The following is a 52,005-nucleotide window of genomic DNA, read 5'->3' on the forward strand; positions in this document are numbered from 1 at the left end:
GCGGCGATAATCCGGGAAACGACCGTCAACCAGCTTCGACGTGAAGATAAAATCACCCACGTGAGCGCGAATATTATTGCTGCCGATCTGTACGCGCAGCGGAGTATCACCGCCGTCGAGCATACGCATCAGCTCAATCACACCTTTACGCGGGACGATCACCGAATGGTTGGGCAGCGTTACGCCAATCGGCATGGAACAGACTGCCAGACGGTGGCCGTCTGTCGCCACGGTACGCAGTTCTTCACCTTCGGTTTCGAACAACATGCCGTTTAAGTAATAGCGAACGTCCTGATGCGCCATCGAGAACTGGGTCGCTTCAATCAGACGTTTCATCGTCGCCTGCGGCAGGGTGAATTCGACTTCACTCTGCCAGTCGTCCAGATTCGGGAAGTCCGCGGCAGGCAGTGTAGAGAGTGAGAAACGGCTGCGACCAGAGCGAACCAGAATACGGTCGCCTTCCAGCTGGACAGCAATTTCAGCGCCTTCCGGCAGCCCACGGCAGATATCAAAGAACTTACGCGCCGGAACGGTGGTGGCACCCGCATCATGCGGTTGAGAAAGTGTCACGCGCGCGACCATTTCCATTTCGAGGTCTGTGCCGGTCAGCGACAGCGTACCGTCAGCGACCTGAAGCAGCAGGTTTCCAAGAATAGGCAGCGTCGGGCGGCCACCTAATGGGCCACTCACCTGTTGCAGCGGTTTTAATAAATGTTCACGTTCAACGGTAAATTTCATAGCATCACGATGATAATGTTCTGATTAAATTGGAGAAATCTTCTTTTATGTCGTGGCTTTCTTCGCGTAACTGCTCGATCTTGCGACAAGCGTGCAGCACGGTCGTATGGTCACGGCCACCAAACGCATCGCCGATTTCCGGCAGACTGTGGTTGGTTAATTCCTTCGCCAGCGCCATCGCCATCTGACGTGGTCTCGCCACCGAGCGGGAACGACGTTTAGACAACAAATCTGCCACTTTGATTTTGTAGTACTCAGCCACGGTCTTCTGAATATTGTCGATAGTGACCAGTTTTTCCTGTAACGCCAGCAGATCGCGCAGCGCTTCACGCACAAAATCGATGGTAATCGCCCGGCCAGTAAAGTTGGCGTTGGCGATCACGCGGTTCAGTGCGCCTTCGAGTTCACGCACGTTTGAACGCAGACGCTTCGCAATAAAGAACGCCACTTCACCCGGCAGGCGAATGTCGTTTTCATCGGCTTTTTTCATTAGGATCGCGACGCGGGTTTCCAGCTCCGGTGGCTCGATCGCCACGGTCAGGCCCCAGCCGAAGCGGGATTTCAGACGATCCTCAACTCCATTGATCTCTTTCGGGTAACGATCCGAGGTCAAAATGATCTGTTGGTTACCTTCCAGCAGGGCGTTGAAGGTGTGGAAAAACTCTTCCTGGGATCGTTCTTTATTCGCAAAGAACTGAATGTCATCGATCAGCAGCGCATCAACAGAACGGTAGTAGCGTTTAAACTCTTCGATCGCGTTGTTTTGCAGGGCTTTTACCATGTCCTGAACGAAGCGCTCGGAGTGCATATACACCACTTTCGCATTGGGCTTACGCGCCACAATGCCGTTGCCCACCGCGTGTAACAGGTGAGTTTTACCGAGACCCGTGCCGCCATACAGGAACAGCGGGTTATAGGCGCCGCCTGGGTTGTCCGCAACCTGACGAGCCGCCGCACGGGCCAGCTGGTTCGATTTACCCTCAACGAAGTTATCGAAGGTGTGCTTCACGTTAACGTTGGAGCGGTAGGTCGGTTCAGCCGGAGCCGGAACGTTGTCCCAGCCAGAACGCGCGGGCTGAATAATGCGCGGTGTCGGGACGTGAATCTGGGCCGGAGCCGCCACGTTTACCGTCTCTCTGACGGTTTGCGTGACCGGTTTAGTACCGACTTCAAAACGCAGCTGCGGGGCATCAGTGCCGCAGAAATCATTGAGCAATCCATTGATATTATTTAGGTATTTATCCCTTACCCAATCGAGCACGAAACGGTTTGGCGCATACAAAGCCAGCGTGTTATCGCTCAGTTCCGCCTGCAACGGGCGGATCCACATACTGAATTCTGTGGCTGGTAACTCATCCTGCAATCGGGCAAGACACTGCTGCCAAAGCGAAAGTGACACGGCGGACTCCACTCGAACAATAAAAGAAAGATACTGAATATTCGTGATTGTTGGCACACGTCGACAAGACCCTGTGCAAAGGGTGACGTGCGAATTGCTATCTGCAATTTTTACCTGACCAGACCCCTTTGGATCCCGATCAGGACCGCGGATCATAGCCTAAACTGAGCCAGAGATCTTCTGTTTCTCACAGATTCTTCCCGATTTATCCACAGGAAGATCCGAAACCGGGTAAGTGTAAACGATCCTGGAGGGAGTGCCCCACGATTTAGCCCGCATATTGGAAAAATTAATGAGCACAGACAATTTTTTGCTTAAAAGATCTAATGATGATCCTGGACGATCCTTGCGCTTTGGTTAGGAGGTCGTATAATCCCCCACCCGGCGCGTGATGCTCGTCCTCCGCGCGGGACGCTGCTCATTTTCCACACGAAATCGTGCGGAAATACGCGGGAAATAAGGAAAGAGAATTGACTCCGGAGTGTACAATTATTACAATCCGGCCTCTTTAATCACCCACGCTGAGGCGTTAGTCGTTCGATAATCGTTCGGGTATACGCGAAAGTCAGTGAATTTATTCAAGTTTAGGTAGAAATCGCCATGAAACGCACTTTTCAACCGTCTGTACTGAAGCGCAACCGTTCTCACGGCTTCCGTGCTCGTATGGCTAATAAAAATGGTCGTCAGGTTCTGGCACGTCGTCGTGCTAAAGGCCGTTCTCGTCTGACCGTTTCTAAGTAATAAAAGCTAACCCCTGGTGGTTAAGCTAGCATTTCCCAGGGAGTTACGTTTGTTAACTCCCACTCATTTCACTTTCGTCTTCCAGCAGCCACAACGGGCTGGCACGCCGCAAATCACCATCCTCGGCCGCCAAAATTCGCTGGGGCATCCCCGCATCGGTCTAACTGTCGCCAAGAAAAACGTTAAGCGTGCGCATGAACGCAATCGGATTAAACGTCTGACGCGTGAAAGCTTCCGTTTACGTCAACATGAACTGCCTTCAATGGATTTCGTGGTGGTGGCTAAAAAAGGGGTTGCCGACCTCGATAACCGTGCTCTCTCGGAAGCGTTGGAAAAACTATGGCGCCGCCATTGTCGCCTGGCTCAAGGGTCCTGATAGCCTGTATTCGGGTCTATCAGCGCCTGATCAGTCCGCTGCTCGGGCCGCATTGTCGTTTCACTCCAACCTGTTCCAGCTACGGAATTGAGGCATTGCGCAGGTTTGGAGTGATAAAAGGCAGTTGGTTGACGGTGAAACGCGTATTAAAATGCCACCCTTTACACCCTGGTGGTGACGACCCCGTCCCACCCGGACCATTTGATACCAGAGAACACTAACGATGGATTCGCAACGCAATCTTTTAGTCATCGCTTTGTTGTTCGTGTCTTTCATGATCTGGCAGGCATGGGAGCAGGATAAAAATCCTCAACCACAGCCGCAACAGACCACGCAGACAACGACCACCGTAGCGGGTAGCGCCGCCGACCAGGGCGTACCGGCCAGTGGCCAAGGGAAGCAGATTACGGTGAAAACCGATGTGCTTGAGCTGACTATCAACACCCGTGGTGGCGATATTGAGCAGGCACTGCTGCTGACTTACCCGAAAGAGCTGAAGTCAAACGAGCCGTTCCAGCTGCTGGAAACGACGCCTGAGTTCCTGTATCAGGCTCAGAGCGGTCTGACCGGTCGTGATGGCCCGGACAACCCGGCTAATGGCGCTCGTCCGCTGTATAACGTCGACAGTGACACCTTTGTACTGGCTGATGGTCAGAACGAACTCGCGATCCCGATGACTTACACTGACGCCGCGGGCAACACCTTCACCAAAACCTTCACCCTGAAACGCGGTGAGTATGCGGTGAATGTGGGCTATAACGTGCAGAACGCCGGTGAGAAACCACTGGAAGTTTCCACGTTTGGTCAGCTGAAGCAGTCCATCAATCTGCCGTCTCACCGTGACACCGGAAGCAGCAACTTTGCGCTGCATACCTTCCGTGGCGCGGCGTACTCCACGCCAGATACCAAGTACGAGAAATACAAATTCGACACCATCGCCGATAACGAAAACCTGAACGTCAGTGCTAAAGGCGGTTGGGTTGCGATGTTGCAACAGTATTTCGCGACAGCGTGGGTGCCAAATAACAACGGTACCAACAATTTCTACACTGCGAATCTGGGCAATGGCATTGCGGCTATTGGCTACAAATCGCAGCCGGTTCTGGTTCAGCCTGGTCAAACAGGTCAACTGGCCAGCACCCTGTGGGTCGGTCCTGAAATTCAGGACAAAATGGCAGCCGTGGCACCGCACCTGGATCTGACCGTCGATTACGGTTGGTTGTGGTTCATCTCTCAGCCGCTGTTCAAACTGCTGAAGTGGATCCACAGCTTCCTGGGTAACTGGGGCTTCTCCATCATCGTTATTACCTTCATCGTTCGTGGCATCATGTACCCGCTGACCAAAGCGCAGTACACCTCCATGGCGAAGATGCGTATGCTGCAGCCGAAGATTGCGGCGATGCGTGAGCGTCTGGGCGATGATAAACAGCGTCAGAGCCAGGAAATGATGGCCCTGTATAAAGCAGAGAAAGTAAACCCACTGGGTGGTTGCTTCCCGCTGCTGATTCAGATGCCAATCTTCCTTGCGCTGTACTACATGCTGATGGGTTCCGTTGAGCTGCGCCACGCGCCATTTGCTCTGTGGATCCATGACTTGTCTGCACAGGACCCGTACTACATCCTGCCGATCCTGATGGGCGTGACGATGTTCTTCATTCAGAAGATGTCGCCGACCACCGTGACCGACCCGATGCAGCAGAAGATCATGACCTTCATGCCGGTCATCTTCACCGTGTTCTTCCTGTGGTTCCCGTCAGGTCTGGTGCTGTACTATATCGTCAGCAACCTGGTGACCATCATCCAGCAGCAGCTGATCTACCGTGGTCTGGAAAAACGTGGCCTGCATAGCCGCGAAAAGAAAAAATCCTGATTCGGTAAGAGAACGCTAAAATAAGGGCGGTCATTTGACCGCCTTTTTTATTTGTATTTGACGAGACATCCCATGAGCCATAACGACACGATCGTCGCCCAGGCAACCCCACCGGGACGCGGTGGTGTAGGCATTCTGCGTATCTCCGGCCTCAAGGCGCGCGAGGTGGCCGAAGCCGTGCTGGGCAAACTGCCAAAGCCGCGTTACGCCGACTACCTGCCGTTTAAAGATGCAGACGGCACCGCGCTGGATCAGGGCATCGCGCTCTGGTTCCCAGGCCCAAACTCCTTTACCGGTGAAGACGTGCTGGAGCTGCAGGGCCACGGCGGTCCGGTGATCCTCGACCTGCTGTTAAAACGTATTCTGACCTTGCCGGGCCTGCGTATTGCTAAGCCGGGCGAGTTCTCCGAGCGTGCGTTCCTCAACGACAAGCTCGACCTGGCACAGGCCGAAGCCATTGCTGACCTGATCGACGCCAGCTCTGAACAGGCGGCACGTTCCGCCCTGAACTCCCTGCAGGGCGCGTTTTCCGCACGCGTGAACCATCTTGTGGAAGCACTCACTCACCTGCGAATCTACGTGGAAGCTGCCATCGACTTCCCCGATGAAGAGATCGACTTCCTCTCCGACGGTAAAATCGAAGCGCAGCTGAACAGCGTCATGTCCGATCTTGACGCCGTGCGCGCCGAAGCGCGTCAGGGCAGCCTGCTGCGCGAAGGGATGAAAGTGGTTATCGCTGGTCGCCCTAACGCCGGGAAATCGAGCCTGCTGAACGCCCTGGCGGGCCGCGAAGCGGCGATCGTGACGGATATTGCCGGCACGACCCGCGACGTACTGCGCGAACATATTCATATCGACGGTATGCCCCTGCACATTATCGACACCGCCGGTCTGCGCGACGCCAGCGACGAAGTGGAGCGCATCGGCATCGAGCGTGCGTGGCAGGAGATCGAGCAGGCTGACCGCGTGCTGTTTATGGTCGACGGAACCACCACCGACGCCGTTGATCCCGCTGAAATCTGGCCGGACTTTATCGCCCGTCTGCCCGCCAAACTGCCGATTACCGTGGTGCGTAACAAAGCCGATAAAACAGGTGAAACGCTGGGCCTGAGCGATGTGAATGGTCAATCACTCATCCGTCTGTCGGCGCGTACCGGTGAAGGCGTGGATGACCTGCGTAACCATCTCAAACAGAGCATGGGCTTTGATACGAGCATGGAAGGCGGTTTCCTGGCCCGTCGCCGCCACCTGCAGGCGCTGGAACAAGCGGCTAATCATCTCGATCAGGGCAAAGCACAGCTGCTCGGCGCCTGGGCGGGTGAACTGCTGGCGGAAGAGCTGCGTCTGGCGCAGCAGAGCCTGAGTGAAATTACCGGTGAGTTTACTTCCGACGATTTGCTGGGCCGCATTTTCTCAAGCTTCTGTATCGGCAAATAACCTCCCGCCTCAAAGGTGATTTCCTCCTGGGAAATCACCTTTGTCCAAATGGCAACTCGCTTCTTCCCGCTTCTCCCCCTATGCTTCGAGCCTGCCGATCATGGGGGGTTTATGGCGCGTTTTCTGTTTTGTAGTTTTGCACTGGTTCTGCTTTATCCATCGGGCATTGATATGTATCTGGTCGGCCTGCCGCACATCGCGCGGGATCTGGGGGCCAGTGAAGCGCAACTGCACATCGCGTTTTCCGCCTATCTGGCAGGGATGGCATCGTCGATGGTGTTTGCCGGTAAGATTGCCGACAAAGCCGGGCGCCAGCCGGTGGCGATTACCGGTGCGGTGATTTTCGCCCTGGCTTCGGTCCTCTGCTCAATGGCGCAGGACAGCACGCTGTTCCTGACCGGGCGCTTCATTCAGGGCATTGGGGCGGGCGGCTGTTATGTGGTCGCATTTGCCATTCTGCGCGATACCCTGAGCGCGCAGCGCCGCGCGAAGGTGCTCTCGATGCTTAACGGCATTACCTGCATTATTCCGGTGCTGGCTCCGGTGATCGGTTATCTGATTATGCTTAAACTGCCGTGGCAGAGCCTGTTCTGGACGATGGCGGTGATGGGCCTGCTGGTCTTCATCCTTTCTATCACCGTGCTGAAAGAGACGCATCCTGGCTCGCATCACGCGGGGAATGCCGCGACGATTCATCCGGCCGAAAAGCTCCTGAACCGCTTTTTCATCAGTCGTCTGCTGATCACCACCTTGAGCGTCGTGGTAATCCTCACCTATGTAAACGTTTCCCCGGTTTTATTGATGGAAACCATGGGCTTTGATCGCGGGGAATACTCCTCGGTTATGGCCTTAACGGCAATGGTCAGCATGGCGGTCTCGTTCTCGACACCGTTCGCCCTTAACGTCTTCAGCCAGCGCAGCCTGATGCTGACCTCGCAGATCCTGTTCCTGATAGCCGGCGTGGTGCTGGCGACCGCAAGTTCCCACGCCATTATGCTGGCGGGGATAACCCTGATCTGCGCCGGTTTCTCGGTAGGGTTTGGCGTCGCGATGAGCCAGGCGCTGGGGCCGTTCTCCCTGCGCGCCGGTGTGGCCAGCTCTGCGCTCGGTATCGCTCAGGTGTGCGGTTCGTCCCTGTGGATTTGGCTGGCGGCGGTGATAGGTCTTAATGCGCTGAATATGCTGATCGGGATTCTGATTGGCTGTAGCATGGTCTGCATTCTGTTAATCATGGCGATACGGCCCGCAGCGCACTATGAAGAAGCCCATCAGCAGTCTCGATCTTAACCTCCTGCTGTGCCTGCAGCTGTTGCTGCAGGAACGCAGCGTCACGAAAGCAGCAAAACGGATGAACGTCACGCCGTCTGCGGTCAGTAAATCGCTGGCGAAACTGCGCGACTGGTTTGACGATCCGCTGTTTGTGAAAACGCCGCTGGGCCTGCTGCCCACGCCGCTAACGGTGAGTCTTGAGCAAGATCTGACGGACTGGATGCAGATTGGCAATCAGATCCTGGATAAACCCCACCACGATTCCCCCTGCGGGCTGAAATTCGAGCTGGCGGCGGAAACGCCGTTGATGCTGATTCGCTTTAACGCTCTGTTAGAGCAGGTGAATCAGCGTTATCCGCAGGCCACCGTGCGGATGCGTCACTGGGATTACGACTCGCTGGATGCCATCACGCGCGGCGAGGTGGATATTGGTTTTACCGGGCGCGAAACGCATCCTCGCTCGCGCGAACTGTTAAAGCTGCTCCCGTGGTTTATCGACCACGAAATCCTCTTTAGCGACCGCCCGTGCGTCTATCTGCGCGAAGACCATCCGGCGCTCCAGGAAGAGTGGAATCTCGACACCTTTTTACGCTACCCCCACATCAGCATCTTCTGGGAGCGCAGCGACACCTGGGCGCTGGACGAAGTGCTGAAAGAGATGGGCCGCGAGCGCAACATCGCCCTGAGCCTGCCGGGCTTTGAGCAGTCGATGTTTATGGCGGCACAACCCGACCACAACTATATCGCCACCGCGCCGCACTACTGCCATCACTACAATCAGCTCCACCAGCGTAAGCTGGTGAGTCGCCCCATTCCCATCGACGACGCGCAGGCCGAAAAGCTCAACGTACCTTTCACCCTGATCTGGCATAAGCGCAACAGTCACAACCCGAAAATCATCTGGCTGAAAGAGACGATCAAAGCGTTGTACTGCGATTCTCTGCGCCAGAGATCCGATTTTTCCCTCTAAAAATGTAAAGTTCGGTCCCCGGGCTTCTCATTAGTGGATTTACCCATTAAAAGAGAGGCTCAGTTAAGCGATAATCATGTAACCGTTTAACCTGTCTCTGACCATTATCATGGAGCGAAAAATGGCAACGCATTTTGCAAGAGGGATCCTGACCGAAGGACGACTGGTGTCTGTCAGACTCTCCTCTTCCTGCCACAACGAGGCGCGCAAGCTTCCGGATCACCGACGCTCGCGCTTTTTGGCCTCCAGGGCGTTACTGTCCGAGCTGCTGTTTATGCTCTACGGCACCAGCGAACTGCCGGAGATGATCACCCAGCCTGAAGGCCGCCCTGTTTTTGCTGACCCGGCGCTACCGCGTTTTTCCATCGCCTACACGGGAAATATTGTTGGCGTGGCCCTTACAACGGAAGGCGATTGCGGACTGGATATGGAACTCCAGCGCGCGACTCGCGGTTTCCACGGCCCTCACGCGCACGACGCCTATCCTTTATCGAGCAATGAAAAGCTGTGGGTGCGTAATCAAAACGACCCCAATGAAGCCAAAGCGCAGCTCATCACCTTGCGTCAGAGTATTCAAAAGCTCTCCGGCTGTGCGGCAGACGACGCCAGCTTGCTCCAGCTGCTCCCCGGTTCAGGACGCCTGCGCGCAACCAAAGCGGCGCGCGTGGAGGCCCTCAGCGACGCCGAAGACGTGCTGATCTGGTCGATTGCCGTCACCCCTGCGATTGAGCGCCTGAAGATCTGGGAATTTGACAGCCGACACGGATGGCATAGCCTTCCTGATGTTCCCGCGCGCGCCAACGAACCCGCCGCGCGCCTGATGAGATTAACCAGTTTACCGGCAGAAAAAGCACTTACCCTTAACTGACCCGCTGATGGGCCATCATGATGAAAAAGGAGTAATCATGTCTGATACGTTGAAAGTTGTTACGTTACTGGGAAGCCTGCGCAAAGGTTCATTTAACGGGATGGTTGCCCGCACGTTGCCTAAGCTGGCACCGGCAGGAATGGAGGTCTCCGCGCTGCCATCGATCGGCGATATTCCTCTGTATGACGCCGATGTTCAGCAGGAAGAAGGGTTCCCGCAAAGCGTTGAAGCGCTGGCCGAGCAAATTCGCCAGGCTGATGGCGTGGTCATTGTGACACCTGAGTACAACTATTCGGTGCCGGGCGGGTTGAAGAATGCAATCGACTGGCTTTCCCGTTTACCTGAGCAGCCGCTTTCCGGCAAGCCGGTGCTGATCCAGACCAGTTCCATGGGCGCGATTGGCGGCGCACGCTGCCAGTATCATCTGCGTCAGATTCTGGTGTTCCTGGATGCGATGGTGATGAACAAGCCGGAATTTATGGGCGGCGTGATTCAGAACAAAGTGGATACGCAGACGGGCGAAGTGGTGGATCAGAGCACGCTGGATCATCTGACCGGTCAGTTGACCGCGTTTGGGGAGTATATTCAGCGGGTGAAAGCGTAAGGGAATCAGCCCTTTCCCGCCGGGAAAGGGCTTTTTGTTTATTTCGCGTCAATAAACACAATCTTCAGCACAAACAGCAGCGCCACCACGATCACGCATGGGCTGAGTTCGCGGAAACGACCAGTACCGATTTTCATCACGCAGTAGGAGATGAAGCCCAGAGCGATACCTTCGGTGATGGAGAAGCTAAACGGCATCATCACGGCGGTAATAAACGCCGGAACCGCTTCGGTTAAATCTTCCCACTTCACGCGCGACAGGCTCGACGTCATCAGCACGCCAACGTAAATCAGTGCGCCAGCAGCCGCGTACGGTGGAACCATCCCCGCCAGCGGAGAGAGGAAGATCACCAGCAGGAACAGCAGGCCCACGACGACGGCGGTCAGACCGGTACGGCCACCGACGGAGACGCCGGACGAGGACTCAATGTACGCCGTAACAGAAGAGGTCCCGATGAAAGAACCGGCAACAGACGAAATGCTATCCACATACAGCGCCTGTTTCATGCGCGGGAATTTGCCTTTCTCATCCGCCAGACCCGCTTTATCGGTCACACCGATAAGGGTACCGGAGGAGTCGAACAGGTTCACCAGCATGAAGGAGAAAATTACACCCGCCAGGCCCAGATTAAACGAGCCTGCCAGATCGACGTGGCCAATCACCGTTGTCACACTTGGCGGTGCAGAAACGATGCCGTTGTAATGCACGTCACCCAGCATCCAGCCGAACAGGGTGGTCACGATAATAGAGACCAGCACCGCGGCGTGAATATTACGGGATGCCAGAATCGCGATGATGAAGAAGCCCAGCACACCCAACAGCACGCTGTGTGAGGTCAGGTTACCGATGCTCACCAGGGTTTCCGGGTTAGCGACGATCACACCCGCGTTTTTCAGCCCCATCATGCCGATAAACAGTCCGATACCACTGGTGATGCCGACACGCAGGCTCACCGGGATATTGGCAATCATCCAGTAACGTACGCGGAAAATGGTCAGCAGCAACAAACCTACCGCGCCCCAGAAGATGGCGCCCATACCCACTTGCCACGGCAGACCCATCGCCTGCACAACCACGAATGCGAAGAAAGCGTTCAGACCCATTGCTGGTGCCAGTGCAACCGGAAGGTTAGCAAACACGCCCATCAGGATGCTGCCGAGTGCAGCGATCAGACAGGTGGTCACGAAGACCGCGCTGGTGTCCATGCCAGCCACGCCCAGAATCTGCGGGTTAACAAAAACGATATAAACCATCGTCAGGAAGGTGGTAAAACCGGCGATCACTTCAGTGCGTGCCGTTGTGCCGTGCTCGCGCAGTTTAAACACGCGCTCAAGCAGACCCTGACCAGATGTCTGGGTAGTGTGTTGTTGGCTCATCATCAGTTTCCGAACAAGGAGGGAAAAATCCGTCGCTATCCTATACCAAAATGCGACAATAGGCGCGTTTGCGAGCGACTTTTTTTCATTGATTTTGCTTATACGGCAACGATTGCGTCCCGCAAATTGCATTACGTAAACGTTAAACTTGTTAAAAGGGAAAGGCATGTCCGGAATTGAAGCGGTATTTTTCGACTGCGACGGTACGCTGGTCGACAGTGAGGTCATTTGTTCCCGTGCGTATGTCAGCATGTTCCAGGAATTCGGCATTACGCTCGATCTTGAAGAGACGTTCAAGCGCTTCAAAGGCGTCAAACTCTACGAGATCATCGACATTATCAACGCTGAGCACGGCGTCAGTCTGGCGAAGGCCGACTTAGAACCCGTTTACCGCGCCGAGGTCGCACGCCTTTTCGACTCGGAACTGGAGGTCATCGCCGGGGCAAACGCCCTGCTGGATTCGATCGCTGTGCCGATGTGCGTGGTGTCCAACGGCCCGGTCAGCAAAATGCAGCACTCCCTCGGCAAGCTTGAAATGTTGCACCATTTCCCGGAAAAACTGTTCAGCGGCTACGATATTCAGCGCTGGAAGCCCGATCCGGCCCTGATGTTCCACGCCGCGAAAGCGATGAACGTGAACGTTGAAAATTGCATTCTGGTGGATGATTCCAGCGCAGGCGCGCAGTCCGGGATTGATGCAGGGATGGAGGTGTTTTACTTCTGTGCCGATCCGCATAACAAACCGATCAGCCACCCGAAAGTGACAACCTTTACCGATCTGGCGCAGTTGCCGGAATTGTGGAAAGCGCGTGGGTGGGATATTACGCGTTAATGAAAAAAGCCGGACAGCGCTCGCGCTTATCCGGCCTACAGATCCGTGGTTTTTCAGGCCCGGTAAGCGTCGCGCTACCGGGCTTTTTACAGCGGATCACTCTTTCGGGTCTTTCCCTGCCAGCAGCTTGTCCAGCTCATCCCCGCCCACGTGACGGAAATCCTGTCCCTTCACGAAGTAGAAGATGTATTCACAAATGTTCTGGCAGCGGTCGCCGATACGCTCGATAGAACGTGCGCAGAACAGGGCGGTCAGGACGCTCGGAATGGTGCGCGGATCTTCCATCATGTAGGTCATCAGCTGACGCACGATGCCTTCATACTCCTGGTCGACCTTCTTGTCTTCACGGTAAATACGCACCGCTTCATCGAGATCCATACGCGCGAACGCATCCAGCACGTCATGCAGCATCTGCACCGTATGACGACCCAACGATTCCAGGCTCACCAGCAGCGGCTGGTGCTGGTGGGAGAACTTCTCGAGCGCGGTGCGGCAGATTTTGTCCGCCACGTCGCCAATGCGCTCCAGCTCGGCGATAGTTTTGATGATCGCCATCACCAGACGCAGGTCGCTCGCCGTCGGCTGACGTTTCGCGATGATACGAACGCAGGCTTCGTCGATCGCCACTTCCATCATGTTGACGTTTTTGTCGCCTTCAACAACGCGCTTTGCCAGCTCGCTGTCCTGGTTGTGCATGGCGGTGATCGCATCAGACAGTTGTTGCTCGACCATGCCGCCCATCGTCATCACCTGGGTGCGGATACTTTCCAGCTCTGCGTTGAACTGGCCGGAAATGTGTTTATTTAGATTGAGGTTATCCATGGTTTCTCCACATGCACTAAGGCAAATCAACCGTAGCGGCCAGTAATATAATCTTCGGTTTGTTTCTTCGCGGGCTTGGTGAACAGATCGTCCGTGTTGCTGAACTCAATCAACTCGCCCAGGTACATAAATGCCGTATGGTCGGAACAACGCGCAGCCTGCTGCATGTTGTGGGTCACAATCACCACGGTGTAATCCTGTTTCAGCTCGGTGATCAGCTCTTCAATACGACCGGTGGAGATCGGGTCCAGGGCTGAGCACGGCTCATCCAGCAGCAACACTTCCGGGCGAATGGCGATACCGCGCGCAATGCACAGACGCTGCTGCTGACCACCGGAGAGAGAGTATCCGCTCTGGTGCAGTTTATCTTTGGTTTCGTTCCATAATGCGGCCTTGGTCAAGGCCCACTGCACGCGCTCGTCCATATCAGCACGGGAGAGTTTTTCAAACAAACGCACTCCAAACGCGATGTTGTCGTAGATCGACATCGGGAACGGCGTCGGTTTCTGGAACACCATCCCCACTTTGGCACGCAGCAGGGCGATATCCTGGGTATTGGTCAGAATGTTGTCGCCATCCAGCAGAATTTCGCCTTCCGCGCGCTGCTCCGGATACAGCTCAAACATCTTGTTAAAGGTGCGCAGCAGCGTGGATTTGCCACAACCTGATGGTCCGATAAATGCCGTGACCTGGTTCTTGGCGATATCCAGGTTGATGTTTTTCAGGGCATGGAATTTACCGTAGTAGAAGTTCAAATCACGAACCTTGATCTTACCCGGTGCAGTATCAACCATACTCATTGACTCATTTCCTCATTCGGCGCCGCGTGATGCCGCGCCGTCAAAATTAACCGTGTTTCTGCTTCGCGAAGATGACGCGCGCCAGAATGTTCAGCAACAGTACGCAAAGGGTAATAATCAGCACGCCGGCCCAGGCCAGCTGCTGCCACTCCGCGAACGGGCTCATCGCAAATTTAAAGATGGTGACCGGCAGGTTGGCGATGGGCTGCATCATGTCCGTGCTCCAGAACTGATTGGAGAGCGCGGTGAACAGCAGCGGCGCGGTTTCACCCGCAATACGCGCAATTGCCAGCAGGATACCGGTCATGATCCCCGAGACCGACGCTTTCAGCGTGATCGCCGAAATCATTTTCCATTTCGGTGTGCCGAGTGCATAAGCCGCTTCGCGCAGGCTGTCCGGCACCAGTTTCAGCATGTTCTCGGTGGTACGAATAACGATAGGCACCTGCAGCAGCGCCAGCGCAATCACACCCGCCCAACCGGAGAAGTGCTCCATCTGTGCTACCACAATGGTGTAGACGAACAGACCGACAACGATAGACGGCGCAGAGAGCAGGATGTCGTTGATGAAACGAATCACTTCCGCGACCCAGGATTTACGGCCATATTCCGCCAGATAAATCCCCGCCATGATCCCGAGCGGCGTACCGACTGCGGTCGCCCACAGGATCAGCAACCCGCTGCCCGCCAGGGCATTCGCCAGGCCACCGCCCGCCGTATTCGGCGGCGGCGTCATTTCGGTGAACAGGGCAATCGACATCCCGTCGATGCCGCGCGTAATGGTAGAAAACAGGATCCACACCAGCCAGAACAGGCCAAACGCCATCGTTGCCATCGACAGCGTCAGCGCCAGACGGTTCTTCATGCGGCGGCGCGCCTGCATTTTGCGGCGAGATTCAGCCAGTTCAGCGGTGGATTGCATTTCGAGAGTCGTCATTAGCGTGCCCCCTCACTTTTTGCGAGGCGCATGATCATCAGCTTGGAGATCGCCAGAACAATAAAGGTGATAACAAACAGTATCAGGCCCAGCTCCATCAGTGCCGCCACGTGCAGCCCAGATTCCGCTTCGGCGAACTCATTCGCCAGCGCAGAGGTGATGCTGTTGCCCGGCATATAGAGCGAAACGCTGTCGAGCTGGTAGGTGTTACCGATGATAAAGGTCACGGCCATGGTTTCACCCAGCGCGCGCCCGAGGCCCAGCATGATGCCGCCGATAACACCATTTTTGGTGAACGGCAGGACGATACGCCAGATCACTTCCCAGGTGGTGCAACCGATCCCGTAGGCCGACTCTTTCATCATCACCGGGGTTTGTTCGAAGACATCGCGCATGACCGCCGCAATGTACGGAATAATCATGATGGCGAGAATTACGCCTGCCGCCAGAATACCAATCCCGAAGGCCGGACCGGAGAACAGCGCGCCCACAAATGGAATGTTGGAGAGGATATTCCCCACCGGCTCCTGGAAGTAGGTCGCGAACAGCGGCGCAAAAATGAACAAGCCCCACATGCCGTAAACGATACTCGGGATCGCCGCCAGCAGTTCAATCGCGATACCCAGCGGGCGTCGCAGCCAGCCAGGCGCCAGCTCCGTCAGGAACAGGGCGATACCAAAGCTCACAGGAACGGCAATCAGCAGGGCGATAAACGAGGTCACGAGCGTGCCGTAAATCGGCACCAGCGCACCGTAGATATCGTTTGGCGCGTCCCACTCTTTGGTCCACAGGAAGGAGAAACCGAATTTCTGGATGCTCGGCCAGGAGGAGAAAATCAGGGACACGATAATGCCGCCCAGCAGCAATAGCACAATCAGCGCAGCCAGTCGGACCAGCGCGCTGAAAATCTTGTCACCATGTTTCCCCGGAGGGCTAAAAGCAGGCTTGGTTGCAGCCATAAATCACTCTTCTGTTAAATACGTTTTACGAATAAGGGCGGGTGAAATCACCCGCCATTTTCGTCAGAATGCTGAATCAGTACAATGCTTTACCGCTGCTATCTTTTACGTTGGTTTTCCATGCAGCACGAATCTGCTCAACCACGCTGTCTGGCAGGCTGGCGTAATCCAGGTCATTAGCCTGTTTGCCGCCGTTTTTGTACGCCCAGTCGAAGAACTTCAGCACTTCGGCGCCCTGCTCAGGTTTCTTCTGATCTTTGTGGATCAGGATGAAAGTGGTAGAGGTAATTGGCCACGCCTCATCACCTTTCTGGTTAGTCAGGTCCTGCGCGAAGGATTTGCTCCAGTCTGCGCCTTTGGCAGCGTTCGCAAAGTTCTCTTCAGTCGGGCTAACCGGTTTGCCGTCGGCAGAGATGAGCTTGGTGTAAGCCAGGTTATTCTGCTTAGCATAAGCGTACTCTACGTAGCCGATTGAGCCAGGCAGACGCTGTACGAACGCGGCGATACCGTCGTTACCTTTGCCGCCCAGGCCCGTCGGCCAGTTCACAGTAGAGCCAGAACCGACTTTGGATTTCCACTCTTCGTTCACTTTCGCCAGGTAGCTGGTGAAGACGAAGGAGGTGCCAGAACCGTCAGCGCGACGAACCACAGCGATGTTCTGCGAAGGCAGTTTTACACCTGGGTTCAGTTTGGTGATGGCTTCGTCATCCCATTTTTTGATTTTGCCGAGATAGATATCACCCAGCGTTTTGCCATCCAGCACCAGTTCGCCAGATTTCAGGCCAGGGATATTCACGGCCAGCACAACACCACCGATCACGGTCGGGAACTGGAACAGACCTTCCTGAGCCAGTTTGTCATCAGACAGCGGAGCGTCTGATGCGCCGAAATCAACGGTATTCGCCGTAATTTGTTTAACGCCACCGGAGGAGCCGATACCCTGATAGTTAACCTTGTTGCCGGTTTCTTTCTGGTAAGTATCAGCCCATTTGGCATACACCGGCGCAGGGAATGTTGCACCAGCGCCAGTCAGGCTTGCTTCTGCGAATACAGAGAAAGCGCTCAGAGATAAGGTCGCGGCGACAACAGTTGCGACAGTGGTACGCATAACTTTCATAATGTCTCCTGCAAGATTTCGTAAATCATTGTTTGAGTGGCTACGATGAGCAAAATAGGACAAACAGGTGACAGATAAATGTACGAATTATGACAGTTTTATGACAGTGAAAGTTTGACTTAAGATTTCACAAAATTAGACTTAATAATCATCGCGTTATCCACTTATGTGACAGTGGGATTTCAGAAAAATTTTCTTTCTGTGACACAGTAATGTGTAGCTGAAGATGACAGATTGTCATAAATAAAAAAATAAGAATGGATGAAAAACGAACCGGGAAGGGATAAAAAAGCTCCACCCGAAGGTGGAGCCTGAAGGGATTATTCTACGGTGACGGACTTCGCCAGGTTACGCGGCTGGTCAACGTCGGTGCCTTTGATCAGCGCGACGTGATACGCCAGCAGCTGCAGCGGAACGGTGTAGAAGATCGGGGCAATGACCTCTTCCACATGCGGCATCTCAATGATGTGCATGTTGTCGTTGCTGACGAACCCGGCGTCCTGATCGGCGAAGACGTAAAGCTGGCCGCCACGGGCACGCACTTCTTCGATGTTCGATTTCAGTTTTTCCAGCAGTTCATTGTTCGGTGCAACGACGATGACCGGCATGTCTGCATCAATCAGCGCCAGCGGGCCGTGTTTCAGCTCGCCTGCGGCGTAGGCTTCCGCATGAATGTAAGAGATCTCTTTCAGCTTCAGCGCGCCTTCCAGCGCGATAGGGTACTGATCGCCACGACCGAGGAACAGCGCGTGGTGTTTGTCAGAGAAATCTTCAGCCAGCGCTTCGATGCGTTTGTCCTGGGACAGCATCTGCTCGATACGGCTCGGCAGCGTCTGCAGCCCGTGAACGATATCGTGCTCGATAGACGCATCCTGGCCTTTCAGACGCGCCAGTTTCGCCACCAGCATCAACAGCACAGTCAGCTGGGTGGTGAACGCTTTGGTCGATGCCACGCCGATTTCGGTGCCGGCTTTGGTCATCAGCGCCAGATCCGATTCACGTACCAGAGAAGAACCCGGCACGTTACAGATCGCCAGCGAACCGAGATAACCCAGCTCTTTCGACAGACGCAGTGCTGCCAGGGTATCCGCCGTTTCACCGGACTGGGAAAGAGTGATCATCAGGCTGTTACGGCGCACCGCTGATTTGCGGTAGCGGAATTCCGAGGCGATTTCGACATCGCACGGCACGCCCGCCAGCGCTTCAAACCAGTAGCGCGACACCATCCCCGAGTTGTAAGAGGTACCACAGGCCACAATCTGAATATGCTCGACGTTGGCCAGCATTTCGTTGGCGTTAGCGCCCAGCTCGCTGAGATCCACCTCGCCGTGGCTGATACGCCCGGTCAGGGTGTTCTTGATCGCGTTCGGCTGCTCGTAGATCTCTTTCTGCATGTAGTGACGGTACGCGCCTTTGTCGCCCGCGTCGTACTGCAGGTTGGATTCAATCTCCTGACGCTTCACCTGTGCGCCGGATTTATCAAAGACCGTCACACTGCGACGGGTCACTTCCGCGATATCGCCCTCTTCCAGGAAGATAAAGCGACGGGTCACCGGCAGCAGCGCCAGCTGATCGGAAGCAATGAAGTTTTCGCCCATCCCCATGCCGATCACCATCGGGCTACCGGAACGTGCCGCCAGCAGGGTGCTCGGATCACGGGAATCCATAATCACTGTACCGTACGCACCGCGCAACTGAGGAATGGTGCGCAGCACTGCTTCACGCAGCGTACCGCCCTGTTCCAGCTCCCAGTGAACCAGATGAGCGATAACTTCGGTGTCAGTTTCAGAGACAAAAGTGTAGCCACGCGCTTTCAACTCTTCGCGCAGCGGTTCGTGGTTTTCGATAATGCCGTTATGCACCACCACAATGTGTTCAGACACATGCGGGTGGGCGTTACCTTCAGACGGTTCACCGTGCGTTGCCCAGCGGGTGTGCGCGATGCCTGTTCCGCCGTGCAGCGGCGTTTCTTCCGCGGCTTGCGCCAGCATTTGCACTTTACCGAGACGGCGCAGACGGGTCATGTGACCTTCTGCATCAACCACTGCCAGACCGGCAGAGTCATAGCCACGGTATTCCAGACGGCGTAAACCTTCGAGAAGGATTTCAGCAATATCACGCTGCGCAACTGCGCCAACAATTCCACACATAGTTAGATTTCCTGATAATGGCGATTTGCCATGCGTTGTCGCTGACCTGTATTACTCTTCGTCTTTTACGCTGTGACTCTATTGGCGGGCATGTTTTCCGCCGGGCCACAACGCGAAATTCTTTGAGTAATGCCCGTTAGGGCGCCCCGAGCCTTGTAGAGAGTGGGGTTATATTTATAGGTACTGCCTTTGGGCGGGGGATTATGTTATCCCCTCATCCCCTGTCCACCGGCAATGCCGACAGACAAATTCGTCGGGCGAGTAAGCGAAGTGCCACCCGTCCTGGTTTTACTTTTTCTTCACCGGACGCTGCCAGCCTTGCTTGTTAACCTGCGGTACGCGGCTGAGCACCAGCTCATTGTCCGCCACATCGCGCGTCACGGTCGTTCCGGCGGCGATGGTCACACCGTTGCCGACGGTGACCGGAGCCACCAGCTGCGTATCGGAGCCAACAAACACATCGTTACCGATAATGGTTTTAAACTTGTTCGCGCCATCGTAGTTACAGGTGATGGTACCCGCACCGATATTAACGTTGTCGCCAATTTCCGCGTCGCCCAGATAGGTCAGATGACCGGCTTTGGAGCCTTTACCCAGACGCGCTTTTTTCATCTCGACGAAGTTACCGACGTGAGCGCCTTCCAGCAGCTCAGCGCCTGGACGAAGACGCGCGAACGGGCCGATGGTGCAAGCCGCTTCCAGATGCGCATCTTCCACCACGCTATACGGGCTGATTTCGCAGTCATCGCCAATCACGCTATTTTTGATCACGCAGCCGGTGCCGATTTTGACGCGATTCCCCAGCGTGACCTGACCTTCAATAATAACGTTAGTGTCGATTTCCACATCACGCCCATGAATCAACGCCCCGCGCAGATCAAAACGCGCCGGATCGCGCAGCATGACACCTGCCAGCAGCAGCTTTTCAGCCTGCTCAGCCTGGTAAACGCGCTCAAGACGAGAGAGCTGCAGACGGTTGTTCACGCCCTCAACTTCGCTCAGGCGATCGGGATGAACCGCTACGATCTCGTTACCTTCCTGGTGCGCCAGGGCAATGATATCGGTGATGTAGTATTCACCCTGGGCATTGTTGTTGTTCAGTTTAGCCAGCCAGCGCTTCATGTCTGCGCCGTTGGCGATCAGGATTCCGGTATTGATTTCCTGAATCTGACGCTGTTCGTCAGAGGCATCTTTGTGCTCAACGATACCGGTCACTTTGCCGTTTTCACGCGTGATACGACCATAGCCTGTCGGGTCGTCCAGTTTGACGGTAAGTAAACCGATGCCGCCCTGCGGTTTGGCTTCACGCAGGCGAGTCAGGGTTTCCACCGCGATCAGCGGGACATCACCGTAGAGCATCAGAATGTCTTCGTCATCCGCGAAGAACGGCGCGGCCTGCTGCATCGCATGGCCCGTTCCCAGCTGTTCTGCCTGAAGTACCCAGTTGAGTTTGTCATCGCGCAGTGTTTGCTTAAGCAGATCGCCGCCGTGGCCATACACCAGATGCACTTTGCTGGCGCCCAATTCGCTTGCGGCATCAATGACATGCTGCACCATTGGCTTTCCTGCCAGGGTGTGAAGCACCTTAGGAAGATCGGAATACATGCGGGTACCTTTGCCTGCGGCAAGAATGACCACGCTCATCGTATTGTTCAACATACGCGTCCTGACTGTAATTTGAGTGAGAAGTAAAACCCTTTGACGTTGAAAATTCTACATATTTTGCGCCATAAAATGGACTGCTGGTAAAACGCTCAACATCGGCTGCTTATTGCTATTTGAGGATAGATTTGAGGCCAGAGTAAATCACTTTTTCTCTGGAAAATAGCTTTCTTGCGGCAAGTCGTAAGCGTTCACAACAGGTTAGCTATTTTTTCGCCTCAAGAATAAAGATCGCTCTAAAGCAAAACAGTGTTTTAATTATTCAATATTGTGACACCTAAAAAAGAAACACTGTTTCATCTTGATGATAATGGCGCTCAATTATCAATCAGGAGAATAAAATGAATTATAAAATACCTCTGGCCCTAATGATGTGTAGCTCCTTTGCTGTCTCGGCTGCTGAGCAGCACATCTGGAAAGCCATTGCCTTTGGGCAGTCTACGGATCTGAATTTTTCCTCGAACGTCCTGCCGGAAAAAATCGGCGTCAACGATGTCACCATTGATGGCAAAAAACTCACGCCGCAGGACACCGCGGATCTCACGAAACCCGTCACCCTTGAAAGCCGGGGCGGTAAGATCGCCAACTCTCACGATGGATTAACCTTTTTCTATACCGAACTGCCCACCAGCGACAATTTCGAGCTACAGGCTACCGTTCGGGTTGAGCAGTTTGGGCCGGAGAATGGCGCAAAACCCGCCGCGCAGGAGGGGGCTGGCCTGCTGGTGCGTGATGTGATCGGTGTGCCGCGCCAGCAGCCGCTCAGGGAGGGCTATGAAGAGTTTCCTGCCGCCTCCAACCAGGTGATGAACGCCATCATGACGCAGGATAAAAAGGACAATGTGCGGGTAAAAATGCAGGCGATCACCCGCGAGGGGATTTCTCAACCCTGGGGCAATGCGGGTGCAGGAATCAATAAGCAAAGCTACAAAGAGGAGATCGACCTGAGCCAGACGCCGGAATTCCGTCTGAAACTGCAACGAACCAACGACGGATTTATTACAGCCTGGTCGCCCGTCGGCAGCGATGCCTGGGTGAGCCAAAGCGTGCCAAGCGCGGATCTTATTTCGGTGCAGAAAAGGGACCATTATTACGTCGGCTTCTTCGCCTCACGTAATGCAAAAATAACGGTGTCAGATGCCTCTCTCACGACTTCAGCGGCAGATACGGTCACCTCAAAACCCTGGCAGGCAAAAAACCTGCCGGTGGTGGTGCAGCTGAATTCCGCAGCGAAAAGCACATCAGAGAAGTATCGGGTCCAGGCCCGGGCGAATAGCGACGGCGTGTTCAGCGTGCGTCAGAACGAAGTGGTGATCGGTAATGATAAAGCGGTCAAAGCCGGCGAGATGTACTCCCTGCCGACCACGCTGACAGAGACCAATGCCTTTAACCTTAGCTTTACGCCCGCGCAGGGTGATACGGTTCATCAGCAGTTCACTGTCGAGAAGGTCGATGGTTTTACGGCACAGACACTTTACGCCGCACCTGACGGCACGGCCGACGGACAGGGAACGATCGCCTCGCCGCTGGATTTGGCGAGTGCAATTAACCTGCTTGCACCGGGCGGCACCCTTATCCTGAAAGCCGGAGAGTATCCGCGCAGCGAAATCCCACTGGCCGCCAGCGGTCATGCCGAACAGCGTAAAACGTTGCAGGCAGAAGGCAAAGCCGTGATCCATGGTCTGCTGGTGGACGCCAGCTACTGGAACATTAAGGGCGTCGATATTACGGACAAAAGCCTGCGCATCCAGGGCAGCCATAACCTGATTGAAAATGTGACCGCATACCGTAACGACGATACGGGCATTCAGATATCGTCCCCGGATAACGTGGGCCGACCGCTGTGGGCAAGCGATAACCGGGTGATCAACTCGGAGTCTTACGCCAACGTTGATCCCGGCAAAATCAATGCCGATGGGTTTGCGGTGAAGATGCGCGTGGGTGAGGGTAATCGTCTGGAGAACTGCTATTCCCACGACAATATCGACGATGGCTTTGACCTGTTCAATAAGATAGAAGACGGCGCAAATGGGGTTGTGGTGATCGAGAACTCTATCGCCCGCAATAACACCAGCAACGGCTTTAAACTGGGGGGAGAGGGGCAGCCGGTGGCGCATGAAGTGCGTAACAGCAAGGCGGAAGGGAATCAGCTGGACGGGTTTACCGACAACTTCAATCCCGGAAAGCTAGTGGTGACGAACAATGTGGCGGTGGACAATCAGCGATTTAACTTTATCTTCCGTCCGAGTCCGTATGGAGATGCCTCAACGCAGGGTATTTTCAGCGGGAACAAATCCGTGCGAACAAGACCGGGCCTCTATGACGATGCCGTGGTTGGTAATATTGATGAGACGAATTATTTTATCGCGGACGGGAAAAGCGTGAATAACAGCGGGGAAGTGCTGCCAGATGGCGCTTCGCTTATCACACAACGGTAAGCGTGGCGCCACTCGGCATACAGCAGATTACAGATTGAACGTGCCGAAAGAGACATTCATATTGCTGAAGAGAGCGATGACTTTATTGATCAGTTTCATGTTGGTATCCCAATGTTGTTGGCGTTAATTATGTGACACACATCACAAAAAGAAGTCTACTCCTCAACATTTAACCGATCAATATTTTTGTGATGAAAATCACAAAAAATTAAAACACCTTTTCAGTTCCATAAAATCTGAAACGCAGCCATAAAAAAAGCCAGTCTGAAACCAGACTGGCTTTTGTGCTTTTCAAGCCGGTGTTACATCGCTTTTTTGGTCAACTCGATAACGCGCAGTTTCGCGATCGCTTTGGCCAGCTCAGCTGAGGCCTGTGCGTAATCCACGTCGCCGTGAGAGCTCTTAATGTGCTCTTCCGCTTTACGCTTCGCTTCCAGAGCTCGCGCTTCGTCGAGATCCTGGCCACGAATAGCGGTATCAGCAAGAACGGTCACACTACCAGGCTGCACTTCAATCATGCCGCCGGACAGATAGATAAACTCTTCGTGACCGAACTGTTTCACGATGCGGATCATACCAGGCTTAATGGCGGTGAGCAGCGGTGCGTGCCCTGGGAAAATACCCAGTTCACCTTCACTACCCGTTACCTGGATTTTTTCGACCAGACCAGAGAACAGCTGTTGCTCTGCGCTGACGACGTCCAGGTGGTAAGTCATTGCCATATCACCCTCCGATTAAGGCGTTAAAGTTTTTTGGCTTTTTCCACGGCTTCGTCGATGGAACCAACCATGTAGAACGCCTGCTCTGGCAGGTGATCGTATTCGCCTTCCATGATGCCTTTAAAGCCACGGATGGTGTCTTTCAGGGAAACATATTTACCCGGTGAACCGGTGAATACTTCCGCAACGAAGAACGGCTGGGACAGGAAGCGCTGAATCTTACGCGCGCGAGCTACCACCAGTTTGTCTTCTTCAGACAGCTCATCCATACCCAGGATGGCGATGATGTCTTTCAGTTCCTGGTAACGCTGCAGCAGGGACTGTACGCCACGCGCGGTGTCGTAGTGTTCCTGACCAACAACCAGTGGATCCAGCTGACGGCTGGTGGAGTCCAGCGGGTCAACGGCCGGGTAGATACCCAGAGACGCGATCTGACGGCTCAGTACCACGGTTGCATCTAAGTGAGCAAAGGTGGTGGCTGGTGATGGGTCAGTCAAGTCATCCGCAGGTACGTATACCGCCTGTACGGAGGTGATAGAACCGGTTTTGGTTGAAGTGATACGTTCCTGCAGAACGCCCATCTCTTCCGCCAGAGTCGGCTGATAACCTACCGCTGAAGGCATACGACCCAGCAGTGCAGATACTTCAGTACCGGCCAGGGTGTAACGGTAGATGTTATCGACGAACAGCAGTACGTCACGACCTTCGTCACGGAACTTCTCAGCCATAGTCAGGCCGGTCAGAGCCACACGCAGACGGTTTCCTGGTGGCTCATTCATCTGGCCGTAAACCAGGGATACTTTATCCAGAACGTTGGAATCGGTCATTTCGTGGTAGAAGTCGTTACCCTCACGAGTACGCTCACCCACGCCTGCAAACACGGAATAACCGGAGTGCTCGATCGCGATGTTACGGATCAGCTCCATCATGTTTACGGTTTTACCTACACCCGCACCACCGAACAGACCGACTTTACCGCCCTTAGCGAACGGACACATCAGGTCGATAACTTTGATGCCGGTTTCCAGCAGTTCCTGAGAGCTTGACAGCTCTTCGTAGGAAGGTGCTGCACGGTGGATTGCCCAACGGTCTTCTTCACCGATGTCGCCTTTCATATCGATCGGCTGACCCAGCACGTTCATGATACGACCCAGCGTTGCTTTACCAACCGGGACTTCGATCGGGTGCTCGAGGTCTTTTACTTCCAGACCACGACGCAGACCGTCGGAAGAACCCATGGCGATGGTACGCACGATACCACCACCGAGCTGCTGCTGAACTTCCAGCACCAGGCTCTCATTACCATTCATAACCTCAAGAGCATCGTACACGCGCGGTACGGCATCCTGAGGGAATTCGACGTCAACCACGGCGCCGATTACCTGGACAATTTTTCCAGTAGCCATCTTGAATCCTCTACGAATTAACCTGGTTATACCGCGGATGCACCACCGACGATTTCGGTGAGTTCCTGAGTAATGCTGGCCTGACGAGCTTTGTTGTATACCAACTGCAGCTCTTTAATCAGGCTGCCGCCATTGTCGGTCGCGGCTTTCATCGCCACCATACGTGCGGCCTGCTCGCTGGCCAGGTTTTCTACCACGCCCTGATAAACCTGAGATTCAACGTAACGACGCAGCAGGGTATCCAGCAGCGGTTTCGGATCGGGTTCATACAGATAATCCCAGGCTTTATGTTTTAACTCTTCATCTTCTGATGCCGGCAAAGGCAGCAGCTGAGTGAGTGTCGGAACCTGAGACATGGTATTAATAAATTTGTTGCTGACAACGTACAGCCTGTCCAGACGGCCTTCATCATAGGCCTGCAACATCACTTTAACCGGGCCGATCAGTTCGGACAGGGACGGGTTATCACCCATACCAGTCACCTGAGCGACAATATTGCCACCCACTGAATTAAAGAAAGAAACGCCCTTGGAGCCGATCATCGCGATATCGCTCTGAACGCCTTTGTCGGACCAGACTTTCATATCCGCCAGCAGCTTTTTGAACAGGTTAATGTTCAAGCCACCGCACAGACCACGGTCGGTAGACACCACCAGGTAGCCCACGCGTTTAACGTCGCGTTCTTCCAGGTAAGGATGCTTATATTCCAGATTACCGTTCGCAAGGTGACCAATCACTTTGCGCATGGTATCTGCATAAGGACGGCTGGCCGCCATGCGATCCTGCGATTTACGCATTTTGGAAGCGGCGACCATTTCCATCGCTTTAGTGATCTTCTGCGTGTTCTGGACGCTTGCGATCTTACTACGTATCTCTTTTGCGCCGGCCATGAGCTTCTCCTCAATGCCTTGCGGCCTGTCCTAAGACAAGCCGCCGGACGTTACCAGGACTGGGTTGCTTTGAAGGAATCGAGGATAGCTTTCAGCTTGCCTTCGATTTCGTCGTTATAGCCACCGGACTGGTTGATCTCTTGCATCAGCGGAGCGTGATCACGGTCAACGTAAGCCAGCAGTGCGGCTTCGAAGCTACCGATTTTCGCCAGTTCCACATCTTCGAGGTAACCGCGTTCAGCCGCGAACAGCACCAGGCCCTGTTGTGCAACAGACATAGGGGCATACTGTTTCTGTTTCAGCAACTCGGTCACTTTCTGACCATGGCTTAACTGCTTACGGGTCGCTTCATCCAGATCGGAAGCGAACTGAGAGAACGCAGCCAGTTCACGATACTGTGCCAGAGCGGTACGAATACCACCGGACAGTTTCTTGATGATCTTAGTCTGAGCAGCACCACCCACACGGGATACGGAGATCCCTGGGTTAACCGCAGGACGAATACCGGAGTTGAACAGGTTGGTTTCGAGGAAGATCTGACCATCGGTAATGGAAATTACGTTGGTCGGAACGAACGCAGAAACGTCACCCGCCTGGGTTTCGATAATCGGCAGAGCAGTCAGAGAGCCGGTTTTACCTTTCACTTCACCATTGGTGAATTTCTCAACGTATTCCGCGTTAACGCGGGATGCGCGCTCCAGCAGACGGGAGTGGAGGTAAAATACGTCGCCCGGGAATGCTTCACGTCCTGGTGGACGACGGAGCAGCAGGGAAACCTGACGGTAAGCAACAGCCTGTTTAGACAGGTCATCGTATACGATCAGCGCATCTTCACCGCGGTCACGGAAGTATTCGCCCATTGCGCAACCGGCATATGGCGCCAGGTATTGCAGTGCAGCAGATTCAGAAGCGGTTGCAACCACAACAATGGTGTTTGACAGCGCGCCGTGCTCTTCCAGTTTACGAACAACGTTAGAAATGGTGGACGCTTTCTGGCCGATAGCCACGTACACACATTTGATGCCGGAATCGCGCTGGTTGATGATCGCATCGATTGCCATCGCGGTTTTACCGGTCTGACGGTCACCGATGATCAGTTCACGCTGACCACGACCGATTGGGATCATGGCATCAACGGATTTATAACCCGTCTGCACTGGCTGATCAACGGACTGACGTTCGATAACGCCCGGTGCGATAACTTCGATTGGCGAGAAGCCATCGTTATCAACAGGACCTTTACCGTCGATTGGTGCACCCAGGGTGTTCACCACGCGACCCAGCAGGCCACGGCCAACTGGAACTTCAAGAATACGACCAGTACATTTGACTTTCATGCCTTCGGCAAGGTCAGCGTACGGGCCCATAACTACAGCACCTACGGAGTCGCGCTCCAGGTTCAGTGCGATAGCGTAACGGTTACCCGGCAGGGAAATCATCTCACCCTGCATACAATCGGCAAGGCCGTGGATGCGGATAACACCGTCACTTACAGAAACAATAGTACCTTCGTTGTGAGCTTCACTCACAACACTGAACTGAGCAATGCGCTGCTTGATCAGTTCGCTGATTTCGGTGGAATTCAGTTGCATGCTCCAGTCCCCTTAAGACTGCAAGACGTCTGCAAGGCGTTCAAGACGGCCGCGTACGCTGCCATCAATGACCATATCACCCGCTCGGATGATTACGCCTGCCATTACAGACTTATCGATTTTGCAATTCAGCTTAACTTTGCGTGACAGACGTTTTTCCATCGCGGCGGTGATCTTCGCAAGCTGTTCTTGGCTCAGTTCATTCGCAGAGGTTACTTCAACTTCGGCGGTAGCTTCACTGAGGGCACGTAAGTGCTCAAACTGCTCGAGAACATCCGGGAGCACTCGCAGACGACCATTCTCAGCCATGACCTTAATCAGGTTCTGGCCGTTGTCATCCAGTTGCTCACCACAAATGGCGATAAACGATGCAGCAAGGGTTTCAGGTGCTAAGGCACCGGAAAGCATCTCAGCCACTTGCTCGTTTTTCGTTACCTCAGCGGCAAACGCCAGCATATCCTGCCAGCGATCGACATTTTGGTGTTCGACAGCAAAGTCAAAAGCTGCTTTGGCGTAGGGGCGAGCTACCGTAACAAATTCAGACATCAGCCCCTCCCTCCTTACAGTTCAGCGACAAGTTTGTCCACGATGTCGCTGTTAGCAGCTTCATCCACGGAACGTTCGATGATCTTCTCGGCGCCAGCAACAGCCAGAATCGCAACCTGCTTACGCAGTTCTTCACGAGCACGTTTACGCTCAGCATCAATTTCAGCCTGAGCTTGTGCAACGATCTTAGTACGTTCCTGTTCTGCTTCAGCTTTGGCTTCGTCCAGGATCTGAGAACGGCGTTTGTTAGCCTGTTCAATGATTACCTGAGCTTCAGCTTTCGCTTTTTTCAGCTGGTCTGTCGCGTTGGCCTGTGCAAGGTCCAAATCTTTCTTAGCGCGCTCTGCGGAAGCCAGACCGTCAGCAATTTCTTTCTGACGTTTCTCGATGGCTGCCATTAAAGGCGGCCATACATACTTCATGCAGAACCAGACAAAGAGAATAAACGCGATGGCCTGGCCGAGGATTGTTGCGTTCATGTTCACAGCACAATACCTCTTAAATTTCTGTGGCTTGGGTTTTTAAAAACGACTTACGCGACAGCAAACATCACGTACAGACCCAGACCTACAGCGATCATCGGGATTGCATCCACCAGACCCATAACGATAAAGAACTGAGTACGCAGCAGAGGAATCAGATCCGGTTGACGCGCAGCGCCTTCCAGGAATTTGCCCCCGAGGATGCCGATACCGATCGCAGCACCGATAGCCGCCAGACCCATCATCACAGCGGCAGCCATGTACAGCAGATCCATATTCAGGTTTTCCATGACAGTCTCCAGTTTGTTTCAATAAAAACGTAGTAGTGGTGGTTAAAAAATCAGTGCTCTTCAGACGCCATCGACAGATAGACGATCGTCAGAACCATGAAGATAAAGGCTTGCAGCGTAATGATCAGGATGTGGAAAATGGCCCATGGCACATTCAGAACCCACTGTGACCACCACGGCAGAAGACCCGCGATCAGAATGAAAATCAGCTCACCCGCATACATGTTACCGAACAGTCGCAGACCAAGTGAAACCGGTTTGGACAGCAGGCTTACGCCTTCCAGGATCAGGTTGACCGGAATGAACGCCCAGTGGTTGAACGGCTGCAAGGTAAGCTCTTTCACAAAGCCGCTTACGCCTTTCATTTTGATGCTGTAGAAAAGAATCAGGATGAATACGCCCAGCGCCATGGACAGGGTGATGTTCACGTCAGCAGACGGAACCACACGCAGTGCCGGCAGGCCGAGAACATGCTCACCGATGTACGGCAGCAGGTCGATAGGCAGAAGGTCCATCAGGTTCATCAGGAAGACCCAGACGAAGACAGTCAGCGCCAGCGGAGCAATCAGCTTGCTCTTACCGTGGTACATGTCTTTGACGCTGCCATGAACGAAGCCGATGACTAATTCGATAGCCGTCTGGAATTTCCCTGGAACACCGCTGGTCGCCTTTTTAGCAACGCTACGGAACATGGCCAGGAACAACAGACCCAACACCACCGAGAAGAACATGGAGTCAATGTTGAGCGTCCAGAAGGTGGCCGGGGGGTTATGCGGATCCACCAGCGAGAATGTACGCAGGTCCATCTGAAGGTTCGTCAGATGGTGACCTATGTAATCCTGCGGCGTCATATTTTCTGAAGCCATGATGCCTTTTACCCTTTGTTGTTGATTACAGCTGGCGCCAGAACTTGTACCACCAGCACCAAAACCCACGTCGCGATCAGCGGCAAAAATACCACTTTGAAAACAGCCAGCGCCAACACCAGGAAGGCAAAGGTTAGCAACACCTTACACACTTCGCCAAGAGCGAAGGACCAGGCCACGCGGCCTTTGGCAGGTGTATGCGCCTGATGACGCCAGGCAAAAATCATAAACAACATGTTTGGCAAAACCACTGCCAAACCTCCACACACTGCGGAGATGCCCCAGAAGGGGTCTTTGAGGCAGAACAGCAGTCCACTTGCTATCACCGCCAGAAACTGAATGAACAGAAGCTTACGAGCAACGTTTCGACTCAAGAGCGACACAGACATCACGTTTTTACTCCTGCTCCCTTCGAGGTATGTCGCGTGTCGTATAAAACGTCCTTTAAGGCTCAGAGTCAAGCATCAAAAAGCGGTCAAATTATACGGTGCGCCCCCGTGATTTCAAACATTAAGTAGCGAAAAGGTGAATAAATGTTTAAATAATTTTCCCCACCGCTATTTTTTAACTTTTCGCGAAACCGCGACCCATCCGATTAAACTGCAAACTGCGCAGAAACATTGATGATAAAGCGTGCACGAGATCACAAAATGCACATTTACGATAAGGTCTTATTTATCAAATCAATAATTTGGTTTAATTCATCTTTATGATATTAAAGACAAATGACAGCAACTATTTTCAAAACAGCCCCGTACACAACAAAAACCTTTCATTGACATTTTTAATAAATAATTAACATCACCAACTCATCACTGAATTCCACTTTTAGCAGACTGATATTTTCAATGTTGACTATATTTGGTGTTAACGAGATAAATCAGGTTAACACCAAGAAAAACCTCGGTAACAACAAGGTTAAATGCAGTCCGGTGAGGTTCCTTCCTTAGGGCCGTTTTTTAACACTTTAAGAACCGCACGAATTCCACATTTTTTATTTAATTTTTAAAATTAGTTTGCCTTAATTATCACCAAATGGCGTTCGCCATCGAGCTGTGGAACCTGTAACTTCACAATCGACTCGACCACATAGCCAACCGGGAGCTGGGCGATTTCATCCTCAGGCACCAGGCCTTTGAGCGCGTAAAAACGCCCTTCCTGCGCTGGCAGATGCTTACACCAGCTGACCATATCGTTGAGTGACGCAAACGCACGGCTAATCACGCCGTCAAACGGCGGCTCGGACGGAAACGCCTCTACCCTGCTCTGAACCGGCTCGATATTGTTGATTTTCAGCTCATGCTGCACCTGACGCAGGAAGCGCACGCGCTTGCCCAGGCTGTCCAGCAGCGTGAACTGGCACTCAGGCCGCACGATGGAGAGCGGAATGCCTGGCAGACCAGGGCCGGTCCCCACATCGATGAAACGCTCACCCTGCAGGTAAGGCGCAACCACAATGCTGTCGAGAATATGGCGAATCAGCATCTCGTTGGGATCGCGTACCGACGTGAGGTTGTACGCTTTGTTCCATTTGTTCAGCATATCGACATAGGCCACCAGCTGATTTTTCTGGTGATCGGTGAGCGAAATACCTGCTTCATCCAGCAGACGAGAGAGTTTGTTGAGCACGGTGAATACCTGTCTGAAATAATGAGCCCGGTGGCGTTAACGCTTACCGGGCCTACGATACGTACTGTAGCGGGTCAGCGAAGCACCACCCGCCAAAATGGCAAAGATCGCCTGATGTTAAGCGCTGCGGCGCAGCAGACCTTGTTTTTTCAGCCATACCAGCAGAATAGAGATGGCTGCTGGCGTCACGCCGGAGATGCGAGATGCCTGGCCGATCGACACCGGTTTGTGATCGTTCAGTTTCGCGATCACCTCGTTTGACAGCCCCGTCACCTGACGGTAATCCAGCATCGCAGGCAACAAGGTGTTCTCGTTACGCTGCTGTTTTTCGATCTCATCCTGCTGACGCGCGATGTAACCTTCGTATTTGACCTGGATTTCGACCTGCTCGGCCGCTTCGGCATCGTCGAGACCCGGCGCGAACGGCGTCATCTGCACCAGCTGCTCGTAAGTCATCTCAGGGCGACGAAGAAGATCTTCCCCGCTGGCTTCGCGTGAGAGCGGCGCGGTCAAGTGAGCGTTCACTTCGGCTGCGGATTCCGCCAGAGGATTCACCCATGAGGTTTTCAGGCGTTGACGCTCGGTCTCAATGCGCTCCAGCTTCTGGTTGAAACGCGCCCAGCGTTCGTCATCCACCAGGCCCAGCTCGCGGCCCATTTCGGTCAGGCGCAGATCGGCGTTGTCTTCACGCAGCATCAGACGATATTCCGCGCGAGAGGTGAACATACGGTACGGCTCTTTGGTACCGAGCGTGCTGAGATCGTCCACCAGCACGCCAAGGTAGGCCTGATCGCGACGCGGTGACCAGCCCTCTTTTTCCGCAGAGAAGCGGGCGGCGTTCAGACCGGCCAGCAGGCCCTGGGCTGCCGCTTCTTCATAACCGGTGGTGCCGTTAATTTGTCCTGCGAAGAACAGGCCCTGGATAAATTTGCTCTCCAGCGTCGGTTTCAGATCGCGCGGGTCGAAGAAATCGTACTCAATAGCGTAACCTGGACGAACGATTTTTGCGTTCTCCATGCCCTGCATCGAGCGAACAATTTGCATCTGCACGTCGAACGGCAGACTGGTGGAGATGCCATTCGGGTAAATTTCGTTGGAGGTGAGTCCTTCCGGCTCCAGGAAGATCTGGTGCTGGTTACGATCGGCAAAGCGCATGACTTTGTCTTCGATCGACGGACAGTAACGTGGACCGATCCCTTCGATCACGCCTGCGTACATCGGGCTACGATCGAGGTTATTGCGGATCACGTCATGGGTTTTCTCATTGGTGTGCGTGATGTAACACGGCACTTGCTGCGGATGCTGCGCCGCAGACCCCATGAACGAGAAGACCGGCATCGGGTTGTCGCCGTGCTGCTGTGCCAGCACGCTAAAATCGATGGTGCGGGCATCAATACGCGGCGGTGTCCCGGTTTTCAGGCGGCTGACGCGCAGCGGCAGCTCGCGAAGACGACGGGAAAGTGGAATGGACGGCGGATCGCCAGCACGGCCACCGCTGTAGTTATCCAGACCAATATGAATTTTTCCATCGAGGAAAGTCCCGACCGTCAGCACCACGGCTTTGGCACGGAACTTCAGTCCCATCTGGGTGACGGCACCGACGACACGATCGTTCTCAACGATAAGATCTTCAACCGCCTGTTGGAAGATCATCAGGTTCGGCTGGTTCTCCAGCGCAGTACGTACGGCCTGGCGGTAAAGCACACGGTCAGCCTGAGCTCGAGTGGCGCGAACGGCGGGTCCTTTGCTCGCGTTTAGTATCCTAAACTGAATGCCGGCCTGATCGATCGCTTTCGCCATCAAGCCGCCCAGAGCATCCACTTCTTTTACCAGGTGTCCTTTCCCAATGCCGCCAATCGCCGGATTACAGGACATTTGTCCCAGCGTGTCGATATTGTGTGTCAAAAGCAGGGTCTGTTGACCCATACGCGCTGCGGCCATTGCGGCCTCAGTGCCTGCGTGACCCCCGCCAATGATGATGACGTCAAAAGGATCCTGATAAAACATGCTTTCCTGCCTTGCGTAAAGCGGTTTGAAAATGGATTTAAGCCCGGGCCGTGGATTCTACTCAAGTTTAGTCTTTCGAGAAAGCATTGGGATCTTGGCTATTAAAAAGAAGATCTTCTTATTTAGAGATCTGTTTTACTATGATCTCTTATTAGGATCGCCTTCTCGTGTGGATAAGTCGGATCCGGTCATAAAGATCATAAGGATAGAAAGGATCGTTTGCTGTGAATGATCGGTGATCCTGGACCGTATAAGCTGGGGTTAGATTCGCTACTTATGCACAGGTCAAAAACCAGCCAACGGTTATACCTTGGATAACTACCGGTTGATCCAAGGTTTTGACCAGACTTATCCACATCTGATCGCACGATCTTTAAGCGTTATTGAGTAAATTTTTCCATTCACCCAGCCATTCTTCGGCTGGATCCTCCGGAATATCGTGATCGAGGATGTTGATCTTCAGCGTTTCGCCGATCTGTTTTGCTCCACACGACTCGATCGCCGCTTCTACTTTCTCTACTGCACCACAAAAGGTGTCGTATTCGCGGCTACCTATCCCAATCGCGCCAAAACGCACGGCTGACAGATCGGGACGTTGCTCGAGAAGCTCATCATAGAAAGGTTGCAGGTTATCAGGGATATCGCCCGCACCATGCGTGGAGGTGATCAGCAGCCAGATCCCATCAGCAGGGAGATCTTCCAGTAACGGTCCATGCAGGGTTTCGGTCGAGAAACCTGCGTCTTCCAGCTTTTCCGCGAGATGTTCTGCAACATATTCCGCGCCGCCAAGAGTACTGCCACTGATAAGAGTAATATCTGCCATGATCGCTCGCTCATATAAAGAGGGGAGCATTGTACGCTGTGAGCGAGCTGGGATCTACCTGTGGAAAATGTGGTAATTAAATGGCGCCGCTAGGGCCGGATGGTGCGCATAATCGGGTTCTGCAGGGAGATCAGCGTCTCGGTGGACTGAATTTCATCAATTGTTTGGATCTTGTTGATAAGTACCTGCTGCAGGGCATCGATCGATTTACACATGACCTTAATAAAGATGCTGTAGTGGCCGGTGGTGTAATAGGCTTCGGTCACCTCTTCCAGACTTTCGAGCCGGGCCAGCGCAGACGGGTAATCTTTTGCGCTTTTCAGAATAATGCCAATAAAGCAGCAGACGTCATACCCCAGCTGTTTTGGACTGACGTCAATCCGCGCCCCGGTGATAATCCCCGCCTGCTTCATCTTCTCCACGCGAACGTGAATCGTCCCTGGGCTGACGCCAAATTGTTTAGCCAGTTCGGCATACGCCGTGCGCGCATTGGCCATTAATGCTTCGAGGATGCCGCGGTCCAGATTATCGATCTGATAATTTTCCATAGTATTTTCTTATGAAGATTGAGTAATCACTCTATTCTAGCGCCATATTTTAACGATTCAAAAGTGAAGTGGGCTTTTTGTTGTTGGATTATTGTATTGGGTGCCGTTTTTGTTGCTTAATCAATATCAACAGGACGCAGGAGTATAAAAATGAAAACCGCTTACATCGCAAAACAACGCCAGATCAGTTTCGTTAAATCCCATTTTTCACGTCAGCTTGAAGAGAAACTTGGCCTCATTGAAGTCCAGGCTCCGATTCTGAGCCGCGTCGGTGATGGGACGCAGGACAACCTGTCTGGTTGCGAAAAAGCGGTACAGGTAAAAGTGAAAACCTTGCCAGACGCCCAGTTCGAAGTGGTTCATTCACTCGCGAAATGGAAGCGTCAGACACTGGGTCAACACGACTTCAGCGCGGGCGAAGGGCTTTACACGCACATGAAAGCCCTTCGCCCCGATGAAGATCGCCTGACGGCCATCCACTCCGTTTACGTTGACCAGTGGGACTGGGAGCGTGTAATGGGTGATGGTGAACGTCACTTAGGGACGCTGAAATCCACCGTAGAGGCCATCTACGCGGGGATCAAAGCAACCGAAGCGGCGGTGAGTAAAGAGTTCGGACTGGCACCGTTCCTGCCAGACTCGATCCACTTTGTTCACAGCCAGGATCTGCTGAGCCGTTTCCCGGATCTCGATGCCAAAGGCCGTGAGCGCGCGATCGCTAAAGAGCTGGGCGCGGTATTCCTGATCGGTATCGGTGGCAAACTTTCTGACGGACAGCGCCATGACGTGCGTGCCCCGGATTACGACGACTGGAGCACCCGCGACGAGCGAGAATTAGCCGGTCTGAACGGCGATATTCTGGTGTGGAACCCGATTCTGGAAGATGCGTTTGAGCTTTCTTCCATGGGGATCCGCGTGGATGCCGACGCCCTGAAGCGCCAGCTGGCGGTGACGGGAGATGAAGATCGCCTGAAACTTGAGTGGCACCAGGCCCTGCTGCGCGGCGAAATGCCGCAAACTATCGGCGGCGGTATCGGCCAGTCACGCCTGACAATGCTGTTGCTGCAGTTGTCCCATATCGGGCAGGTTCAGTGTGGGGTGTGGCCGCATCAGGTGCGTGAAAGCATCGGCTCTCTGCTTTAATTAACGCCGCCAGCGCCTGACCAGGCGGCTGCGTAACCCGGTATCAAAGCGCCAGATATGATCGAAAATGCGCATGATGCCGGGCTTTCCATGTTGCGACATCGCCACCGCATGAAAGCGGTGCTGGTGATCCCGCTGTAATGATTTCACCTTTGTGACCACGTCGTCCGGCAGTCGCTGGGCAATAAAATCGGAAATGACCACCGCATCCGCGTCATACCAGTCCCCGCCCTGCATGCGTTCTGCGATAGCGCGAAAACAGCTGGCAATATCGGTTCCGCCGCGAAAACGCTGGCTCAAAAAGCGGATCGCCTGTTCGATGCCCTGCTCACTCGTCAGTTCGTATCCCACCACTTCGCTGGAAAACAGCATGATATAACAGCGACGCCGGTCGGCGAGGGCGACGCGCATCAGTGCCAGGCAAAACGCTTTGGCACACTGTTCGTTAAAGCCGCCCATCGAACCGGAAGTATCTACGCAGACAATGAAGGGGCCGCGCGGCTGTTCGTCAAAATCCTGATGAACGACCGGACGCTGGCTGATTTTTTCGCGCCAGGATTCGCCGTGCAGGCGATAGGTAAGCAGCTGTTTCTCCACCAGCCGCCGGTAGAACTCATACTCCAGCTCGGTGATCCCAAGCGTCGCCAGCTCTGTCGGCAGCAGGCGCAGGATGTCATCGCTCTGCTGTAAGCCGTCGACCTGTTCCGGCACGGTTGCCGGTTCGCGAACCAGCGTGCGGAAGGTTTCCATTGGCGCGTCTTTTTTCGGCACCGACTTTGCCTCCCGCGAACGGCCAAGCTGCTCCGCGAGCTGCATCAGTTCGGGCTGTTGCGCCAGAAAATCGCCGTATTTAACGATCAGCTGATAGTCGCCGCGCCGGATCTGCCCGGCGCTCATATCCCAAAGCCTTCCGGCGGCGTTTTCGTTCTCCACCAGCACTTGCTCCAGCTGGCCGCTCAGCGTCATCCGCTCCTGAACTTCACTGAGCAGCTGATCGCGCTCCTCCTCCAGCAACTGCTGGTTGAGCGACGTGGTCTGCACCACCAGACTGAGCCGCCATCGCTGCAGGAAAAGCGTATGCAGCGCCGGAGTAAAGGTGGCGTTGTCCGAGACCAGCTTGCGGGCCTGGGCGGCGTACGGGGAGTGCACTTTATCGAGCAGCGTCAGGATCTGGGGAAGCTGAACGATAAATTGCGGTGTGGATAACCGCTGGCACTGCTGGTAGCAGGCCACTTCTTCCGTAAGCTCTGGCGGGACTTCGGTCTCTTTTAGCCGCTGGCGCAGGCTATCTCGCCAGCGCGGGATATCGTCGGTGACGGCTTTTTTAATGCGCGGAAACTTTTCAAAGAATGCGGCCAGCTGGGGAGAGGCGAGTAAGGTCAGGACGACCTCTTCAATCAGCCCCTCTTCACCAACCGCCAGCATCACATTGAGCGTATCCAGCGTTAGCATTGACGCGCCTGTTTGATCTGCGCGCTGACATCCTGCAGGCTGGCTTCGATGCGACCCAACCAGTCGCTATGTATAAAGAGGCATTTTTGCTGTTCGCTGAAGCGCGTGTGCTGCTGATGCCACTCCGTATCCAGCGCGTCAAGCTGCTGTTTGATCTCTTCCGGCACGTTATCCGAGGCATTTCCCGGCAGGGCGAGGCGTGAACCCTGCAGGCTCACATCGCGGATCACCAGATGCATGCTGGTATCCACTTCCAGGTTCAGCACCTGGGCAAAGCCGATGCCGTTGAGTTTTCCACGGATTTCGCCATTTTTATCCAGCCACTGCGACAGCGCTTCGCGCTCAATGGTGATGTGAACCACCTGCATATCGTGGAGTTTTAACGGCTGCTGGAGTAAGAGCGTCAGGGTGGTGTCCGTCAGTTCTGGGGGCAACTCGTAGTGCGGTTTACGTGAGAACATCCCGCCGAGACGGCTCACTTTCAGTGCCGTTTTGTCGCTTTGCTGCTGCTGAAGCTGGATGCGTCGCTGGGTGATGGCGCCCAGTTGGTTGAGCATTGCCTGCTGCCCCCACGCGTGTCCGGTCATCAAAACATCCAGCTGCTGTTCCATCAGATGCATCCCTTCCGCATCGTGCCACAGGCAATCTTTCAGCAGGATCAGATCGATGGGGGCGACGGAATCCCGGCCGCTGAACAAAGCACTGGACTGCAACAGGCGGATCGCCTTTTTCCAGCGCCGATCCGAGACATACGGCGCGGCCGGCAATAAATCCAGCTGCTGGCGCAGCATAAAGATCAGTTCAAAAACGGCGTCCGGCAGTTTGATTTTGCCGATATCCTGCTGCCACTGCTGGTACTCGTCGTCAGTTACCTGCAATGACGGCGCTACCGGGTTTTCATTTTCGTCCTGCTGGCTCACCAGCATCGAGCGGAAATTCGACTTATCCTGCACTTTATCCAGCCACAGGCGAATCAGCATGCGGTCATACAGCGCTTCAAGGCTGCTGTCGGCTTCAGGCAGTTCGTTGGACGCCGCCACCAGCAGGCGCATCGGGATTTTTTCTTCATAAGCGCCATTACGAAAGCGACGTTCGTTGATGGCGGTAAGCAGGGTGTTCAGGATCGCCGGGCCGGCTTTCCAGATCTCATCCAGAAAGACAATTTCAGCCTCGGGCAGATACCCTGCCGTTAATCGTTGATAGCGACCTTCATCTTTCAGGGCCTGAATGGAAAGCGGGCCAAAAACCTCTTCCGGGGTGGAGAAACGGGTCATCAGATATTCAAAGGCGCGCGCATTCTGGAAGGCAAATTTCAGTCGACGCGCAATCAGGCTTTTGGCGATGCCGGGCGGGCCGAGCAGGAACACACTTTCGCCACTGAGCGCTGCCAGCAAACAGAGCCTAATCGCATGGCTGCGTTCGAAAAGGCCTTTCTCCAGCGCACCGCTGAGATGGGAAATTCTTTCTGCTAATAAATGTGAGTGAGCCATAATTGTGTTGCGTCCTTTCGGCGTCGTCGCAGCTAATTGATGCGAGTATAGACGTTTCAGCATGGGCTGGTAATAGACTGAAGTGCGGCGTTATTTTCTTTGCGCTACATTAATAGGGTTGCATTTAGGGGTACGATCTTGCGATTAATCGTGCATACTGTGCGCCTTTTTGTGGGCCAAGGGACTAAGCACACATTTGTTATACAACGAAAAGACTAGTCTATGAGCACTGATAATAAGCAATCATTAAGCGCTATAACGCTTGCGGCCATTGGGGTTGTGTACGGTGATATCGGTACCAGCCCGCTCTATACGCTTCGCGAATGTCTGTCCGGTCAGTTTGGTTTTGGTGTTGAACGTGACGCCGTTTTTGGCTTTTTGTCACTCATCTTTTGGCTGCTGATCCTGGTGGTTTCTGTTAAGTATCTCTCCTTTGTCATGCGCGCGGATAACGCCGGTGAAGGCGGGATCCTGACCCTCATGTCTCTTGCCGGGCGTAATACATCGGCAAAAATGACCTCGTTCCTGGTGATTATCGGCCTGATCGGTGGCAGCTTCTTCTATGGAGAAGTGGTGATTACCCCGGCGATTTCGGTGCTCTCAGCAATTGAGGGGCTGGAGATTATTGCTCCGCAGCTGGATACGTGGGTCGTTCCGCTCGCCATCATTGTACTGACGCTGTTGTTTGCTATTCAGAAGCACGGTACGGGGCTGGTGGGTAAACTCTTTGCACCCATTATGCTGGCATGGTTCCTGATTCTGGCGGCACTCGGTCTGCGCAGTATTATCGCCAACCCGGAAGTGCTGCAGGCGCTGAACCCGATGTGGGCGGTCCACTTCTTCCTGGAATACAAAACGGTTTCGTTCGTCGCGCTGGGCGCTGTGGTGCTGTCAATCACCGGTGTGGAAGCGCTGTATGCGGATATGGGTCACTTCGGTAAGCTGCCGATTCGTCTGGCCTGGTTCACCGTGGTTCTGCCGTCTCTGGTGCTGAACTATTTCGGTCAGGGCGCGCTGCTGCTCAAACATCCGGAAGCGATCAAGAACCCGTTCTTCCTGCTGGCGCCTGACTGGGCGCTGGTGCCGATGCTTATCCTTGCCACACTGGCCACAGTCATTGCCTCTCAGGCGGTGATTTCCGGCGTCTTCTCCCTGACGCGCCAGGCGGTTCGTCTGGGCTATCTGTCGCCGATGCGCATCATTCATACCTCGGAGATGGAGTCCGGCCAGATCTACATTCCGTTCATCAACTGGCTGCTCTACTTCGCCGTGGTGATCGTGATTGTCAGCTTCGAGCACTCCAGCAACCTGGCTGCGGCGTACGGTATTGCGGTGACGGGTACGATGGTGCTGACTTCGATTCTCTCGACCACCGTGGCGTACCGGAACTGGCACTGGAATAAATTCCTGGTTGCGCTGATTCTGGTGGGCTTCCTCTGCATCGATGTGCCGCTGTTCTCAGCGAACCTCGACAAAATCGTCTCCGGCGGCTGGCTGCCGTTGACCCTGGGGCTGGTGATGTTCCTGGTGATGACCACCTGGAAGAGCGAGCGCTTCCGCCTGCTGCGCCGTATGCACGAGCACGGTAACTCTCTGGAAGCGATGATTGCCTCTCTGGAGAAATCTCCGCCGGTGCGCGTGCCTGGCACCGCAGTTTATATGTCACGCGCGCTGAACGTGATTCCGTTTGCCCTGATGCACAACCTCAAGCACAACAAAGTGCTGCACGAGCGCGTGATCCTGCTGACGCTGAGAACCGAAGATGCGCCATACGTCCACAACGTGCGCCGTGTGCAGATCGAACAGCTTTCTCCGACCTTCTGGCGCGTGGTGGCGAGTTACGGCTGGCGCGAAACGCCGAACGTGGAAGAGGTGTTCCACCGCTGTGGTCTGGAAGGGCTGAGCTGTCGAATGATGGAAACCTCGTTCTTTATGTCGCACGAGTCGCTGATTGTCGGCAAACGTCCGTGGTATCTGCGTCTGCGCGGCAAGCTGTACCTCATCCTGCAGCGTAACGCCCTGCGCGCACCTGACCAGTTTGAAATCCCGCCTAACCGCGTGATTGAGTTAGGGACGCAGGTCGAGATTTAACCTCCGCAACACCTTCTCCCGGTGACGCTTCGCTTGCACGGCCCTACGAAACCGTAGGCCGGATAAGCGAGGCGCCACCAGGTAAAACACTTCCCAAAATGCCCCCACATTTCACTTAGCGAAACGTTTCGACGTTGATCACAATTCTGTTACGTCATGATGGTTTTCTGAACACTCTTGCGGCTACACTTCTTTTAGCGAAACGTTTCGCTAGTGGAGCAAGAAAATGAAGAAAGGCACGGTACTCAATTCTGAAATCTCGTCGGTTATTTCCCGTCTTGGGCATACCGATACGCTGGTAGTTTGCGATGCAGGCTTACCGGTTCCGCGCAGCACAACCCGTATTGATATGGCGTTAACGCAGGGCGTGCCCTCGTTTATGCAGGTACTGGGCGTGGTGACGTCGGAGATGCAGGTTGAGGCGGCCATTCTCGCGACGGAGATCAAACAACATAATCCGCAACTCCACGAAACGTTGCTCAGCCATATTGAGCAACTGCAACAACACCAGGGAAACACCATAGAAATTCGTTACACAACGCACGAGCAATTCAAACAACAAACCGCAGACAGTCAGGCGGTGATTCGCAGCGGGGAGTGTTCCCCGTATGCGAATATCATTCTCTGTGCTGGCGTCACGTTCTGAGGCCATCATGGACGCATTATTGCAACTCAAAGGGATCGATAAATCGTTCCCGGGCGTAAAAGCCCTCTCCGGCGCCGCGTTAAACGTTTACTCCGGGCGCGTTATGGCGCTGGTGGGTGAAAACGGCGCTGGCAAATCCACAATGATAAAAGTGCTCACCGGCATTTATGCCCGTGACGCCGGAACGCTGCTGTGGCTGGGGAAAGAGACGACCTTCACCGGACCTAAATCCTCTCAGGAAGCCGGGATTGGTATTATCCACCAGGAGCTGAACCTGATCCCGCAGCTCACCATTGCGGAAAACATCTTCCTGGGCCGTGAATTCGTTAATCGCTTTGGCAAAATCGACTGGAAAAAGATGTACGCCGAAGCCGACATTCTGCTGGCGAAGCTGAATCTACGCTTTAAAAGCGACCGTCTGGTAGGCGACTTGTCTATTGGCGATCAGCAGATGGTGGAAATCGCCAAAGTGCTGAGCTTCGAGTCGAAAGTCATCGTTATGGATGAACCGACCGACGCCCTGACCGATACAGAAACCGAATCCCTGTTCCGCGTGATCCGCGAGCTGAAATCTCAGGGGCGCGGGATCGTCTATATATCCCACCGCATGAAAGAGATCTTTGAGATTTGCGATGACGTGACGGTATTCCGCGACGGGCAATTTATTGCCGAGCGCGAGGTCTCCTCGCTGACCGAAGATACGCTGATTGAGATGATGGTGGGGCGCAAGCTGGAAGAACAGTATCCGCGTCTCGACAAAACACCGGGCGCTGTCCGTCTGAAAGTCGACAATCTGTGTGGGCCGGGCGTAAACGATGTCTCCTTCACGCTGCGTCAGGGCGAAATCCTTGGCGTGGCCGGGCTGATGGGGGCCGGGCGTACCGAGCTGATGAAAGTGCTGTACGGCGCGCTACCGCGCACCAGCGGTTACGTCACTCTCGACGGCCATGAAGTTGTCACCCGCTCTCCACAGGATGGGCTGGCGAACGGCATCGTCTATATCTCCGAAGACCGTAAGCGCGATGGCTTAGTGCTCGGGATGTCGGTGAAAGAGAATATGTCCCTGACGGCGCTGGGCTACTTCAGCCGCAGCGGCGGCAGCTTGAAGCACAAAGACGAACAGCAGGCGGTCAGTGATTTCATTCGCCTGTTTAATGTGAAAACGCCGTCGATGGAACAGGCAATCGGCCTGCTCTCCGGCGGTAATCAGCAGAAAGTGGCGATTGCCCGCGGTCTGATGACGCGTCCAAAAGTGCTGATCCTCGACGAACCAACCCGTGGCGTTGACGTCGGTGCCAAGAAAGAGATTTATCAGCTGATCAACCAGTTCAAGGCTGACGGTCTGAGCATCATTCTGGTCTCTTCCGAGATGCCAGAAGTATTAGGCATGAGCGATCGCATTATCGTCATGCATGAAGGGCATCTCGGCGGTGAATTCACTCGCGAGCAGGCCACCCAGGAAGTTCTGATGGCTGCCGCTGTGGGCAAGCTTAATCGCGTGAATCAGGAGTAAGAAGATGACTACCCAGGCTGTTTCTGGTCGCCGCTATTTCACCAAGGCATGGCTGTTGGAACAAAAATCACTGATTGCGCTGCTGGTGCTGATCGCGATTGTGTCGACCATGAGCCCGAACTTTTTTACCGTCAATAACCTGTTCAATATTCTCCAGCAGACGTCCGTGAACGCCATTATGGCGGTCGGCATGACGCTGGTGATTCTGACGTCGGGGATCGACCTGTCCGTCGGTTCCCTGCTGGCGCTCACCGGCGCGGTAGCGGCTTCAATTGTAGGGATTGAAGTTAACGCGCTGGTGGCTATCGCCGCTGCCCTGGCGTTAGGCGCCGCAGTGGGTGCAGTCACCGGGATGATTGTGGCTAAAGGCCGCGTGCAGGCGTTTATCGCCACGCTGGTGATGATGCTGCTGCTGCGCGGTGTCACGATGGTGTACACCAACGGCAGTCCCGTGAATACCGGCTTTACTGATAACGCCGATCTATTTGGCTGGTTCGGTATCGGTCGTCCGCTGGGTATCCCGACGCCGGTGTGGATTATGGGTATCGTCTTCCTGGCGGCCTGGTACATGCTGCACCACACGCGCCTCGGCCGCTATATCTATGCGCTGGGCGGTAACGAAGCGGCGACGTGTCTCTCCGGTATTAGCGTCAATAAAGTCAAAATTATCGTCTATTCCCTGTGCGGTTTGCTGGCATCGCTGGCAGGTATCATCGAAGTGGCGCGCCTCTCTTCTGCGCAGCCGACAGCGGGAACGGGATATGAGCTGGATGCGATTGCCGCCGTGGTACTGGGTGGTACGAGCCTGGCGGGGGGTAAAGGTCGCATTGTTGGGACATTGATCGGCGCACTGATTCTTGGCTTCCTGAATAATGGTTTGAATTTGTTAGGTGTTTCCTCCTATTACCAGATGATCGTTAAAGCAGTGGTGATTTTGCTGGCGGTTCTGGTAGACAACAAAAAACAGTAACTGACGACACTACAGGACATCTCTGATATGAACATGAAAAAACTGGCTACCCTGGTTTCTGCTGTGGCACTGAGCGCTACCGTTAGTGCGAACGCTATGGCGAAAGACACCATCGCGCTGGTCATCTCGACCCTGAATAACCCGTTCTTCGTTTCCCTGAAGGATGGTGCGCAGAAAGAAGCCGACAAACTGGGTTATAACCTGGTGGTTCTCGACTCTCAGAACAACTCGGCGAAAGAGCTGGCTAACGTTCAGGACTTAACTGTTCGTGGCACCAAAATCCTGCTGATCAACCCAACCGACTCTGATGCGGTCGGTAACGCCGTGAAGATGGCCAACCAGGCGAAAATCCCGGTGATCACTCTTGACCGTGTGGCGACAAAAGGTGACGTCGTTAGCCATATCGCGTCTGATAACGTGCTGGGCGGTAAAATCGCGGGTGATTACATCGCGAAGAAAGCAGGTGAAGGCGCCAAAGTTATCGAACTGCAGGGTATCGCAGGGACATCCGCAGCGCGTGAGCGTGGCGAAGGTTTCCAGCAAGCCGTGGCAGCCCACAAATTTAACGTCCTGGCCAGCCAGCCTGCTGACTTCGACCGTACTAAAGGTCTGAACGTTATGCAGAACCTGCTGACGGCGCACCCTGAAGTGCAGGCTGTCTTCGCACAGAACGATGAAATGGCACTCGGCGCGCTGCGTGCGCTGCAGACTGCCGGTAAATCGGATGTGATGGTTGTCGGCTTTGACGGCACGCCAGACGGTGAGAAAGCCGTAAATGATGGCAAACTGGCGGCAACCATCGCTCAGTTGCCAGAGCAGATTGGTGCGACGGGTGTTCAGACTGCGGATAAAGTGCTGAAGGGCGAGAAAGTCCAGGCGAAATATCCGGTTGACCTGAAGCTGGTCGTCAAGCAGTAATAGGCGATTCAGGCAGTCGTCTGACGGCCTGAGGGACTACAAATAAAGAAAAGTGTGGCATACGCCACCGGGTAAAACCGGTGGCGATCTTTACTGGACAGCTCAAACATGAAAACCGCAGTTAATCTCGTCGTCCTTGGCAGTATTAATGCCGATCACATTCTTAACCTTGATGCTTTCCCCACGCCTGGCGAAACCGTCACCGGCAATCAGTATCAGGTGGCTTTCGGCGGTAAAGGCGCAAACCAGGCGGTGGCCGCCGGTCGCAGCGGCGCTAATATTGCATTTATCGCCTGTACCGGCGATGACGATACGGGCGAGCGCGTGCGTAAACAGCTGGAGAGCGACCATATCGATATCTCACCCGTCAGTGTGGTGGGCGGGGAATCGACGGGCGTGGCGCTGATTTTTGTCAACGCAGAAGGTGAGAATGTCATCGGTATTCATGCGGGTGCCAATGCGGCGCTGACCATCGAACGCGTGGAAGCGCAGCGAGGATTGATCTCCAGCGCCGAAGCGCTGCTGATGCAGCTCGAATCGCCGGTCGAAAGCGTGCTGGCGGCCGCGAAAATTGCACATGAAAATCATACCACTGTCGTACTTAACCCTGCTCCAGCGCGTCTATTATCAGACGAGTTGCTGGCGCTGGTGGACATCATCACCCCGAACGAAACGGAAGCCGAAAAGCTGACGGGCATTCGCGTGGAAAATGATGACGACGCGGCGCGTGCCGCTCAGGCGCTGCACGATAAAGGTATCGGTACGGTCATCATTACGCTCGGAAGCCGTGGCGTATGGGCGAGCGTCAACGGCGAAGGCCGTCGCGTTCCCGGCTTTAAGGTCAAAGCGATTGATACGATCGCGGCGGGAGATACCTTTAACGGTGCGCTGGTTACGGCGCTGCTGGAAGGTGGCTCGCTGGACAATGCCATCCGCTTCGCTCATGCCGCTGCCGCGATTGCGGTGACACGCAAAGGAGCACAGCCTTCCGTTCCATGGCGCAAAGAGATCGATGAATTTTTGAGTCAGCAGAGGTAACGCTTGGCCACAATGAAAGATGTCGCCCGCATGGCGGGCGTTTCTACTTCGACGGTTTCCCATGTCATCAATAACGATCGCTTTGTCAGCGAGGCGATACGGGAAAAAGTCGACGCTGCCATTAAAGACCTCAACTACGCTCCTTCGGCGCTCGCGCGCAGTCTTAAGCTTAATCAGACTCACACCATCGGCATGCTGATCACCGCCAGTACAAACCCGTTTTATTCTGAGCTGGTGCGCGGCGTTGAGCGTAGCTGCTTTGAGCGGGGTTACAGCCTGGTGCTGTGTAACACCGAGGGCGACGAACAGCGTATGAACCGTAATCTGGAAACGCTGATGCAAAAACGCGTCGATGGATTATTGCTGCTGTGCACCGAAACGCACCAGCCCTCCAAAGAGATCATGCAGCGCTATCCTTCGGTTCCAACGGTGATGATGGACTGGGCGCCCTTCGACGGGACCAGCGATCTGATTCAGGATAACTCGCTGCTGGGCGGGGATATGGCGACGCAGCATTTGATTGATAAAGGCTACAGCCGCATCGCCTGCATTACCGGGCCGCTGGATAAAACTCCGGCGCGTTTACGTCTCGAGGGATTTCTCGCTGCCATGGAACGCGCGGGGCTGCCCGTTCCGGACGGATATCGCATCACCGGCGATTTTGAATTTAACGGTGGTTTTGAGGCGATGCAAAAACTACTGGCGCAAGACGTGCGTCCGCAGGCGGTATTTATCGGTAACGATGCGATGGCTTTTGGTGCGTATCAGGCGTTGTATCAGGCGGGATTACGCGTTCCCCAGGATATGGCGGTGATTGGTTACGATGATATCGAGCTGGCTCAGTTTATGACGCCGCCGCTGACCACCATTCATCAGCCGAAAGATGAGCTGGGCGAGCTGGCGATCGATGTGTTGATTCATCGTATGGCACAGCCCGCACTTCAGCAACAACGTTTGCAGCTTACTCCTGTTCTGATGGAACGCGGTTCTGTTTCGGCTGGTGGCGATCTTTAATCAGATTGCGGCCATCTTTGGGTTTGAGCAGCATGAACACCAGCGCCGAGACCACCGTCAGTGCGCCCATCGTGATAAAGGTGTAATGGAACTGCTCAACCGTGTTCGTCCCTTCCATCCCTTCATAGACGCGCAGCACCGCTGCGCTCACCGCCACGCCTAAACTGATCGACAGCTGCTGCGTCACAGCCAGCACGCTGTTGCCGCCACTGGCATTTTCGTCGGTGAGATCCGCGAGGCTGATGGTATTCATCGACGTAAACTGGATAGACATCGCCATGCCCAGGATAAAGAGCGGGAGCAGCAGCATCCACGCCGGGAAGGCGGCGGACTGAAGCGAAAACTGCGCAATCATCAGACCGATAAAGACCGTGACGCCCACCAAAGTTTTACGATAGCCCAGCCGACGCAAAATCTGCGTCACCATCGATTTCGCCAGAATTGACCCGACGGCGGTCGGGGCCATCATGCACCCGGCTATCAGCGCCGGATAGCCAAACCCTACCTGCAGCATCAGCGGCATCAGAAAGGGCACGCAGCCGGTTCCCAGACGCGAGGCGATGTTTCCGGCAATCCCCACCGAGAAGGTTCGGGTTTTGAACAGCAGCAATGAAATCAGCGGCGTCGGATGACGACGCGCGTGACGTATATAGAGAAGGAAAAGCAGGATGCCGCTCAGAATGATAGAAAGGGCGATCCAGGTGGCGACGATTTTCTCGCCAAATAACTCCATGCCGGTGGAGAACAACACCAGGCTCAGGCCGAACAGGAAAAAGCCGCCCATATCAAAGCTGCGCTTTGGCGTGGTGAAGTTCGGCATATATTTGCGGGCGTAGCAAAGGCCAGCCACGCCAATTGGAATATTGATCAGGAATATCCAGTGCCAGCTCGCCCAGGTGACCAGCACGCCGCCAAGAACCGGCCCGAGAATGGGGCCGACCAGACCGGGCATGGTCACAAAGTTAAGTACCGGCAACAGCTCGCTGCGCGGGTAAGCACGTAACAGCGCCAGGCGTGCGACCGGCATCATCATTGCGCCGCCGATGCCCTGCAAGATACGGAAAACAACCAGCTCCGCCAGGGATGTCGAAAGTGCGCAGGCCAGCGAACCGAGCGTAAACAGAGTAACGGCGAGCATGAAGATTCGACGTGTACCGAAGCGGTCCGCCAGCCAGCCGCTGACCGGGATCAGCATCGCGACGGTCAGCGTATAGCTGATGATGGCGGATTGCATCGCCAACGGGGAGCGGTTGAGACTTTCGGCAATGGCCGGGAGGGCCGTGTTAAGAATGGTGGCATCCAGCGCCTGCATAAAGAAAGCCATGGCCGCAATCCATGGCAATCCCGCCATGCTGCGTGCTTTTTTCTCAGTCATTGATTGTCCGGTTGTTGGTGTGGTGTTGCTAATAAAACCTGGCAGGCGAGTAAAGCGCGCTGTCCGTCGCTCTCCTGAATGGCATCGACAATGGCCTGGTGCTGGCCCAGCTTCACCACGTCATTCTGAGTAATAGAAGCAAAGTAGGTGTGATACACCGAATGGAACAGGGAGGCAAAGGAGGTCAGGAAAGGGTTTCCGCTCATCGCGTAAATTTGTTCGTGCCAGGACATATCCACTTCAATCCAGCGCTGGCGGTTGAAATGCTGCTTCAGGAAGGTCATTTCGTCCATCAACGTATTAAGCTGTGCTTTTTGCTCGGCGCTACCTTGCACGGCGGCGAGCAGACATGCCTGAGGTTCGAGGCTGCCACGCATAACCAGGAAATGCTCCACAACCTGATGGAAGTTCTCTTCGGTCATCCACCACGAGAGCAGCTCCTGGTCGAGGAAGTTCCAGTTGCTCTGGGGCATCACGCGAGTTCCGATACGCGGGCGCGGGAGCACCATGCCTTTCGCGGTTAAGGTTTTCACGGCTTCACGCACGGCGGTACGGCTCACGCCAAACTGTTCACCCAGCTCCATTTCACCGGGAAGAATGCTTCCGGGCATATATTTTCCTGCCAGAATGCGTTGGGCCAGTTTCTCTGCCAGCACGTAAGAGAGGTTTTTTTGGGCGGCCAGCTGTTGCGCGCTTAAGGGCATCGCTCTTATTCCTTAATAGTACATGCTGTTAAGTATGCCATCAGGCGTGTGTTTGTGACTGCAAAAACAGCAAATAGGACAGTTTGTGGCTTGTTAACCAGCGTTTTGGCGAAAAAAGATACGGTCAGAAAGTTTTTTTACATTTCCTCTTGTCACCTCAGAATAACTCCCTATAATGCGCCTCCACTGACACGGAACAACGGCACGCAAGCCGCCGGGGCAGCAGGGGTTCAGCGATGAACGCCGACAGCGAAAAGCGAAATTAAACGCTTGACTCTGAATGAGGAAAACGTATTATACGGGACCTCGCAACGGTGAGCGAAAGCCGCGTTGCACTGCTCTTTAACAATTTATCAGACAATCTGTGTGGGCACTCAAAGTGACATGGATTCTAACGTCGCAAGACGCTAAATGAATACCAAAGTCTCTGAGTGAACATACGTAATTCATTACGAAGTTTAATTCACGAGCATCAAACTTAAATTGAAGAGTTTGATCATGGCTCAGATTGAACGCTGGCGGCAGGCCTAACACATGCAAGTCGAGCGGTAGCACAGAGAGCTTGCTCTCGGGTGACGAGCGGCGGACGGGTGAGTAATGTCTGGGAAACTGCCTGATGGAGGGGGATAACTACTGGAAACGGTAGCTAATACCGCATAACGTCGCAAGACCAAAGAGGGGGACCTTCGGGCCTCTTGCCATCAGATGTGCCCAGATGGGATTAGCTAGTAGGTGGGGTAACGGCTCACCTAGGCGACGATCCCTAGCTGGTCTGAGAGGATGACCAGCCACACTGGAACTGAGACACGGTCCAGACTCCTACGGGAGGCAGCAGTGGGGAATATTGCACAATGGGCGCAAGCCTGATGCAGCCATGCCGCGTGTATGAAGAAGGCCTTCGGGTTGTAAAGTACTTTCAGCGAGGAGGAAGGCATTGTGGTTAATAACCACAGTGATTGACGTTACTCGCAGAAGAAGCACCGGCTAACTCCGTGCCAGCAGCCGCGGTAATACGGAGGGTGCAAGCGTTAATCGGAATTACTGGGCGTAAAGCGCACGCAGGCGGTCTGTCAAGTCGGATGTGAAATCCCCGGGCTCAACCTGGGAACTGCATTCGAAACTGGCAGGCTAGAGTCTTGTAGAGGGGGGTAGAATTCCAGGTGTAGCGGTGAAATGCGTAGAGATCTGGAGGAATACCGGTGGCGAAGGCGGCCCCCTGGACAAAGACTGACGCTCAGGTGCGAAAGCGTGGGGAGCAAACAGGATTAGATACCCTGGTAGTCCACGCCGTAAACGATGTCGACTTGGAGGTTGTTCCCTTGAGGAGTGGCTTCCGGAGCTAACGCGTTAAGTCGACCGCCTGGGGAGTACGGCCGCAAGGTTAAAACTCAAATGAATTGACGGGGGCCCGCACAAGCGGTGGAGCATGTGGTTTAATTCGATGCAACGCGAAGAACCTTACCTACTCTTGACATCCACGGAATTTAGCAGAGATGCTTTAGTGCCTTCGGGAACCGTGAGACAGGTGCTGCATGGCTGTCGTCAGCTCGTGTTGTGAAATGTTGGGTTAAGTCCCGCAACGAGCGCAACCCTTATCCTTTGTTGCCAGCGGTCCGGCCGGGAACTCAAAGGAGACTGCCAGTGATAAACTGGAGGAAGGTGGGGATGACGTCAAGTCATCATGGCCCTTACGAGTAGGGCTACACACGTGCTACAATGGCGTATACAAAGAGAAGCGACCTCGCGAGAGCAAGCGGACCTCATAAAGTACGTCGTAGTCCGGATTGGAGTCTGCAACTCGACTCCATGAAGTCGGAATCGCTAGTAATCGTAGATCAGAATGCTACGGTGAATACGTTCCCGGGCCTTGTACACACCGCCCGTCACACCATGGGAGTGGGTTGCAAAAGAAGTAGGTAGCTTAACCTTCGGGAGGGCGCTTACCACTTTGTGATTCATGACTGGGGTGAAGTCGTAACAAGGTAACCGTAGGGGAACCTGCGGTTGGATCACCTCCTTACCTGAAAGAACCTGCCTTTGTAGTGTCCACACAGATTGTCTGATGAAAAATAAGCAGTAAAAAATCTCTGCAGGCTTGTAGCTCAGGTGGTTAGAGCGCACCCCTGATAAGGGTGAGGTCGGTGGTTCAAGTCCACTCAGGCCTACCAATTCATTCCTTTGGTAAGTTCTGGCAGGAAATGAACGGGTAAGAGATTTAGCATTTGTGATGGGGTTATAGCTCAGCTGGGAGAGCGCCTGCCTTGCACGCAGGAGGTCTGCGGTTCGATCCCGCATAGCTCCACCATCCTTTTACTGCGAACAACAAGAAAACTTCAGAGTGTACCTGAAAAGGTTCACTGCGAAGTTTTGCTCTTTAAAAATCTGGATCAAGCTGAAAATTGAAACGACACGCTGCGTCTGTTCTCCGTAATAAGAACAGGATGACGGTGTGTTCGAGTCTCTCAAATTTTCGCGACACGATGATGTT

The 52,005-nt window shown here is 54.3% G+C and carries 46 protein-coding genes, 2 tRNA genes and 1 rRNA gene (1 of these 49 only partly in view); 22 read left to right on the top strand and 27 right to left on the bottom strand.

Annotation, left to right across the window (positions count from 1 at the left end):
• Both dnaN and dnaA read right to left on the bottom strand, forming a co-directional pair.
• On the bottom strand, nt 1–738 hold the 5' portion of the coding sequence (gene dnaN / locus F153LOC_RS14200; RefSeq protein WP_100778279.1) for a DNA polymerase III subunit beta. It extends 363 nt beyond the left edge of the window; only the first 738 of its 1,101 coding nucleotides appear in the window; it begins with the start codon at nt 736–738; its stop codon lies beyond the left edge, outside the window.
• 4 nt (nt 739–742) lie between these two features.
• Nucleotides 743–2,137, bottom strand: a complete 1,395-nt coding sequence (gene dnaA / locus F153LOC_RS14205) for a chromosomal replication initiator protein DnaA (RefSeq protein WP_100778280.1) — start codon at nt 2,135–2,137, stop codon at nt 743–745.
• Nucleotides 2,138–2,737: 600 nt separating this feature from the next.
• Between dnaA and rpmH the strand changes: the two genes are divergently transcribed.
• From rpmH to F153LOC_RS14255, 9 genes are all read left to right on the top strand, one after another.
• Complete coding sequence (rpmH, locus tag F153LOC_RS14215; protein ID WP_003023858.1) at nt 2,738–2,878, top strand: 50S ribosomal protein L34; 141 nt, start codon at nt 2,738–2,740, stop codon at nt 2,876–2,878.
• A 16-nt stretch (nt 2,879–2,894) separates the two neighbouring features.
• Nucleotides 2,895–3,254, top strand: a complete 360-nt coding sequence (gene rnpA, locus F153LOC_RS14220; RefSeq protein ID WP_095284128.1) for a ribonuclease P protein component — start codon at nt 2,895–2,897, stop codon at nt 3,252–3,254.
• The gene (yidD, locus tag F153LOC_RS14225; RefSeq protein WP_100778281.1) at nt 3,218–3,475 is read left to right on the top strand and encodes a membrane protein insertion efficiency factor YidD; all 258 of its coding nucleotides are present in this window, start codon (nt 3,218–3,220) and stop codon (nt 3,473–3,475) included. The genes rnpA and yidD overlap by 37 nt, the downstream gene beginning before the upstream one ends.
• A gap of 2 nt (nt 3,476–3,477) precedes the next feature.
• Complete coding sequence (gene yidC / locus F153LOC_RS14230; RefSeq protein ID WP_102105120.1) at nt 3,478–5,124, top strand: membrane protein insertase YidC; 1,647 nt, start codon at nt 3,478–3,480, stop codon at nt 5,122–5,124.
• A 72-nt stretch (nt 5,125–5,196) separates the two neighbouring features.
• Complete coding sequence (mnmE, locus tag F153LOC_RS14235) at nt 5,197–6,561, top strand: tRNA uridine-5-carboxymethylaminomethyl(34) synthesis GTPase MnmE (RefSeq protein WP_102105121.1); 1,365 nt, start codon at nt 5,197–5,199, stop codon at nt 6,559–6,561.
• Nucleotides 6,562–6,672: 111 nt separating this feature from the next.
• A complete protein-coding gene (locus tag F153LOC_RS14240; protein WP_102105122.1) occupies nt 6,673–7,848 on the top strand; it encodes an MFS transporter in 1,176 nt (391 codons plus the stop codon).
• Nucleotides 7,817–8,800 carry an HTH-type transcriptional regulator YidZ gene (yidZ, locus tag F153LOC_RS14245; RefSeq protein WP_100778284.1) on the top strand — a complete coding sequence of 328 codons (984 nt, stop codon included), beginning with the start codon at nt 7,817–7,819 and terminating at the stop codon, nt 8,798–8,800. The genes F153LOC_RS14240 and yidZ overlap by 32 nt, the downstream gene beginning before the upstream one ends.
• 121 nt (nt 8,801–8,921) lie before the next feature.
• On the top strand, nt 8,922–9,668 hold the full coding sequence (locus tag F153LOC_RS14250) for a 4'-phosphopantetheinyl transferase superfamily protein (RefSeq protein ID WP_100778285.1): 747 nt from the start codon (nt 8,922–8,924) through the stop codon (nt 9,666–9,668).
• 37 nt (nt 9,669–9,705) lie between these two features.
• Nucleotides 9,706–10,272, top strand: coding sequence for an NADPH-dependent FMN reductase (locus tag F153LOC_RS14255; RefSeq protein ID WP_102105123.1), 567 nt, complete (start codon nt 9,706–9,708; stop codon nt 10,270–10,272).
• Between the two features lie 38 nt (nt 10,273–10,310).
• Here F153LOC_RS14255 and adeP read toward each other — a convergent pair whose 3' ends face one another.
• Nucleotides 10,311–11,648 (bottom strand): adenine permease AdeP, encoded by a 1,338-nt coding sequence (gene adeP / locus F153LOC_RS14260; RefSeq protein WP_142503673.1) that lies wholly within the window; start codon nt 11,646–11,648, stop codon nt 10,311–10,313.
• Between the two features lie 166 nt (nt 11,649–11,814).
• On the opposite strand from adeP, the gene yieH reads away from it, so the two are divergent.
• On the top strand, nt 11,815–12,480 hold the full coding sequence (yieH, locus tag F153LOC_RS14265) for a 6-phosphogluconate phosphatase (protein WP_102105124.1): 666 nt from the start codon (nt 11,815–11,817) through the stop codon (nt 12,478–12,480).
• 96 nt (nt 12,481–12,576) lie between these two features.
• On the opposite strand, the gene phoU is transcribed toward yieH, so the two are convergent.
• The 7 genes from phoU to glmU all read right to left on the bottom strand — a co-directional run bounded on the left by phoU (nt 12,577) and on the right by glmU (nt 20,924).
• Nucleotides 12,577–13,302, bottom strand: coding sequence for a phosphate signaling complex protein PhoU (gene phoU / locus F153LOC_RS14270; RefSeq protein ID WP_095284109.1), 726 nt, complete (start codon nt 13,300–13,302; stop codon nt 12,577–12,579).
• A 26-nt stretch (nt 13,303–13,328) separates the two neighbouring features.
• On the bottom strand, nt 13,329–14,102 hold the full coding sequence (pstB, locus tag F153LOC_RS14275) for a phosphate ABC transporter ATP-binding protein PstB (RefSeq protein ID WP_100778288.1): 774 nt from the start codon (nt 14,100–14,102) through the stop codon (nt 13,329–13,331).
• Between the two features lie 46 nt (nt 14,103–14,148).
• Complete coding sequence (pstA, locus tag F153LOC_RS14280; protein ID WP_100778289.1) at nt 14,149–15,039, bottom strand: phosphate ABC transporter permease PstA; 891 nt, start codon at nt 15,037–15,039, stop codon at nt 14,149–14,151.
• Complete coding sequence (gene pstC / locus F153LOC_RS14285) at nt 15,039–15,998, bottom strand: phosphate ABC transporter permease PstC (RefSeq protein WP_100778290.1); 960 nt, start codon at nt 15,996–15,998, stop codon at nt 15,039–15,041. The genes pstA and pstC overlap by 1 nt, the downstream gene beginning before the upstream one ends.
• A gap of 76 nt (nt 15,999–16,074) precedes the next feature.
• Nucleotides 16,075–17,115: a phosphate ABC transporter substrate-binding protein PstS gene (pstS, locus tag F153LOC_RS14290; protein ID WP_102105125.1), complete on the bottom strand. Its 1,041-nt coding sequence runs from the start codon at nt 17,113–17,115 to the stop codon at nt 16,075–16,077.
• Nucleotides 17,116–17,435: 320 nt separating this feature from the next.
• Nucleotides 17,436–19,265, bottom strand: a complete 1,830-nt coding sequence (gene glmS / locus F153LOC_RS14295; RefSeq protein ID WP_102105126.1) for a glutamine--fructose-6-phosphate transaminase (isomerizing) — start codon at nt 19,263–19,265, stop codon at nt 17,436–17,438.
• 288 nt (nt 19,266–19,553) lie between these two features.
• A complete protein-coding gene (glmU, locus tag F153LOC_RS14300; protein ID WP_102105127.1) occupies nt 19,554–20,924 on the bottom strand; it encodes a bifunctional UDP-N-acetylglucosamine diphosphorylase/glucosamine-1-phosphate N-acetyltransferase GlmU in 1,371 nt (456 codons plus the stop codon).
• Nucleotides 20,925–21,268: 344 nt separating this feature from the next.
• Between glmU and F153LOC_RS14305 the strand changes: the two genes are divergently transcribed.
• A complete protein-coding gene (locus F153LOC_RS14305) occupies nt 21,269–23,365 on the top strand; it encodes a right-handed parallel beta-helix repeat-containing protein (RefSeq protein WP_102105128.1) in 2,097 nt (698 codons plus the stop codon).
• Nucleotides 23,366–23,667: 302 nt separating this feature from the next.
• On the opposite strand, the gene F153LOC_RS14310 is transcribed toward F153LOC_RS14305, so the two are convergent.
• The 13 genes from F153LOC_RS14310 to asnC all read right to left on the bottom strand — a co-directional run bounded on the left by F153LOC_RS14310 (nt 23,668) and on the right by asnC (nt 35,163).
• Nucleotides 23,668–24,087: a F0F1 ATP synthase subunit epsilon gene (locus F153LOC_RS14310; RefSeq protein ID WP_100778295.1), complete on the bottom strand. Its 420-nt coding sequence runs from the start codon at nt 24,085–24,087 to the stop codon at nt 23,668–23,670.
• A gap of 20 nt (nt 24,088–24,107) precedes the next feature.
• On the bottom strand, nt 24,108–25,490 hold the full coding sequence (gene atpD, locus F153LOC_RS14315; RefSeq protein ID WP_100778296.1) for a F0F1 ATP synthase subunit beta: 1,383 nt from the start codon (nt 25,488–25,490) through the stop codon (nt 24,108–24,110).
• Nucleotides 25,491–25,516: 26 nt separating this feature from the next.
• The gene (gene atpG / locus F153LOC_RS14320) at nt 25,517–26,380 is read right to left on the bottom strand and encodes a F0F1 ATP synthase subunit gamma (protein ID WP_100778297.1); all 864 of its coding nucleotides are present in this window, start codon (nt 26,378–26,380) and stop codon (nt 25,517–25,519) included.
• 50 nt (nt 26,381–26,430) lie between these two features.
• Nucleotides 26,431–27,972, bottom strand: a complete 1,542-nt coding sequence (gene atpA, locus F153LOC_RS14325) for a F0F1 ATP synthase subunit alpha (protein ID WP_100778298.1) — start codon at nt 27,970–27,972, stop codon at nt 26,431–26,433.
• 12 nt (nt 27,973–27,984) lie between these two features.
• On the bottom strand, nt 27,985–28,518 hold the full coding sequence (gene atpH / locus F153LOC_RS14330; protein WP_100778299.1) for a F0F1 ATP synthase subunit delta: 534 nt from the start codon (nt 28,516–28,518) through the stop codon (nt 27,985–27,987).
• Nucleotides 28,519–28,532: 14 nt separating this feature from the next.
• A complete protein-coding gene (gene atpF, locus F153LOC_RS14335) occupies nt 28,533–29,003 on the bottom strand; it encodes a F0F1 ATP synthase subunit B (RefSeq protein ID WP_015961084.1) in 471 nt (156 codons plus the stop codon).
• A gap of 47 nt (nt 29,004–29,050) precedes the next feature.
• Nucleotides 29,051–29,290: a F0F1 ATP synthase subunit C gene (atpE, locus tag F153LOC_RS14340; protein ID WP_000429386.1), complete on the bottom strand. Its 240-nt coding sequence runs from the start codon at nt 29,288–29,290 to the stop codon at nt 29,051–29,053.
• Between the two features lie 50 nt (nt 29,291–29,340).
• Nucleotides 29,341–30,156 (bottom strand): F0F1 ATP synthase subunit A, encoded by an 816-nt coding sequence (gene atpB, locus F153LOC_RS14345; RefSeq protein ID WP_100778300.1) that lies wholly within the window; start codon nt 30,154–30,156, stop codon nt 29,341–29,343.
• 8 nt (nt 30,157–30,164) lie between these two features.
• On the bottom strand, nt 30,165–30,545 hold the full coding sequence (atpI, locus tag F153LOC_RS14350; protein WP_100778301.1) for a F0F1 ATP synthase subunit I: 381 nt from the start codon (nt 30,543–30,545) through the stop codon (nt 30,165–30,167).
• A gap of 622 nt (nt 30,546–31,167) precedes the next feature.
• Nucleotides 31,168–31,785, bottom strand: coding sequence for a 16S rRNA (guanine(527)-N(7))-methyltransferase RsmG (gene rsmG / locus F153LOC_RS14355; protein WP_100778302.1), 618 nt, complete (start codon nt 31,783–31,785; stop codon nt 31,168–31,170).
• Between the two features lie 117 nt (nt 31,786–31,902).
• Nucleotides 31,903–33,792 (bottom strand): tRNA uridine-5-carboxymethylaminomethyl(34) synthesis enzyme MnmG, encoded by a 1,890-nt coding sequence (gene mnmG / locus F153LOC_RS14360; protein ID WP_102105129.1) that lies wholly within the window; start codon nt 33,790–33,792, stop codon nt 31,903–31,905.
• Between the two features lie 373 nt (nt 33,793–34,165).
• Nucleotides 34,166–34,615 carry an FMN-binding protein MioC gene (mioC, locus tag F153LOC_RS14365; protein ID WP_102105130.1) on the bottom strand — a complete coding sequence of 150 codons (450 nt, stop codon included), beginning with the start codon at nt 34,613–34,615 and terminating at the stop codon, nt 34,166–34,168.
• Nucleotides 34,616–34,704: 89 nt separating this feature from the next.
• Complete coding sequence (gene asnC / locus F153LOC_RS14370; protein ID WP_088221282.1) at nt 34,705–35,163, bottom strand: transcriptional regulator AsnC; 459 nt, start codon at nt 35,161–35,163, stop codon at nt 34,705–34,707.
• Between the two features lie 150 nt (nt 35,164–35,313).
• Here asnC and asnA point away from each other — a divergent pair, with 150 nt between their 5' ends.
• Entirely contained in the window at nt 35,314–36,306 is a 993-nt protein-coding gene (gene asnA, locus F153LOC_RS14375) for an aspartate--ammonia ligase (protein WP_102105131.1), read from the top strand.
• On the opposite strand, the gene viaA is transcribed toward asnA, so the two are convergent.
• Together viaA and ravA are read right to left on the bottom strand one after the other, a co-directional pair.
• Nucleotides 36,307–37,758, bottom strand: a complete 1,452-nt coding sequence (viaA, locus tag F153LOC_RS14380; protein WP_102105132.1) for an ATPase RavA stimulator ViaA — start codon at nt 37,756–37,758, stop codon at nt 36,307–36,309.
• Nucleotides 37,752–39,248 carry an ATPase RavA gene (gene ravA / locus F153LOC_RS14385; protein WP_102105133.1) on the bottom strand — a complete coding sequence of 499 codons (1,497 nt, stop codon included), beginning with the start codon at nt 39,246–39,248 and terminating at the stop codon, nt 37,752–37,754. Before ravA ends, viaA begins: the two co-directional genes overlap by 7 nt.
• A gap of 222 nt (nt 39,249–39,470) precedes the next feature.
• Between ravA and kup the strand changes: the two genes are divergently transcribed.
• The 7 genes from kup to rbsR all read left to right on the top strand — a co-directional run bounded on the left by kup (nt 39,471) and on the right by rbsR (nt 47,438).
• The gene (gene kup / locus F153LOC_RS14390) at nt 39,471–41,339 is read left to right on the top strand and encodes a low affinity potassium transporter Kup (protein ID WP_100778308.1); all 1,869 of its coding nucleotides are present in this window, start codon (nt 39,471–39,473) and stop codon (nt 41,337–41,339) included.
• A 226-nt stretch (nt 41,340–41,565) separates the two neighbouring features.
• Entirely contained in the window at nt 41,566–41,985 is a 420-nt protein-coding gene (gene rbsD / locus F153LOC_RS14395; protein ID WP_102105134.1) for a D-ribose pyranase, read from the top strand.
• Between the two features lie 7 nt (nt 41,986–41,992).
• Nucleotides 41,993–43,498 (top strand): ribose ABC transporter ATP-binding protein RbsA, encoded by a 1,506-nt coding sequence (gene rbsA, locus F153LOC_RS14400; RefSeq protein WP_102105135.1) that lies wholly within the window; start codon nt 41,993–41,995, stop codon nt 43,496–43,498.
• A 4-nt stretch (nt 43,499–43,502) separates the two neighbouring features.
• A complete protein-coding gene (rbsC, locus tag F153LOC_RS14405) occupies nt 43,503–44,468 on the top strand; it encodes a ribose ABC transporter permease (RefSeq protein WP_102105136.1) in 966 nt (321 codons plus the stop codon).
• Between the two features lie 27 nt (nt 44,469–44,495).
• The gene (gene rbsB, locus F153LOC_RS14410) at nt 44,496–45,386 is read left to right on the top strand and encodes a ribose ABC transporter substrate-binding protein RbsB (RefSeq protein ID WP_102105137.1); all 891 of its coding nucleotides are present in this window, start codon (nt 44,496–44,498) and stop codon (nt 45,384–45,386) included.
• A 108-nt stretch (nt 45,387–45,494) separates the two neighbouring features.
• Nucleotides 45,495–46,424, top strand: coding sequence for a ribokinase (rbsK, locus tag F153LOC_RS14415; RefSeq protein WP_102105138.1), 930 nt, complete (start codon nt 45,495–45,497; stop codon nt 46,422–46,424).
• 3 nt (nt 46,425–46,427) lie between these two features.
• Complete coding sequence (gene rbsR / locus F153LOC_RS14420) at nt 46,428–47,438, top strand: ribose operon transcriptional repressor RbsR (RefSeq protein WP_100778314.1); 1,011 nt, start codon at nt 46,428–46,430, stop codon at nt 47,436–47,438.
• On the opposite strand, the gene mdtD is transcribed toward rbsR, so the two are convergent.
• Nucleotides 47,386–48,813, bottom strand: coding sequence for a multidrug transporter subunit MdtD (mdtD, locus tag F153LOC_RS14425; RefSeq protein ID WP_100778315.1), 1,428 nt, complete (start codon nt 48,811–48,813; stop codon nt 47,386–47,388). The two genes, rbsR and mdtD, sit on opposite strands and share 53 nt — an antisense overlap.
• The gene (locus F153LOC_RS14430; RefSeq protein WP_102105139.1) at nt 48,810–49,517 is read right to left on the bottom strand and encodes a FadR/GntR family transcriptional regulator; all 708 of its coding nucleotides are present in this window, start codon (nt 49,515–49,517) and stop codon (nt 48,810–48,812) included. The genes mdtD and F153LOC_RS14430 overlap by 4 nt, the downstream gene beginning before the upstream one ends.
• A gap of 480 nt (nt 49,518–49,997) precedes the next feature.
• On the opposite strand from F153LOC_RS14430, the gene F153LOC_RS14435 reads away from it, so the two are divergent.
• From F153LOC_RS14435 to F153LOC_RS14445, 3 genes are all read left to right on the top strand, one after another.
• Nucleotides 49,998–51,537 (top strand): 16S ribosomal RNA (locus F153LOC_RS14435).
• Nucleotides 51,538–51,608: 71 nt separating this feature from the next.
• A tRNA-Ile gene (locus tag F153LOC_RS14440) sits at nt 51,609–51,685 on the top strand.
• Between the two features lie 61 nt (nt 51,686–51,746).
• Nucleotides 51,747–51,822: transfer RNA gene (locus tag F153LOC_RS14445), tRNA-Ala, on the top strand.
• Nucleotides 51,823–52,005 lie beyond the last annotated feature (183 nt).

It is taken from the genome of Lelliottia sp. F153, from assembly GCF_002870005.1.
GTDB classification, from domain to species: Bacteria; Pseudomonadota; Gammaproteobacteria; order Enterobacterales; family Enterobacteriaceae; genus Enterobacter; species Enterobacter nimipressuralis.

What these genes read in the sequence shown, in the direction of transcription:
- rpmH (WP_003023858.1), top strand. Translation starts at nt 2,738, where the DNA reads ATGAAACGCACTTTTCAACCGTCTGTACTGAAGCGCAACCGTTCTCAC.
- yidD (WP_100778281.1), top strand. Translation starts at nt 3,218, where the DNA reads ATGGCGCCGCCATTGTCGCCTGGCTCAAGGGTCCTGATAGCCTGTATT.
- yidC (WP_102105120.1), top strand. Translation starts at nt 3,478, where the DNA reads ATGGATTCGCAACGCAATCTTTTAGTCATCGCTTTGTTGTTCGTGTCT.
- mnmE (WP_102105121.1), top strand. Translation starts at nt 5,197, where the DNA reads ATGAGCCATAACGACACGATCGTCGCCCAGGCAACCCCACCGGGACGC.
- F153LOC_RS14240 (WP_102105122.1), top strand. Translation starts at nt 6,673, where the DNA reads ATGGCGCGTTTTCTGTTTTGTAGTTTTGCACTGGTTCTGCTTTATCCA.
- yidZ (WP_100778284.1), top strand. Translation starts at nt 7,817, where the DNA reads ATGAAGAAGCCCATCAGCAGTCTCGATCTTAACCTCCTGCTGTGCCTG.
- F153LOC_RS14250 (WP_100778285.1), top strand. Translation starts at nt 8,922, where the DNA reads ATGGCAACGCATTTTGCAAGAGGGATCCTGACCGAAGGACGACTGGTG.
- F153LOC_RS14255 (WP_102105123.1), top strand. Translation starts at nt 9,706, where the DNA reads ATGTCTGATACGTTGAAAGTTGTTACGTTACTGGGAAGCCTGCGCAAA.
- adeP (WP_142503673.1), bottom strand. Translation starts at nt 11,648, where the DNA reads ATGAGCCAACAACACACTACCCAGACATCTGGTCAGGGTCTGCTTGAG.
- yieH (WP_102105124.1), top strand. Translation starts at nt 11,815, where the DNA reads ATGTCCGGAATTGAAGCGGTATTTTTCGACTGCGACGGTACGCTGGTC.
- phoU (WP_095284109.1), bottom strand. Translation starts at nt 13,302, where the DNA reads ATGGATAACCTCAATCTAAATAAACACATTTCCGGCCAGTTCAACGCA.
- pstB (WP_100778288.1), bottom strand. Translation starts at nt 14,102, where the DNA reads ATGAGTATGGTTGATACTGCACCGGGTAAGATCAAGGTTCGTGATTTG.
- pstA (WP_100778289.1), bottom strand. Translation starts at nt 15,039, where the DNA reads ATGACGACTCTCGAAATGCAATCCACCGCTGAACTGGCTGAATCTCGC.
- pstC (WP_100778290.1), bottom strand. Translation starts at nt 15,998, where the DNA reads ATGGCTGCAACCAAGCCTGCTTTTAGCCCTCCGGGGAAACATGGTGAC.
- pstS (WP_102105125.1), bottom strand. Translation starts at nt 17,115, where the DNA reads ATGAAAGTTATGCGTACCACTGTCGCAACTGTTGTCGCCGCGACCTTA.
- glmS (WP_102105126.1), bottom strand. Translation starts at nt 19,265, where the DNA reads ATGTGTGGAATTGTTGGCGCAGTTGCGCAGCGTGATATTGCTGAAATC.
- glmU (WP_102105127.1), bottom strand. Translation starts at nt 20,924, where the DNA reads ATGTTGAACAATACGATGAGCGTGGTCATTCTTGCCGCAGGCAAAGGT.
- F153LOC_RS14305 (WP_102105128.1), top strand. Translation starts at nt 21,269, where the DNA reads ATGAATTATAAAATACCTCTGGCCCTAATGATGTGTAGCTCCTTTGCT.
- F153LOC_RS14310 (WP_100778295.1), bottom strand. Translation starts at nt 24,087, where the DNA reads ATGGCAATGACTTACCACCTGGACGTCGTCAGCGCAGAGCAACAGCTG.
- atpD (WP_100778296.1), bottom strand. Translation starts at nt 25,490, where the DNA reads ATGGCTACTGGAAAAATTGTCCAGGTAATCGGCGCCGTGGTTGACGTC.
- atpG (WP_100778297.1), bottom strand. Translation starts at nt 26,380, where the DNA reads ATGGCCGGCGCAAAAGAGATACGTAGTAAGATCGCAAGCGTCCAGAAC.
- atpA (WP_100778298.1), bottom strand. Translation starts at nt 27,972, where the DNA reads ATGCAACTGAATTCCACCGAAATCAGCGAACTGATCAAGCAGCGCATT.
- atpH (WP_100778299.1), bottom strand. Translation starts at nt 28,518, where the DNA reads ATGTCTGAATTTGTTACGGTAGCTCGCCCCTACGCCAAAGCAGCTTTT.
- atpE (WP_000429386.1), bottom strand. Translation starts at nt 29,290, where the DNA reads ATGGAAAACCTGAATATGGATCTGCTGTACATGGCTGCCGCTGTGATG.
- atpB (WP_100778300.1), bottom strand. Translation starts at nt 30,156, where the DNA reads ATGGCTTCAGAAAATATGACGCCGCAGGATTACATAGGTCACCATCTG.
- atpI (WP_100778301.1), bottom strand. Translation starts at nt 30,545, where the DNA reads ATGTCTGTGTCGCTCTTGAGTCGAAACGTTGCTCGTAAGCTTCTGTTC.
- mnmG (WP_102105129.1), bottom strand. Translation starts at nt 33,792, where the DNA reads ATGTTTTATCAGGATCCTTTTGACGTCATCATCATTGGCGGGGGTCAC.
- mioC (WP_102105130.1), bottom strand. Translation starts at nt 34,615, where the DNA reads ATGGCAGATATTACTCTTATCAGTGGCAGTACTCTTGGCGGCGCGGAA.
- asnC (WP_088221282.1), bottom strand. Translation starts at nt 35,163, where the DNA reads ATGGAAAATTATCAGATCGATAATCTGGACCGCGGCATCCTCGAAGCA.
- asnA (WP_102105131.1), top strand. Translation starts at nt 35,314, where the DNA reads ATGAAAACCGCTTACATCGCAAAACAACGCCAGATCAGTTTCGTTAAA.
- viaA (WP_102105132.1), bottom strand. Translation starts at nt 37,758, where the DNA reads ATGCTAACGCTGGATACGCTCAATGTGATGCTGGCGGTTGGTGAAGAG.
- ravA (WP_102105133.1), bottom strand. Translation starts at nt 39,248, where the DNA reads ATGGCTCACTCACATTTATTAGCAGAAAGAATTTCCCATCTCAGCGGT.
- kup (WP_100778308.1), top strand. Translation starts at nt 39,471, where the DNA reads ATGAGCACTGATAATAAGCAATCATTAAGCGCTATAACGCTTGCGGCC.
- rbsD (WP_102105134.1), top strand. Translation starts at nt 41,566, where the DNA reads ATGAAGAAAGGCACGGTACTCAATTCTGAAATCTCGTCGGTTATTTCC.
- rbsA (WP_102105135.1), top strand. Translation starts at nt 41,993, where the DNA reads ATGGACGCATTATTGCAACTCAAAGGGATCGATAAATCGTTCCCGGGC.
- rbsC (WP_102105136.1), top strand. Translation starts at nt 43,503, where the DNA reads ATGACTACCCAGGCTGTTTCTGGTCGCCGCTATTTCACCAAGGCATGG.
- rbsB (WP_102105137.1), top strand. Translation starts at nt 44,496, where the DNA reads ATGAACATGAAAAAACTGGCTACCCTGGTTTCTGCTGTGGCACTGAGC.
- rbsK (WP_102105138.1), top strand. Translation starts at nt 45,495, where the DNA reads ATGAAAACCGCAGTTAATCTCGTCGTCCTTGGCAGTATTAATGCCGAT.
- mdtD (WP_100778315.1), bottom strand. Translation starts at nt 48,813, where the DNA reads ATGACTGAGAAAAAAGCACGCAGCATGGCGGGATTGCCATGGATTGCG.
- F153LOC_RS14430 (WP_102105139.1), bottom strand. Translation starts at nt 49,517, where the DNA reads ATGCCCTTAAGCGCGCAACAGCTGGCCGCCCAAAAAAACCTCTCTTAC.